The organism is Streptomyces sp. NPDC053069, assembly GCF_044546895.1.
GTDB lineage: Bacteria > Actinomycetota > Actinomycetes > Streptomycetales > Streptomycetaceae > Streptomyces.
Window position 1 is genome coordinate 686247 of record NZ_JBITZN010000001.1, and the last position, 56650, is coordinate 742896.

Here is a 56650-nt window from a genome sequence, read left to right on the forward strand (position 1 = left end):
ATCTTCCAGCAGTGGGAGTGCGGACCACTGCTGCCTCCCGGCCACGCCCAGAGCTGAATCCCCCCGCACGTGGGTGACGCGATGATCCTCCGCGTACGAGGATGGCCGCATGTCTGAGACCAAGAGCCCGCTGCCCCGTGAGGTGGCCGACGCGTACGTGGACGGCCTCATCGCCCTGGACCCGGTGACCGGTACCTACCTCGGTGTGAAGGAGAGTTCGCGTCGGCTGCCCGACTACTCGCCCGCGGGCCGGGCCGCCCTCGCGGAGCTGGCCCGGACCACCCTCGCGAAGCTGGCCGAGGCGGAGCGGCAGCCCGGTGCGGACAGTGACGTGGAGCGGCGCTGCGCGCGGCTGCTGCGGGAGCGGCTGACCGCCGAACTCGCCGTGCACGAGGCGGACGAACACCTGCGTGCGATCGGCAACATGAGCACGCCCGGCCACTCGGTGCGGGACATCTTCACCGTGACACCGCAGCAGACGGAGGAGGACTGGGCGGCGATCGCGGAGCGGCTGCGCGCGGTGCCGGCCGCACTCGCCGGCTATCGCGAGTCGCTGCAAGCGGGCCTGGACCGCAAGCTGTTCGCCGCGCCCCGGCCGACCGCGACGTACATCCAGCAGCTCACCGAGTGGACGGACACGGACGGCAACGGCCGCGGCTGGTACGAGGACTTCGCCGCCGCCGGGCCCGAGGCGCTGCGCACCGAGCTGGACACCGCGGCCCGCGCGGCGACCGGCGCCCTGGTGGAGCTGCGGGACTGGCTGCGCGACGTGTACGCGCCGGCGATCGAGGGCGCCCCGAACACGGTGGGCCGCGAGCGGTACGCGCGCTGGTCCCGCTACTTCAACGGCACCGATCTGGATCTGGACGAGGCGTACGCGTACGGCTGGTCGGAGTTCCACCGGATCCTCGGCGAGATGAAGCAGGAGGCCGAGAAGATCCTGCCCGGCGCCGAGACCCCGTGGGTGGCGCTCGCGCACCTCGACGAGCACGGCCGGCACATCGAGGGCGTGGACGAGGTCCGTGAGTGGCTGCAGGGCCTGATGGACAAGGCCATCGAGGACCTGGACGGCACCCACTTCGAACTCGCCGAGCGGGTACGGAAGGTGGAGTCGTGCATCGCCCCGCCCGGCGGCGCGGCGGCCCCCTACTACACGGCACCGACGGAGGACTTCTCCCGTCCCGGCCGCACCTGGCTGCCCACGATGGGCCAGACCCGCTTCCCGGTCTACGACCTCGTCTCGACCTGGTACCACGAGGGCGTGCCCGGCCACCACCTCCAGCTCGCGCAGTGGGCGCACGTCGCGCAGGACCTCTCCCGCTACCAGGCGACGGTGGGCATCGTCAGTGCCAACGCCGAGGGCTGGGCGCTGTACGCGGAGCGGCTGATGGACGAGCTGGGCTACCTCACGGGTCCCGAGGAGCGGCTCGGCTATCTTGACGCGCAGATGATGCGGGCGGCGCGGGTGATCGTGGACATCGGTATGCACCTGGAGCTGGAGATCCCCGCCGACTCTCCGTTCCACCCCGGGGAGCGGTGGACGCCGGAGCTGGCGCAGGAGTTCTTCGGCGCGCACAGCAGCCGGCCGGCGGACTTCGTGGAGAGCGAGCTGACCCGGTACCTGACGATTCCGGGCCAGGCGATCGGCTACAAGCTCGGCGAGCGGGCGTGGCTGCTGGGCCGGGAGAAGGCACGTCAGCGGCACGGCGACGCGTTCGACCTGAAGGCCTGGCACATGGCGGCGCTGTCGCAGGGTTCGCTGGGGCTGGACGACCTGGTGGACGAGCTGGCCCGGCTCTGACCGCGAGGGCGGCGCGGCTCTCGCGCGTGTCGTACCCGGTGCCGACCGGTGATCGGGGCGAGGGCGCCCGTCCGCAGGGCACAGGCACTCTCACCCGGCACGCCACCACGGCTTCGGGGCTGTCGGCGCCCCGGGGATGGCACCGGAACGGGACCACCCCGGGCATGGCACCGGAACGGAACGGCTCACGGCTCCGGAGCGGGCACGGGCTGCGGCGCCGGGTGCCGTGCCCGTTCGGGGGGCGCGCGCACTGCGTCCCGGACCTCGGGTCGGCCCCCTCGGCCATGAGCCTCCTGCTGCCGGGCCGCCCCGCCGGACGGCGCCCTCGGCCGTACAGCCCTCCCCGGTGGCGCAGGCGGTCGGGCGGCGGCTAGCTGGTTCCGCAGGCGATGCGGAGGAGGCGGGCCGGGATGCGGCAGCAGGGGCAGGGACGGCGAGTGCTGGAGACACCGCGGGCGGCCGGGCTGGCGGGAGTGGTGTTCGCGCTGCTGTTCGCGGCGGTGATCGTCCTGCTGCGGCTGGGCATCCCCGAAGGGGCCGGCGCGGCCACCGCCGGAGGGTTCACGGACACCGGGCGCCGTAACGCGTTGCGTGCCGCCCTCGTGCTGGTGCCGTTCGCCGGCATCTTCTTCCTGTGGTTCGTCGGCGCGGTACGGGCGTACGTCGGCGCGGCCGAGGACAAGTTCCTCAGCACCGTCTTCCTCGGCAGCGGACTGGTCTTCACCGCCACCATGTTCGATGCCGCCGCGGCCGCGCAGGCCGTCCTCGTGGTCGGACACGCCGCCGGCAGGGCGCCGGACCTGCCCGTCTGGGACTTCGGCCGTCATCTCGCGTACATCCTGATCACGGAGTACGCCACGCGGATGGCGGCCGTCTTCGTCTCCGCCATGTCGGTGATCGGCCACCGCCTGGCTGTCCTGCCCCGCTGGCTGTCGGTCGTGGGCTCCCTGACGGCCCTCACGCTGCTCTTCGTCGCATCCAACGTCCCCTGGGCGGAGCTGGCCTTCCCCGCGTGGTCACTCCTGCTCAGCGTGTATGTCCTCGTGGCGAGCGGTCGCGCCGGGACGCGTACCACCGCGACCTCGTGACGGCCGGCAGCCCGAATGGGGTTGCCCGACGGGCGGGCTCGCTGCACGCCGCTCATGCTGGCAAACGGGACATGACCGCCGTCCGGGAATGCCGCGCGACAAGGCCGGCGCCACCGGACCTGGCCACCGGAAAGGCGGAGCGTCGATGAGGCTCGTCGTCGATCTCAACAAATGCCAGGGGTACGCCCAGTGCGCGTTCCTCGCGCCCGATGTCTTCGCCATGCACGGCGACGAGTCACTCGTCTACAACCCGCACGCCCCCGAGGAGCAGCGGGAGCGGCTGGCCCGTGCCGTCGCCGCCTGCCCGGTCCAGGCGATCACGGCGGACGGTCTGGACGGTACCGGGGCCGAGCCGGGGGCCGGGGCCGCCCGGGAGGCTTCCGATGGCCGCTGACCATGTGGACTGGCTCAGGCGTGAGGGCCGTATCGTCATCGTGGGTGCCTCGCTGGCGGGGCTGCGGGCCGCCGAGACACTGCGCGCCGAAGGCTTCACCGGCGAGCTGACCCTGATCGGTGACGAGCCGTACGAGCCGTACGACCGGCCGCCGCTGTCCAAGTCCGTCCTGCTGGGCATGGCGTCCGCGCGCCACACCGAGTTGCCGCACCGCCGGGAGATCGACGCCAAGTGGCGGCTCGGTGTCCCGGCGGCCGGTCTGGACCTGACGGCCAAGCGGGTCCGGCTGGCCGACGGGGACGAGGTGGAGTACGACCGGCTGCTCATCGCGACCGGCGTCCGCGCCCGGCCCTGGCCGAAGGAGGAGGAGGCCCGGCTGGACGGCGTCTGCCTGCTGCGCACCCGGGACGACGCAGCCGATCTCTACCAGCGGCTGAAGGCGGGGCCGCGCCGGGTGTTCGTCATCGGTGCGGGCTTCGCCGGTTCGGAGGTCGCATCGGCCTGCCGGGAGATGGGCCTCCCGGTGACCGTGGCGGAGCGGGCGGGGGCGCCGCTGGTGGGCGCGCTCGGCGGGGTCGTCGGCGCGGTCGCCGCCGACCTGCAGCTGGAGAACGGCGTGGATCTGCGCACCCATGTCACGGTGACCTCGCTGGAGGGCGACGCGACGGGCAGGGTGCGGGCCGTCCACCTGTCCGACGAGAGCGTCGTCGAGGCGGACGTGGTCGTGGTCTCGCTGGGCTCGGTGCGCAACACCGACTGGCTGGCCGGGTCGGGGCTGGGCGCCGGGCCCCGGGGCATCGCCTGTGACGCGGGCTGCCGGGCCTTCGACTTCCGGGGGATCGTCACGGACGACGTCTTCGTGGCCGGTGACGTCGCGCGCTCGCCGCACGCGCTGTTCGGCTACCAGTTCCTGTCGCTGGAGCACTGGGGCAACGCCGTCGCCCAGGCGGAGACGGCCGCGCACAACATGATCTGCCACGGCGCCGACCGTCGTCCGCACCTGTGGATGCCCGCGTTCTGGTCCTCGATGTTCGGCGTGAACATCAAGTCGGTCGGCGTGCCGCCGATGGGCGAGCAGATCATGATCACTCAGGGTTCGCTCGCCGAGCGCCGGTTCGTCGGCGTGTACGGCTACGAGGGCCGCATGATCGCCGCCGTGACCTTCGACAACACCCGGTGGCTGGAGTTCTACGCGCGGCAGATCGAGCGGGGCACGCCGTTCCCGGTGGAGTTCCCGACGATGGACCGGCGTCCCGAGGGCCGGCAGCCGGTGCCGGCCGACTTCCCCGACCCGTCTCTGCCGACCCACGGTCCCACCGTGACCCTCAGTGGCTACTCACCGGCCGATCAGCAGCTGGTCTTCCACCCCGCCCGGCACTGACCGCCGCCCGGCCCCGACGCTCCAAGGACTTGTCATGACGCAGGCCTCGCTGTTCCGCCAGATCACCGACTTCGCCAACCGTGCCGACCCGTACCCGCTGTACGCGGAACTCCGCAAGACACCGGTGCTGCACGAAGAGGACGGCGGCCCCTATGTCATCAGTTCCTACTGGGACATCGAGGCGCTGCTCCACGATCCGCGGATCAGCTCCGACGCCGCCAATCTGGCCGCCGCCGGCGACGACGAACTGAGCCAGGCGGACGAGACGGGAGGGCTGCCGCCGTCGTTCATCCGGCTCGACCCGCCGGAGCACGACCGGCTCAGGCGCATCGCCAACCGGGGCTTCGGGCCGCCGCACCGGCCGCGCCGGGTGGAGAACATGCGCGGTGAGCTGGGCGCCATCGTGGACGGGCTGCTCGACGGGCTGAAGGACGAGCGGCAGATCGACCTGGTCGACGACTTCGCCTACCCCTTCCCCGTGACGGTGATCTGCCGGCTGCTGGGCGTGCCCCGGGAGGACGAGCCGCGCTTTCGTACCTGGGTGGACCCGCTGGTCGCGAGCCTGGACCCGGAGACGCGCCAGAACGCCGACGCGGAGTTCGTCAAGGCGGCGCAGGAAGCGCGGATGCAGCTCGGGATGTACCTCGCCGGACTGGTCGAGCAGCGCACCAGGGAGCCGCAGGACGATCTGCTGTCCGACCTCGTGGGCAGCAGGGGCCCGGACGGTGCCATGACGATGATGGAAGTGCTCAGCACCGCGGTGCTGCTGCTGATCGCCGGTCACGAGACGACGGTGAACCTCATCACCAACGGCATGCTCACCCTGCTGCGGCACCCGGAGGTTCTGCAGCGGCTCCGGGAGGATCCACAGCTGTCGGTGCGGATCGTGGAGGAGCTGCTGCGCTACGAGCCGCCGGTGCAGATCGTGCCGCAGCGCACCTGTATCGCCGACATCGAGCTGCGCGGGGTCGTCATCCCCAAGGGCTCCCGGATCTGGCTGATGCTGGCCGCGGGCAACCGGGACCCCGAGCGGTTCAAGGATCCCGAGCGCTTCGACCCGGACCGCGAGGACATCCAGCACCTGGGGTTCGGCAGCGGCATCCACAGCTGCTTCGGCGCTCCGCTGGCCCGGCTGGAGACCCAGATCGCCCTGTCCGAACTGGCCCGGCGGCTGGAGAATCCCCGTCTGGTCGAGGACCCGCCGCCGTACCGGCGCAACGCGGTGCTGCGCGGCCCGCGGCATCTGAACATCGCCTTCGACGGGCTGCGTTGACCGCTCGGCGGTCCGGTCAGGGGCCGAGCCGTCGGAGCTGCACCAGGCCGACCCAGGTCTCCGGTCCGGGCTGGACGTACGCGGCGCGCACCGCGTACGAGCCCGGCTCCAGCTCGATGCGCACATGCTCCTGGCTCGGCGCGGCGCCGCCCGGCCAGGCCGAGTCGAAGAGCAGCACCGGGCCGGGCACCCGCCAGCGCATCTCGTCGGCCCACACCGCCGTGTCGAGGGCAGCGGGGACGGTGGCGAGCAGTTCGGCCTCGGAGTTCGCGGCGGACCACCGTACGAAGGCGGTGTGGTCCGGCAGGTAGGAGGTGGAGGCGGGTTCGTCGCCGAACACCAGGGCCGCGCTGTCGCCGACCGGGAGCAGGCCGACGTATCCGTCGACCTCGCATGCCCGGTCGTAGTCGGTGTCGAGTTCCTCGCTGTCGGCGCCCGCCCAGAACGGCAGCACCGTCTCCGGGACGGCTATCAGCGGGCCACCGCCCGATTCCACCCACTCCAGCGCGCCTGGATCCGCGTATCGAGCCATGGGCAGAGAACCTACACGCGCGCGGGTCAGCAGCCGCACTCGCCTTCGACGGGTGCGGTCAGGGGATCGGCGGCGTGTTGTGCAGGCCCCTGCCAGGTCTCGTAGGCGAAGCCCTCCCGGGCCCAGTACTCGAAGCCGCCCAGCATCTCCTTGACCCGGTAGCCGAGTTGGGCGAGGGCGAGGGCGGCGCGGGTGGCGCCGTTGCAGCCGGGGCCCCAGCAGTACGTCACCACCGGCACGGACTTGTCGAGGAGCTGCTCGGCCTGCTCGGGGATGAGCGCGGTGGGCAGGTGGATCGCGCCGGGGATGTGACCCTGGTCCCAGGACTCGGTGGAGCGGGTGTCCACGACGGCGAAGCCGGGGTCGCCGCCGGCCGCGAGCGCGGCGGCCACGTCGGAGACGTCGGCGTGGAAGGCCAGGCTCGCCCGGAAGTAGGCGGCGGCTTCGGCGGGCGCGGCGGGGGCGACGCGCAGGACGGGGTTCTCGGAGGTCACGGCGTTCACAGCGGGCTTGGTGATCATGACGAGAAATCTACGGCCCGGACCCGGCTCCCTGAAGGAGGGATCCACGGCATCCCCCTTGTCCAAGCCGGGATTCCCCTGCTATCTCTCCGGGATGACCGTGTATTCCCCGGACGCCACCGACTGGCGCATTCTTGAGGTCCTCCAGCGGGACGGACGGGCCAGCTACGCCGAGCTGGCGCGGGCCGTCTCCATGTCGCCGAGTGCCGTCACCGAACGGGTGCGGCGGCTGGAGGAGGCGGGCGTGATCCAGGGGTACGCGGCGGTCGTCGACCCCGAGCGGCTCGGACTGCCGATCCTGGCGTTCGTCCGGCTGCGGTATCCGAACGGCAACTACAAGCCGTTCCACGACCTGGTTGCCGCGACGCCCGAGATCCTGGAGGCGCACCATGTGACGGGCGACGACTGCTTCGTCATCAAGGTCTCCGCACGGTCGATGGCACATCTGGAGGAGATCTCCGGGAAGCTCGGCGCGCTGGGCTCGGTGACCACCAGCGTCGTGTACTCCTCACCGCTGCCCCGGCGACCGCTCGGACGCTGACCGTCAGCCGACGCCCCGCTGCGGTCCGTCCCCGCACCGGACGTCCTGATGCACAGCACCGCGTGACGTGCAATTCCACCGGGATGCGCGGGCGAGCAGATGGTGAAATGCTATGGGTGAGAGGCGGATCCGCCGTGACCGGCAGGGGGTTCCTGCCCGACGCCCCCAGCGGCCGCACCTTCGCAGCTGCTCATCGAGGCCTGGCGGCCTGTGGCAGCGACGCCCTCTTTACCCTCCTCCTCGCCCTGCCATCGGTCTGTCCGGAGGCTTCGCATGCCTGGATCCCCACACCTGGACCAGATCGACCACCTCGTGGTCCTGATGCTGGAGAACCGCTCGTTCGACCACATGCTGGGATTCCTCTACACCGACGAAGGAAACCGGTCACCGTCCGGCGCCCCGTACGAGGGATTGACCGGCGGCGAGTCCAATCCCGATGGCAACGGCGCAGACGTCACCGTCTTCCGGATCGACCCGACCATTGCGGGCGCGTACTTCATGCCCGGCGCCAACCCCGGGGAGGGGTATCGGGCCACCAACCACCAGGTGTTCGGCACCGCCACACCCGCCGCCGGGCAGAAACCGACCAACAACGGCTTCGTCACCGACTTCGCCCTGACCCTCAAACGCCACGAGCAGCGGCACGATTCGGTGTATCCCGGTACAACGACCGCTGACATCATGGGCTGTTTCACCCCGCAAGGGCTGCCGGTGCTCTCCGGGCTGGCCCGCGGTTACGCGGTGTGCGACCACTGGTACAGCTCCGTGCCCACCGAGACGCTGCCCAACCGGGCGTTCGCGCTGGCCGGAACGAGTCAGGGCCACATGGACGACCACACGCACACCTTCACCACGCCGAGCATCTTCGGTGAACTCTCCCGGAACAACGTCGAGTGGACCGTGTACGGCTACCACGCCCAGCCGCTCACCCGCGGTGACTTCCCCGACATCGCCGCTGCCGCCGCGCCGCATTTCGGCCAGTTCATCGACTTCAAGCAGGCGGCCGCGCAAGGCGCCCTGCCCGCCTTCGTGTTCCTTGAGCCCGCCTGGTCGCCCACCGGCAACAGTCAGCACCCCAACTACGACGTGGCCCTCGGGGAACAGCTGATCCACGACGTGTACTACGCCCTGCGCAGCGGCCCCGACTGGGCGGGAACGCTGCTCGTCATCACCTATGACGAGCACGGCGGCTGTTACGACCACATACCGCCGCCCTCGGATGCAGAGCCGCCCGACCAGGCGGTGGGCGAGTTCGGCTTCGACTTCACACGCTTCGGTGTGCGCGTGCCCACCGTGCTGGTGTCCCCGCTGATCGAGCCCGGCACCGTCTTCCGTGTCCCCAACGGATCCACGCCGCTGGATCACACGTCGCTGCTCAAGACCGTGGAGGAACGCTGGGGGCTGGACTCGCTCACCGCACGCGACCGGAACGCCCCCGGCATCGGCGCCGTACTCACCCGCGGACAGCCGCGCGACGACGACCCCCTCGACGGCGTCATCGTCCCCACCTCCATCGGAGTCAACCCGGCCCGGAGCGAGACCTCCCACCTGGAGCAGGTGCACGCCGACCTCGTCGCACGCCGGCTCATCCCGCCGGTCTGAGCCAGGTCACCCACTCGCTTCAGCGGCTGAGGTCCCTGCTGGGAACCCCCCGCTGGAGCAGCGTGGAGCCCGCTCTGGCCTTCACCACCTCCAGCTGGGCGTGGATCCGCCGGCGCAGATCGCCGACGTGGCTGACGATGCCGACGCTGCGGTCGCGTTCGCGAAGCGAGTCGAGGACGTCCAGGACCTCGTCGAGGGTCTGGTCGTCGAGGCTGCCGAAGCCCTCGTCGATGAAGAGGGTGTCGAGTCGGACGCCGCCGGCCTCGTCGGTGACGACGTCCGCGAGGCCGAGGGCGAGGGCGAGGGAGGCGAAGAAGGTCTCGCCGCCGGACAGGGTGGCGGTGTCGCGTTCGCGTCCGGTCCAGGCGTCGACCACGTGCAGCCCGAGTCCGCTGCGGCCGCGTCCGGTGCGGCCGTCGGAGTGGACGAGGGTGTAGCGGCCCGAGGACATGCGCTGCAGCCGTGCGGTCGCGGCGGCGGCGACCTGCTCCAGGCGAGCCGCCAGCACATACGACTCCAGGCGCATCTTGCGTTCGTTGTCGGCGGCGGTGCCCGCGGTGAGGGCGGCGAGGCGGGCCACCCGGTCGTACTCCGCGCGGAGCGGGGCGAGCGCTCGTACGGCTTCGGTGGCATGCGCGGAGAGGCGGTCGAGCTCAGCGCAGCAGCGGGCCGCCGCGTCCTGCGCGGACGCCGCCTCGCGCAGCCGGTGTTCGGCCGCGGCCGCCGCGCGCTCGGCCGTGGCCGGGTCGGCGGGCGGGCGCTGCGCGGCGGCCGCGGTGTCGGCCTCTGCCAGCGCCGCGCGCACGGCGGCCTCCTCCGTCTGCCAGGCGTCCAGGCGGTGCTGCAGCTCGCGGTGGGCGGCGGGGTCCAGGAGGGCGTCGGCCGCGGCCTGCGGGGTGTCGAAACCGGCGCGGTAGGCGGCGTCCGCGAGGCGGGCGTCGGCGTCCTTCAGGCGCTGGGCGGTGTCCTCGGCGGTGCGCGCGGCGTCGGCTGCGTCGGTGAGCAGCGCCACCTGACGCTCCAGTTGTGCGGCGCGCGCGGCCACACTGCCCGAGCTGCCGCGCGCCGTCGCCAGCTCCGCCTTCAGGGCGGTCTGTTCACGCTCCAGGGTCTCGCGGCGGGTGAGCCGGGCGGCGGACCGTACGGCGGCCTGCTGGCGGTCGGCGAGGCGCTGTTCGCGCTCGTGCTCGGCGCGCCGCAGCTCTTCGTGGGCGGCGTGCAGCGCGGAGGCGTCGCGCCGGGCGCGGGCGTACTCCTGCTCCAACTCGGTGGCCAGCGCTTCGAGTTGCGCGGTGGGCTGGTCGCCTGCCTCGGCGGTGGCGGCGGCCAGGGCCTCGCGGACGACGCCGAGGCGCCGTTCGTCCTCGATGTGCCGGGCGTCGGCCTGCTGCCAGGTCTGGTGGGCCCGCTCCTCGGTCTCGCGGTCGACGTGGCCCTCGACCTTGCGGGCCGGTGCGGGGTGTTCGACGGCTCCGCAGACGGCGCAGGGCTCGCCGTCGGTGAGGTGGGCGGCCAGCTCGGCGGCGATGCCGTTCAGACGCTGTTCCTTGAGGTCGAGCCAGTGTGCGCGGGCGTCGAGGGCGCGCTGCTCGGAGGCTCGCGCGCGCTGCCGGGCCTGCTCCAGGTCCGCCGTCAGCCGGTCCCGGGTGCGGGCCGCGTCGAGGCGGCTGCGCATCGGTTCCCGCTGCACGGCGAGCTGTTCGGCGCGGGTGGCGGCCTCCTGCGCGGAGTCGACGCGGGACTGCAGCGCCGCGCGGGTGGTGTCCCACTGGGCGAGCCAGGCCTCGGCCTCGCGGAGCGCCTCCTCGTCGGCGCGCTCCTGGCGGTCGAGGCCGGACTGCTCCTCGGCCAGCTCGGTGAGCCGCCGCTCGGCGCGCCGGGCCGCGTCCAGGCCGCCCAGTTCCTCGGCGGCCCTGCGGGCGGCGGAGGCGAGTCCGGCGGCGCCCGCGTCGGCGCAGGAGTCGGGGAGCAGGCCACGCGCGCGTGCCTCGGTCCGGATCGCCCTGTGGTGCTCCTGCTCGGCGGCCTCGCGCAGCTCCAGCGCGGGTGCGACCGCCTCCGCCTTGCGGGCCCGTTCCATGCGCCGACGGTCCTCGCGGTGGGCGCCGGTCCGCTCCTGGAGCCGCTCGGCGCGCTGCCGGGCCTCGGCGAACCGGCTCTGCAGGCGGGCGAGTTCGCGTACGTCGTCCAGGGCGCGCCGGGTCTCGGCGTGGGCGGACTCGGCGGCGGCGAGCCGGCAGCGGGCGACGGTGAGGCGTTCCCGGACGGTGGCGCGGGCGACGGCGGCGGCGCCCAGCACGGCGTCGGCCAGGCCCGGATCGCCGGGGGCCAGCTCCGGCAGCTCCATGGCGTCGCCGGCTTCCTGCTGCATGCGGTGGGCAGCGGCGAGGAGTGCCGCGTCGCCCTCACGCACGCGTGCCTCGGTGGCGCGGCGTCGCTCGGCGAGGCGCTTTTCGACGTCGGCGAACCGCTGGGTGTCGAAGAGGCGGCCGAGCAGCCGGCCGCGGGCCTCGGCGTCGGCGCGCAGGAAGCGGGCGAAGTCGCCCTGGGGCAGCAGCACGACCTGGCAGAACTGCTCGCGGCTCATACCGAGCAGCTGGGTGATCTCCTCGCCGATCTCCTGGTGGGAGCGACTGCGGTCCTTCCAGGCGCCGGCCGCGGCGTCGTACTCGCGCAGCCGTGTCTGGGCCTTGTCGACGGTCGTGCCCTTGCCGCGCAGTTTGGGCCGTTCCCACGGGGGCTGCCGGGTGATCTCCAGGCGGCGGCCGGCGACGGTGAGGTCGAGGCGGACCTCGGTACGGGTGCGCGGCTCGGCGTGGTCGCTGCGCAGGTGCATGCCCTGGCCGCTCTGCCGGGCGCCGGGGACGGAGCCGTACAGGGCGTAGCAGACGGCGTCCAGGACGGTGGTCTTGCCAGCGCCGGTGGGGCCGTGGAGCAGGAACAGTCCGGCGGCGGACAGGGCGTCGAAGTCGACGCTCTGGGAGCCGCCGAAGGGCCCGAAGGCGGTGATGTCGAGCCGGTGCAGCCTCACCGGGCCACCTCCCGTACGGCAGCGTCGGCGCGCACGGCGTCGAACGCCTCGCGGAGCACGGCGGCCTCCTGCTCGTCGGGCCCGGCGCCGCGCACATGGGCCACGAAGTCCTGGGCGATCTGCTGGTCGCTGCGGCCGGCGAGACGCCGGGCGTACGACACCTGGGGATCGTCCGGGGCGCGCTCGGGGGCGAAGACCAGGCTGAGGGTGTGCGGGAAGCGTTCGGTGAGGCGGGCCATGGGGTCGGCGGGGCGGACCGCGTCGGTGAGGGTGGCCTCGACCCAGGAGTCCTCGTGGCGGGTCAGCTCCGGGTCGGCGAGCAGGTCCTCCAGGGTGCCGCGGAGGCGGGCCAGCGGGCGCGGCACCGGGCAGTCGAGGCGCTCGGCGGTGACGGAGCCGTCGGCGGCCAGGTCGACGAGCCACATGCTCTTGCGGTGGCCGGCCTCGGAGAAGGAGTAGGCGAGCGGCGAGCCGGAGTAGCGCACGCGCTCGGTGATGGTCTGGCAGCCGTGCAGATGCCCGAGGGCCACATAGTCGACGCCGTCGAAGACCCCGGCCGGTACGGCGGCGACCCCGCCGACGGTGATGTCCCGCTCGCTGTCGCTGGGCTGGCCGCCGGTGACGAAGGCGTGGGCGAGGACGACCGAGCGGGTGCCCGGCGCGCGGGTGGCGAGGTCGGCGCGGACGCGGTCCATGGCGGCGGCCAGTACGGCCTCGTGGCCGGCCTTCTCCACCCCGAACTCGTCCTTCACCAGGGCCGGTTCGAGGTACGGCAGGCCGTAGAAGGCGACGTCGCCGTGGGCGTCGGCCAGCACGACCGGGGTTCCTGCGGCGGACGGCTCGGTGCGCAGGTGGATGCCGGCGCGGTCGATGAGCCCGGCGCCGACGCCGAGCCGGCGGGCCGAGTCGTGGTTGCCGGAGATCATCACCGTGGGCACGCCGAGGTCCGCGAGGCGGTGCAGGGCGTCGTCGAACAGCTCGACCGCGGCGAGCGGGGGCACCGCGCGGTCGTACACATCGCCCGACACGACCACCGCGTCCACCTCGCGCCGGCGCACGGTGGTGACGAGGTGACCGATGAACTCGGCCTGGGCCCCGAGCATGTTCACCCGGTGGAAGGCCCGGCCGAGATGCCAGTCGGACGTGTGCAGAAGTCTCATGATCCCCGAGATTAACGGCCGGGTCTGACATCACGGGCGGTTGCTCCCGTATCAGACCGTGACACCCGGTCGGCCTTGATGAGTTATGACCGATTTGCGCCATTCATCAGGCATCTCCGTAGGCTTCTCCGCCCAGTTCGAACCCTGCCGTGCCCGCCGTCACATCCGCCAGCCATGCGCGGAAGGCGTCCACGTCGGCGTCCGGCAGGCCGATCTCGATGGTGACGGCCTCGCCGTAACGGACGTCCCGCACCTCGCGCCCGGTGGCGCGCAGATCGTTCTGCACCTTGCCCGCGCGCTGATGGTCGACGGTCACCGCGGCCAGCCGGAAGCGGCGCCGGGTCAGCGTGCCGAGCGTGTCGAGGGCCTCGCCCACGGCGCCCCCGTAGGCGCGGATGAGTCCGCCGGCACCCAGCTTGACGCCGCCGTAGTAGCGGGTGACGACCGCCACGACGTAGCGCATCTCACGGCGCAGCAGCATCTGGAGCATGGGGACGCCGGCGGTGCCGCCCGGTTCGCCGTCGTCGCTGGCCTTCTGCACGGAGGCATCGGCGCCGATGACGTACGCCCAGCAGTTGTGGGTGGCGTCGGCGTGCTCCTTGCGCACGGAGGCGATGAAGTCCTGCGCCTCCTGCTCGGTGGCGGCCGGGGCGAGGGCGCACAGGAAGCGGGAGCGGTTGATCTCGGTCTCGTGCACGCCCGCGCGGGCGACTGTGCGGTACTCGTCCTGCATCCCGTCAGCGTATGCGCTCCGCCGGGGAGGGCCGACCGGCAGGTGCCTCGCTGTGCCGTCCTTCGTCTGCCGCCTCGTTGTGGCCGGTCGTACCCGCGCTGCGGTGGCCGCATGCCTAACACGGCCCCCGCGCCCTTCGAGGGGCTAGCCCTTGCGTCCGCGTGGCACCGTGAAGGACGTCAGGAGGGCCGTTCCCGGGGCGAGGGCGGCCCAGCCGCTGCCGTGCCAGTCGAGGACGGCGATTGCGCAGGTCGGGAACTTCACACGGACCCGCTCCAGCGTGTCGCCGAGACCGTCACCGGCCAGCTCCAGCACCAGCTCCTCCAGCCCCGGGTTGTGTCCCACCACCAGGAGCGTCTCCACCTCGGGCGGCGCCTCGCGGAGCACCTCCAGCAGCTCGGGGACGCCGGCCGCGTACAACCGCCGGTCGTGGCGCACCGGTGGCGGGGTGCCCCACTCGGCGGAGGCCAGCTCCCAGGTGCGCCGGGCGCGTACGGCCGTGGAGCACAGGGCGAGGTCGGGCAGGCAGTCGGCGTCGGCGAGGGCGCGTCCGGCGGCCGGGGCGTCGCGCAGGCCGCGCGGCGCCAGCGGCCTGCGGTGGTCCTCGACGCCCTCGGGCCAGGCGGACTTGGCGTGCCGCAGTACCACCAGCCGGCGCAGCGGGCCCGCGCCCGCCCGCGCGATCACGCGAGGCTCCCGAGATCGCGGGCGAGGTCGAGGGCGAGCAGGCGGTCGGCATAGACGTACGTCTCGAACCGGGCGCCGTCGGAGATGTCCGCGCCGGTCTCCACGGACCGCAGCACCTCCAGCACCCCGGGCAGGTCGAGGTCGTCCTCCCACGCGGAGCGCAACCGCACCCGCACGTCATCGGGCACCGGTCGCGACGGCTGCCGCGCCCACCCGGCCACGGCCCGCCGCCACCGCGCCAACCGTCCGGCAGCCTCACCCAGCGCCGCGGGGTCCAGCCGGACAGTGTCACCGCGCGGGACGGAGAGCAGTGCGAGCCGCAGGGCAGCGGGATCGGCGAGCAGCACCGGGAGCGCGGGGTGTACGGCGGTCTCGGGGGTGGGGGCGGAAGGGGGTGCGGAAGCCTGCGCGGGGGTGGCTTCGCCGGTCGCGTTCCCCGTCCACTCCACCGGGGCCACCCGCATCACCGGACCCGTGTTGAGGACGTTCGCGGGGTCGGACGTCACATGGATCGCCTGAGCCGCGCCCAGCCCCGACGCCAGGTCGCGGCCGTCCTCGAAGGGGCGGATGGAGAGGGTGGTGGCGGCCGTGCGGAGTTCGGCGTGGCGGTGGGGGGCGGTGAGGATCGTCCAGACGGGGGTGCCGGACAGTTCCAGGGCGCGGACCAGGAGGTCGGCGGTGAGCAGCACCCGCAGGGCGGTCGGGTCGAGGCCGGAGGCGTAGGCCTCGATGCGGGTCAGGCCGCGGCGGGCGGGCGCGGCGGGGACGGGCTCACCGGTTCGGGCGTCGAGGATGTGCAGCACGGGGCGAGCGTAGGCGGGCGGGCGGTCGCGCGCAGGCACCTTGCGCCGATTCCGGACATGGTGGCGGCTACGGGACGGGAATCCGGACCCGCCGGGGTGCTGTTGCCCAGGCGAACAGTTATCACCGGCAACCAGGAGGCGGCCGTGTACGGCGACGAAGCCACGATCCGCAGGATTCTGACCGAGCTGGGCGACACCTGGGCGGTGGTCGGCCTGTCCACCAACCGGAGCCGGGCCGCCTACGGGGTGGCGCAGGTGCTCCAGCGGTTCGGCAAGCGGATCGTGCCGGTGCACCCCGCGGCCGAGACGGTGCACGGCGAGCAGGGCTACGCCTCCCTCGCGGACATCCCCTTCGACGTCGACGTGGTGGACGTCTTCGTCAACAGCGAGCTGGCCGGCGCGGTGGCCGACGAGGCCGTGGCGAAGGGCGCGCGGGCGGTGTGGTTCCAGCTCGGTGTCGTGGACGAGACCGCGTACCAACGGACCCGGGCGGCCGGTCTGGACATGGTCATGGACCGTTGCCCGGCGATCGAAATTCCCCTTCTGCAGTAGCGAATCTTTCCTTCTACTCACAATTCGCTGCTGAATATTGACATTCACAGTGAGCATCTGAGCTGTGACAAGGGTGTAACCGAGCGTGCGCCCAAGGCAGCTAAGATCCCAGGTCAAAATTTGGTTAACACTCTTTTGCTCAGTTGGAAAGCCTCCCTAGCCTGTGGCCTCCTTGCTCGTTAATCCCGCGTTTACGATCTGAGAGGCCACTTGACATGGCGAATGTCGACCAGGCTGCGCCGGTAGCCACAAGCGACACCGGTGGCGGTCTGCGCCGCGACGTCGGACTCATCGGTCTGATGTGGGCCTCGGTTGGCTCCATCATCGGCTCCGGTTGGCTCTTCGGTGCCGAGAAAGCAGTAGTGGCGGCCGGCCCCGCCGCGATCATCTCGTGGATGATCGGCACGGTGGCCATCGTGCTGCTCGCCCTCGTGCACGCCGAACTGGGCGGCATGTTCCCGGTGGCGGGCGGTACCGCGCGCTACCCGCACTACGCCTTCGGCGGCCTGGCCGGTATGTCCTTCGGCTGGTTCTCCTGGCTGCAGGCCGCGACGGTCGCGCCCATCGAGGTCGAGGCCATGATCGGCTATGCCAAGCACTGGCACTTCGCCGACGGGCTGCAGAACACCAACGGCACGCTCACCACCAGCGGCATCGTCGTCGCGGTGGTCCTGATGGCCGTGTTCGTCGCGGTCAACTTCCTCGGCGTCCGCGTCCTGGCCCACACCAACAGCGCCGCCACCTGGTGGAAGATCGCGGTCCCGCTCGCGGCGATCTTCGTCATCGCCATCGGCAACTTCCACCCGGGCAACTTCACCTCCGAGGGCTTCGCCCCGTTCGGCGCCAAGGGCGTCCTGACCGCGATCAGCTCCAGCGGCATCATCTTCGCGCTGCTCGGCTTCGAGCAGGCGATCCAGCTGGCCGGTGAGAGCCGCAACCCGAAGCGCGACCTGCCCCGCGCCACGCTCGGTTCGGTGGCGATCGGCGCCACGATCTACCTGCTGCTCCAGGTCGTGTTCATCGCCGCCCTGCCGCACGCCTCCTTCGCGAAGGGCTGGGCGAACCTGGACTACGTGGGCATCAGCGGCCCCTGGGCGGGTCTCGCCACGCTGTGCGGTCTGGGCTGGCTGGCCTGGGTCCTGTACGCCGACGCGATCATCTCCCCCGGCGGCACCGGCCTGATCTACACCACCGCCACCTCCCGTATCTCCTACGGCCTGGCCAAGAACGGCTACGCGCCGAAGGTGTTCGCCAAGACGGACAAGCGCGGTGTGCCGTGGTTCGGTCTCGCCATGTCGTTCGTGACCGGCGTGATCTGCTTCCTGCCGTTCCCGAGCTGGCAGACGCTGGTCAGCTTCATCACCTCGGCGAGCGTGCTGATGTACGCGGGCGCCCCGCTGGCCTACGGCGTCTTCAAGGACCGTCTGCCCAACCACGAGCGTCCGTACAAGCTGCCCGCCGGCAACATCATCTCGCCCCTGTCCTTCGTGGTCGCCAACCTGATCATCTTCTGGTCCGGCTGGGACACCCTGTGGCGTCTGGGCTGCGCGATCCTGCTCGGCTACCTGCTGCTCGGCTCCTACGCCGCCTACGCCATCCGCAAGGGCCTGCCCGACGCTCCCCGGCTGGACTTCAAGGCCGCGCAGTGGCTGCCGCCGTACCTGGCGGGCCTGGGCCTGATCTCCTACCTGAGCACCTTCGGTGGTACCGGTGACCTGCCGCTGTGGTGGGACCTGCTGGTCGTCGCCGCGTTCTCGATCGTCATCTACTACTGGGCCAAGGCGACCGCCTCCAAGGCCGAGCAGATCGAGCGCGACATCGAGGAGGTCGTCGTCACCGACGCCCCGGCCCACTGAGCCACTCCCCTACCAGGTGTCCCGTCAGCAGAGCCGTGGCTGACGGGACACCGTCATGTGCGGGGACTCCCGGTGCGCCCTTCGGCGAGGTGGTGGTCCGCCGTCTTCAGGGCCTCCTCCACCAGTCGGCGCACGTGTCCGTGCGGGAGTGAGTAGACCACCCGGCGGCCCTCCTTGCGGGTCTTCACCAGGCCGGCGAGCCGCAGCCGGGCCAGGTGCTGGCTGACGGCGGGACGGGCCGCGCCGCACGCCTCGGTGAGCGTCGTGACGTCGGCCTCGCCGGCCGTCAGGACGTGCACCAGGGTGAGGCGGGTGCGGTCGCCGAGCAGGGCCATCAGCTCGGCAGCGAGCGCGAACTGCTCCGCGCCCGGGCTGCGCGGGTGCGCATGGTGTGCAGGTGACAGGTGCATGCGTGCGCTCATACGCACATAATGGTCCGGTGGGCGCCACGCGTCCATCCCGCACGGAAGGGGACCCACGTGAACGACCGGCACCCTCATCGCCACGTGCCCGGCCACAGCCACAGCCACAGCCACAGCCACAGCCACAAGGGTCACGCCCCCGCTCGCGCTCTCCGGCACCGGCTCGCGCATCTCCTCACCCCGCACTCCCACGACACCGCCGACAAGCTGGACCCGGCCATGGAGGCCTCGGCGCGCGGGATGCGGGCGCTGTGGGTGTCGCTGGCCGTCCTTGGGGTCACCGCGCTGACGCAGGCGGCGGTGGTGGCCGTGTCCGGGTCGGTGGCGCTGCTCGGGGACAGTGTGCACAACGCCGCCGACGCCCTGACCGCCGTACCGCTCGGCATCGCCTTCGTGCTGGGGCGGCGGGCGGCGACCCGGCGGTTCACCTACGGCTACGGGCGCGCGGAGGATCTCGCGGGACTGGTGATCGTGCTGACCATCGCCGCGTCGGCGGCGTTCGCCGCGTGGGCCGCCGTGGGACGGCTGCTCGATCCGCGCCCGGTGACGCACCTGCCGGCGGTCGCGGCGGCCGCCCTGGTCGGGTTCGGGGGCAACGAGTGGGTGGCCCGGTACCGGATCCGGGTGGGCAGGGAGATCGGCTCGGCCGCGCTCGTCGCCGACGGGCTGCACGCCCGTACCGACGGGTTCACCTCGCTCGCGGTGCTGCTGGGCGCCGGAGGGTCGGCCCTCGGCCTGCACCCGGCCGACCCGGTCGTCGGGTTGGCGATCACGGCTGCGATCCTGCTGGTGCTGCGGGACGCGGCGCGGGAGGTGTTCCGGCGGATGCTGGACGCCGTCGACCCGGCGCTGGTGGACCGGGCCGAGCGGGCGGTGCGAGCGGTGCCGGGCGTGCGCGAGGTGGGCGAACTGCGGCTGCGCTGGATCGGGCACCGGCTGCGGGCCGAACTCGCGGTGGTGGTGGACGGCGAGGCGACGCTACGACAGGCGCACGCGATCGCCGTCGAGGCCGAACATGCCCTGCTGCACGCCGTACCGCGGCTGACGGCCGCCCTGATCCACGCCGACCCGGCTCCCGCTCCGGGCGAGAGGGACCCTCATCTCGTCCTGGCCCACCATCTGACACCCACCGTCTGACGGCGTCATAGGCAGATCTGTGCGCCGGCCTCAGGCGATCCCGAGCCCCTCCAGTACCACGGCGCCCGGCAGCTCCGTCAGGGCTTTGCCGGGGATCAGCAGTTTGCCCCGCCGGCGTCCGCTGCCGACGAGGACGTAGGGCAGGTCGACGACGGCCGGGTCCAGCAGGACCGGCCAGCCGGCGGGCAGGCCGACCGGGGTGATGCCGCCGTACTCCATGCCGGTCTCGCCGGTGGCCGTCTCCATCGAGGCGAACGAGGCCTTGCGCGCGCCGAGTTGACGGCGGACGACGCCGTTGACGTCGACCCGGGTGGTGGAGAGCACCACGCACGCGGCGAGGGTGGTATCACCGCCCCGCTTGCCGGCGACGACCACGCAGTTCGCCGACTGCTCCAGCAGGTCGCGGCCGTAGTGCTCGACGAACACGGCCGTGTCGGCCCAGCGCGGATCCGTGTCGACGTAGAGGATGCGGTCGGCGGGGACCGCGCCCTGCCAGCGGCGTACGGCGTCGGCGACGGGCGCGGTCAGTTCCTGAAGGCAGTCCGGGACGGGGGTGGCTGTGTCGAAGTCTCCGATGGGTGCGCGCATGGCCGCACGCTAACAGCCCACCGGCAGCCCGCTGGGGTGCGGTTCAGCGTACGGGCGGCACCGAGACGGCCATCACCATCCGCATCGGGACGTCACCCTCGTTGCCGTACGTGTGCGACGTGCTCGCCTCGAACGTGGCGCTCGCTCCGGTCGGCACGAGGTGCTTGACGCCGTCCACGGTGAGGGTCAGTTCGCCCTCGGTGACGTGGACGAGCTCCACCGTGCCCGCCGGGTGCGGCTCGGAGGGGCTCTGCTCGCCGGGCATCAGGCGCCAGTCCCACATCTCCAGGGGTCCGGGCGCCTCCGTGCCCGCGAGGAGGCGGTTGTAGCTGCCGGCGTCGGTGTGCCACAGCCGTACGGCCTGCTCGGCGGGGACGATGCGGACGGTGGGGCCCTGCTCGTAGTCGAGCAGGGTGGTGATGCTGATGCCGAGCGCGTCGCCGATCTTGACGACGGTGCCGATGCTGGGGTTCGTCCGGGCCTGCTCGATCTGGATCAGCATGCCGCGGCTGACCCCCGCGCGGGCGGCGAGCGCTTCCAGGGTGAAGCCCCGCTCGGTACGCCAGCGCTTGACGTTGCGCGCCAGGGACTGGGTCAGCAGGTCGAGGTCCGACACATCACGTTCCATCGCTCGGGGTTCAATATATGGGATGACAGAGTTCACTTGGCTGAACTACCGTGTGGTGCACCTGATCGTTCACCGAACTGTACTGCGAGGCCGGCCGTGACAGCATTCTTCGCCCTGACCACCAGCCTCCTGTGGGGGCTGGCCGATTTCGGCGGTGGACTGCTGACCCGGCGGACGCCCGCGCTGACCGTCGTGGTCGTCTCACAGGCCATCGCCGCGACGGTGCTGGGCGCGATCGTCGTGGCGACCGGTGGGTGGAGCGAGGCCGGGCCCCGTCTGTGGTTCGCCGTCGCGGCGGGACTGGTGGGACCGGTGGCGCTGCTCTCCTTCTACAAAGCGCTCGCGCTCGGCCCCATGGGGGTCGTCTCGCCGCTCGCGACGCTGAGTGTGGCCGTGCCGGTCGGCGTGGGCCTCGTGCTCGGCGAGCGGCCCGGGCTGCTCCAGGTCGCCGGCATCGCGGTCGCTGTCACCGGTGTCGTCCTCGCGGGCGGGCCGCAGCTGCGCGGCGCGCCCGTACAGCGCCGGACGATCCTGCTCACGCTGGTCGCGGCCCTGGGCTTCGGCACGGTGTTCGCGCTGATCACGGAAGCCTCGACCACCGTCACCGGGCTGTTCCTCGCCCTGTTCGTCCAGCGCCTGACCAACGTCGCGGTCGGCGGGGCCGCGCTCGCCGTCTCCGTCCGGCGGGACGGCCGGGCGGTGCCGGAGGACGGCTTCCCCTGGGCGTCGCTGCCCGCGCTGGCCTTCGTCGGGCTCGCCGATGTGGCCGCCAACGGCACCTACGCGATCGCGGCCCAGCACGGCCCGGTCACCGTGGCGGCCGTCCTTGCCTCGCTGTATCCGGTGGTGACCGCGCTGGCGGCGCGCGGTTTCCTCAGCGAGCGGCTGCGCGCGATCCAGGCAGCCGGCGCGGGGCTGGCGCTGCTCGGCACGCTGCTGCTGGCGACCGGCTGAGTCAGCCCTCGGTCTCCAGTTCCGCGAGCCGGGCCACACCGTCCTCGTCCAGTTCCGCCAGCGCGCGCAACTGCTCCGGTGTCATCCCTTCCGGGATCGGCACCGGCGCCGGGGTCCTGAGCGGCGGCTGCCAGCCCTGCTCGGGTGTCCAGCGCCGGACGACCCGGGCCGGTGCCCCGGCGACCACGGCGTGGTCGGGCACCGTGCCGCGGACCACGGCACCGGCCGCGACGACCACGTTCCGGCCGATCCGCGAGCCCGGCAGGATCACCGCACCGGTACCGATCCAGCAGCCGGGGCCGATCTCCACGGGCTCCATGCGCGGCCACTGCCTGCCGATGGGCTGCTGCGGGTCGTCGTAGGAGTGGTTGGTGGAGGTCACGTAGACGTACGGGCCGAAGTAGCAGTCGCTGCCGATGGTGACCGTCGTGTCCGCGATGACATGGCTGCCGCGGCCGAGGACCACCCCGTCGCCGATGCGCAGGATCGGGTCCGGGCCGAGATCCAGATCGGGCATCAGGCCCGCGGTCAGCGTGACCTGCTCGGCGATGATGCAATGGGAGCCGAGGTGGATCCAGGGTTCGCCGAAGACGGTGCCGAGCGGGAAGGCGAGCCGGGTGGCTTCGCCGATCGAGCCGAAACGCAGGCGGCCGGGGCGGTCGGCGGTGACGGCGCCCGTGCGCTGCGCCCAGGCCCAGGCCGCGTGCACCACGCGTTGCGCTGCGTGGCGTCGCCAGGATGAGAACGTGTTCTTGCGCTTCGGCACGGGGTCACGTTACTCACCGGTTGTCTCCGGCGAGAGGGCGGGCTGCTGTGATCTTTGCCCCATGCCGTGTCGTACCGTGCGGGGTACTTTCGCACACGAGGAGACGGTGATGACGCAGCGGGCGCTGATCGTGGGTATCGGGGGCAAGGAGCCGCAGATCGATCCGGAGGCGTTCGTGGCGCCTACGGCTTCCGTCATCGGCGATGTCACGCTGCACGCGGGGGCCAGTGTCTGGTACGGCGCGGTGGTACGCGGGGATGTCGAGAGGATCACCGTGGGGGCGCAGGCGAACGTGCAGGACAACGTCACGTTGCATGCGGACCCCGGGTTTCCCGTGCGTGTGGGCGAGCGGGTGTCCATCGGGCACAACGCGGTGGTGCACGGGGCGACGGTCGAGGACGACTGCCTCATCGGGATGGGGGCGACCGTGCTGAACGGAGCCGTGATCGGGGCGGGGTCGCTGGTCGCGGCTCAGGCTCTGGTGCCGCAGGGGATGGTGGTGCCGGCGGGGTCGCTGGTGGCTGGGGTGCCGGCGAAGGTCAGGCGGCCGTTGAGTGAGGAGGAGCGGCAGGGGGTCACCCTCAACGGCACGATGTATGCGGAGTTGGCCGGGGCGCACAAGGATGTGCATCGCTAGGCCGTCCGGCGAGGGCCGGTCGAGTGCGGCTCGTCGCGCTCCCCGCGTTCCTTGGCGGACTTCAGTCCCCGGCGTTGACGGGTTCCGCGTCCCGTTCCGCCGGCTGAGCCTTCTTCGCCTTGCGCTTGATCATCAGCACGGAGGCCAGGCCGACGAGCAGGGCCGCCACCAGGCCCAGGTAGGAGAACTTCTTCAGCCAGTCCTCGGCGACGACGCCCACGTAGTAGATGACGGCCGTGGTGCCGCCCGCCCAGCAGATGCCGCCGAGGACGTTGGCGATCAGGAACTTCCAGTACGGCATGTGGAGGACGCCCGCGAGCGGGCCCGCGAAGATGCGCAGGAGGGCGATGAAGCGGCCGAAGAAGACGGCCCACATGCCCCACTTCTCGAAGGACCGCTCGGCGGTGGCCACATGGCCCTCGCTGAAGTGCCTCGGGAACTTCCCGCCGAGCCAGGCGAGCAGCGGGCGACCGCCCTTGCGGCCGATCGCGTAGCCGATGGAGTCGCCGATCACGGCGCCGGCGGTCGCGCAGGCGCCGAGGACGACCGGGTTGATGCCGGAGTGCTGGGAGGACATGAGTGCCGCGGAGACCAGCACGATCTCGCCCGGCAGCGGGATGCCCAGGCTCTCCAGACCGATCACCAGGGCCACCACGGCATAGACGGCGGCCGCGGGCACCGTGTCGAGCCATTCCTGGACGTGCACCGCCGGTTCCTCCCCTGTCGCCGTCCTTGTCCTGCGGGGCGCCGCATGTAAAGGGCGTCCCAAGGGAAGGCTACCTGGTCGGCGGCGAACGGCGGCTTGCGCGCACTACCCGGCGGCACCCTCCCGCCCCCACTCCTTCGGTTTTCGGACATCCCGGTGTCACACGAGAGGGGAAGGCTCCCCGCGGTTTTCGCCCGGCCCGCCTCCCCCAGGTCCCCGCCGCGGGGCCCGCTGCGGAAGGACGACGTCCCCGTGTCCTCAGTGTCCGAGTCCCCCTCGCCCTCCTCTCCGGCGTGCTCCCGGGCGGCGGCGCCTGCGTCCGCCGGGTCCGGTGATCCGCCGGACACCGCTCCGCAGGCCACCGCCCGGCCCCCGTCCCTCATGGCCACCCGGCACTTCCGGCTGGCCCTGTGCGTGGCTCCCCTGCTGCTGGCCGCCGGCTGGGCCCTCGCCAACCGGCCGGTGATGCATGAGGGCGTCCGGCGGCTCCTCGGGGCCGACCCCTGGTGGCTGCTGGCCGGTGCCGGATTCACCTGCCTGAACTGCGTGGCGGCCGCATGCGTGCGGCAGGGCGCCCTGCCCGACCGGCTGCCGCCGGGTCTGCTGCTCGCGTCGCAGTTCGCCGCCGGTGCCGCCAACCATGTGCTGCCGGGCGGGCTCGGCGCCCATGCCGTCACTCTGCGCTTCCTGCGGGGCCGCGGGGTGCCGGCCGCCCGGGCCACCGCGTCGATCGGGCTGTACTCGCTGGCCAAGTCCAGTGCGAAGACGGTGGTGCTGCTGGTGTTCCTTGCGGCGTCACCGGCCTGGCGGCGCCTCGGGGAGCTGGTACCGGACGGGCGGCTGCTGGTCCCGGTCGCCGCCGTCGCGGGCGGGGCCGTCGCGGTGGCCGGGGTGCTGCTGACGGTCGTACGGCCGCTCCGGCGGCCGGTGTCGGGGCTGCTGCACTCCGCCCTGGCCGATGCGCGTGAGGTGCACACCCGGCCGTCCCGGGTGGTCGCGCTGTGGGGCGGGGCGGTCGCGATGCCGCTGGTGCAGGGGACCACCCTCGCCTGTGCCGGTGCCGCGCTCGGACTGGGGCTGTCCTGGGGGCACGTGCTGCTCGCCTACCTCGCGGCGGGCACGGCCGTCGGGGCGGTTCCGGCGCCGGGCGGGCTCGCGGTCGACGCCGCGCTGGTGTGGACGCTGATCGCCTTCGGCTCCGCACCGGCGCCGGCCACCGCGACGGTCATCGGCTACCGGGTGCTGTCCGACTGGGTGCCGCTGCTGCCGGGCACTCTGACACTGTCGGCGCTGATCCGCGCGAAGGTGCTCTGAGCGCCGGTCACTCACGGCGGGCCACCAGGCGGTAGGCGTTGGACAGGCCGAGGCGGTGGGACAGCGGTCGCAGCGCGAATCGGTCGAGGAGTGTCGCGGTGATGAGCGCGGGCACCCCCGCGAGGAGGAGGGTGGTGCGCGCGGCGCGGCGCAGGGCGCCGGGCGGCTCGGGCAGCCAGGGGGCGTCCTCGCGCGGAGCGGTGTGGTCGAGGGCCAGCCAGACGGCGGCGAGCAGGTCGACCGGGTCGTGCGCTTCGGCGTGCTGCTCGGCGACCACCGTGAAGCCCAGCTCGGTCAGCCGTCGCCGCAGGCCCGCGACGGGCATGAAGTGCAGGTGCTGCGGCTGCAGCCAGGGCAGCCACCAGCGGCCGAGCAGCCGGGCGTACCGGCTCTGCGGGTCCGGCACCTCGATGAGGAGGTGGCCGCCGGGGCGTACGGCCTGGTGGGCGGCGCGGAGTTCGCGGTCCGGATCGGTGCTGTGCTCCAGGTAGTGGAACATGCTCACCACGTCGTAGCGCGCGGCGAGTTCGGGGGCGAGGGCGGGGAAGGCGCCGCGGTAGGCGTGGTCCACGCGGCCTTCGCGGGCGGCGAGTTCGACGCCGTCGGTGAAGTCGAGCCCGTCGAAGGAGGTGCAGGGCAGGACGGTGCGGGCGGTGCCGCAGAAGTGGCCGTGTCCGGTGCCGACGTCCAGCCATGTCTTCGGGGCGGGATCGTGCGGCAGCAGCGCCTCGGCGCGGCCCCGGTACATGGCCGTACGGCCGCCGAAGGTGCCGCTCATCCGCTGTTCACCGAGGCCGTCGTAGAAGTCGCGGTAGTAGAACTCAAGGCCTGCTTCGGTCAGTGGGGGATTCTGGAAGATGTGGCCGCAGTCGGCGCAGCGGTCGAGGGTGAAACGGCCGGGCTTGTGCTGGAGCAGGTCGCTGGTGTGGAGACGGGCGGCGAGCCGGTCCGAGCCGCACCAGGGGCAGGTGTCGCGCCGGGGTGCGAAGAAACGGCCGGTTCCTGCGGCCAGGTCCCTCTGGTAGGCGGGGCGCAGGGCGGCGATTCGGGATGCCTTGCCGTCGTTGTCGCTCATCGGGCCTCCGGTGCCAGTCGTTCGAGGTGGACCGCCGCGGCCCGGGCGCCGCCCGCCGCGCGGAACGCGGTGCGGATCCGGGCGGCGGCGGCCCGGTGGGCGGGGTCGGTGAGGACGGTGTCGAGAGCGGCGCCCAGCCGGTCCGCGCGTACCCGGCCGAAGCGGAGGCGGACGCCGGCGCCCGCGTCCACGACCTGTCCGGCCACCACGGGCTGATCGTCGCGGATGGGTGCGACGAGGAGCGGGACGCCGTGCCACAGCGCCTCGCACACGGTGTTGTGCCCGGCGTGGCAGACAACGGCGTCCATCCTTGCCAGCACGGCGAGTTGCGGCACGGACGGCAGCGCCAGGACGTCCTTGTCGTCGGGCGGTACGGCGAGGGCGCCGCCCGGATCGGCGATCACCGCCTGTACGCGGTCGGCGCGTTCCCGCAGGGCGGTGAGGCACTCGGCGAGGAACCGGTCGCCCGCGTCGGCGTTCGCCGTGCCCAGGGTCACCAGGACCTTCGCCCGGCCGTGGTCCAGTCGCTCCCAGGGGAAGCCGGGGCCGGCCGGTCGGCCGGTGAGCGAGGGGCCGACGTAGTGGATGTGCGGCGCCAGTGGTGCCTGGGGTCCGATCAGTTCGGGGGTGCTGAAGATCAGCAGGAGGTGCGGCGAGGACCGTGGATCGGCGGTGCCGGACGGATCGCCGATGCGGGAGCGCAGCTCGGTGAGGCGGTGGCGCAGCCACTCGGCGACCTTCGGCAGGCCGTCGTAGGCGCCGGAGAACTCGGCCGAGGTGGTGGCCGAGGTGGCCCACGGCAGCCGCAGGCGTTCGGCCACCAGAGCGCCGGCGAAGGCCTGCTGGTCGGCCACGACCACGTCCGGGCGGAACGCCTCGGCCGCGGCGCGGACACCGGGCGCCATGGCGTCGGCGAGCGGCAGCAGGTACCCCTCCCACAGGAACTTCAGCGCCTCCGCGCCCCTGAGGTCCGCAGGTCGTACGACTCCTTCGGCGCCCGGCACCGGGCCCGCGCACCCGAACACCTCGGCGTCCGGGCCCGCGAGCCGCCGCACCAGCGCCGGGTCGGGGCACACCCAGGCCACCCGGTGCCCGCACCCGGCGAGCCGGGCGGCCACGCCGACGGCCGGGTTGACGTGCCCGGTCAGCGGCGGCACGACGAAGAGGAACGCGCTCATCGGACACCCGCCCCGGCACGGATCAGCTCCAGGATGTGTCCGCCGACGGCCGCGGGCGCCTCCACCAGCACGGAGTGCTCGTAACCGGGCAGCACGACCGCACGGTAGTCCGGCAGCAGCGCCTGCTTCAGCGGCACCAGCCCGGCGAGGTCCGACTCACCGCCGTACACGCCGAGGACCGGGCAGCGTACGGCTCTGATGGCGTCCTCGGTCAGCACGCGGCTGGCCGGGATGTCCCGGCCGAGGGTGGTCTCGCGGGCGAGCCGGGCCGCACCCTTGGCCAGCCGGGCCGTGTTGTGGCCTCGGTGCGCGGTGATCCAGGCGATCGCGTCGGGCTCGTTGTGCGCGAGTTGGGTCATGACCCGGTCGAGGATGCGGCCGAGTTTCACCGCCCACGCGGCGGTAGCGGGCTCGGACTCGATCAGCGTCAGGCTGGCCGCACGCCCGGGGTGCCGGGCGGCGAAGCCGAAGGCGATGGTGCCGCCGTAGGAGTTGCCGACGAGATGGACGGGCCCGGTGACGGCCAGCCGGTCGAGGAGAGCCTCCAGGTCGTCGATGTTGTGGTCGAGGGTGTAGCCCTGCTGCGGGCGCTCGCTGCGGCCGTGCCCGCGCAGGTCGTACATGACGACGTCGAGTCCGGCGGCGGCGAACGCGGGCGCGACGGTGAAGTAGTAGCTGGCCAGGCTGTCGGTGAGCAGGCCGTGCACCAGGACGACCGTGCCGTGCCGGGTGCTGTCGCCGGCCGGGGCCATGCGCTGGACGTGCAGCCGGATGTCGCGGGCGTCGACCATCGCCATGTCTCAGCCCGTCTGTGTGGTCTTGGGGTGCGTGGCCTTCAGGCTCCACACCACGTACTCCACGAGCCGGCCGACGGTCAGCTCGATGATCTCGTCGAACTCCATGCCGGCCAGGAACTCGGCGAGGTTGACCCGCTGTCCGTACCGCTCCTCCAGCAGGCCGGCCAGGGTGACCAGGTCGATGCTCTCCAGTTCCAGGTCGCGGTTGAAGGTGGTGGACAGGCCGATCACCACGTCGTCGTCGCCGTACTCCGCGAGCACGGTACGGAGCATGCCGGTGACGTCGGCCAGCACGGCGTCGGCGGTGGGCTGCACCGGCGCCGGCTGAGGGGGGCCTGCGGGGACCGGGTGGGTGGGGTTCATCGGGGGTGCTCCTCGGCTGCTTCGTGGGGGTGTCCGTCGTCGGCTCCGGGACCGGTCGTCCAGGCCGCCACATAGGCGCGTTCCGGCAGGGCGGGCGGATTGGCCACCGCCGCGCAGTGCACGGTGTAGACGCGTTCCAGGCGCCCGGAGACCAGCAGCCGACTGCCGTCCGGTGCGGTCTCCAGCACCGCGAAGTCCCGCGGCCGGCCGCCGAATCCGGCGCCCTCGGCCTTGGCGACCGCCTCCTTGGCTGCCCAGAACCGGGTGAACCACAGGGCCTGCGGGTCGGGGCCGTCCTCCGCTAGGGCGCGCAGGAGCCGCAGTTCTCCCGGGCCGAGCGCGGTGACGAGGGTCGCCGGATCGCGGTCGGTGACCTCTTCGATGTCGATGCCCGGACCGGGCCGCGAGGTGTGCGGACGGACGATCGCCACGCCCGCCTCGGCGCGGTGGGCGAGCGAGACGTCCAGCGGGGGCAGGGCGCGGCCGTGCACTCCGGAGACGCAGGGACGCCCCGACTCGTCGTTGTGTACCCGCAGTTCGGCCGGAAAGACAGGTCCCTCGCCCTGCTGCCAGAGCCACTGCCGTACGGCGTCCTTGACGGCGATCCGGCCGAGCAGCCACTGCCGGCGGCCGCGCGGCGGGCGTTCGGCGTACTCGGTCCGTTCGGCGCCGCCCAGCGAGTTGCGCATGATCAGCTCGCGTGAGGCGAGGTCCGGCCAGCGTTCGTGCACCAGCGCCCAGCCGCCGGGCATGGCCGCGGACAGGGTGTGGCGCTCGGGGAAGCGTTCGGCGGGGCGGGTGGTCGGGTCGTTGTCGAAGCGGCGGTCCTGCCAGCCGCCGATCACCGCCCACACCCGGCCGCCGACGGTCAGCTCCGCGTCGGCCTCCAGGACGGTGTCGGTGAGCGAGGTGATCCGCAGCACGCAGCCGACCTCGGTCCCTGGCTCCGGGTGCGGTCCGTGGAACCGCATGTGCCGCATCCGCACGGGGAAGACGACGGTCCGCTCGGTTCCGGTCGCCATGATCCAGTAGCCGAGGAGCTGCCCCACGTTGTCGAGCAGTGCACCGGGGGCGGCGGGCGCGGTGATCACTCCACGAATGTGCCGCTCGCCGATCCCGGTGAGGTCGGTCAGTCCCTGGAACCCGGGGCCGTGGAACATCCAGCGGTCGCGGTAGAGCTGGTCCGCGGTGTGCTCGGGACGGCGCTCGGGGGCGTCCGGGAGGGGGGTGGGCGGGGGCGGTGCGGGGTGCTGCGGGGCGAGTTCGACGACGGCGCGGGCGGTGGGGCCGAAGGTTACGGTGACGTGGTGGGGGTGGCTGGGTGGCGGGGTGACGGTGGTGCTGTCCGGGTGGCCGACGGCTGGGGTGGTGGTGATGCCGTTCGGGGGGCTGGAGGCCGGGGCGGTGGTGATGCCGTTCGCGGGGCTGGGGGCCGGGGTGACGGTGACCTGTATGTCGACGGCGGGGGTTGCGGTGAGCCAGCGGTCGAAACGGGCCTCGCGCACGGCGACCGCCCGCAGGCCGGGGGCCGCCGTCTCTACGGCGTCCATCATGTGCCGGACGATCGTGGTGGCGGGGACCACCGGCCAGCGGTCCTCGATGTCCGGCCAACCGGGACGTTGTGGGAAGAAGCAGTGGTCCAGGAGGTGGGGCATGGTGCGGGGGGAGACATGGACGGTGGTGGGCGTCGGGGTGGGCGGCGCGGGGAGGGGGGCGGTGGAGGGGGGCCGGGAGGAGGGCTGGGAGAGCTGGGTGAGGGAGGGTGCGGAGCCGGTGGGCGCGGTGAGGGTGGGTGCGGCGCCGGTCGGGCCGGCGGGGGCGGTGTCGGGGGCGCGGCGGCGGGCTGCGGTGATCAGCTGGGCTGCCGTGTCTGCGGTGTCCCGCAGCAGAGCGGCCAGCTCGGCGGCGGCCGGGAAGCGTGCGGCGAGTCCTTCGAGTTCGCCGAGGCCGGGTGCGCTCGGAGAGGTCGGGGGCGCGGTGGGCGTGGGGGGTGTGTCGGTCGGTCTCGGGCGGGCTGTGGGTGTGAGCCGCGCGACGGCTGGTGCCGGGCGGTCCGAGGGCGCGAGCTGCGTGCAGGACGGCCCCGGGTGGTCTGGCGGCCTGAGGCCCGCGACGGTTGGTCCCGGACGGTCCGGAGGCGCCGGGTGCGCCGGGTGCGCTGCAAGCGGCCCCTGGTGGTGCGGGGGCGCGGGATGCGCAGGACCTGGTTCCGGGCGGTCCGGAGATGCCGGGTGGGCGATGACGGGTGCCGCGCCTAGTTCCGCGCGGAGTGCGTCGAGTACCGGCCCGTCCAGCGAGACCAGAGCGGCACCAAGAGCGAGCCGGACGGGCGGGCGTCGGTGTGCCGGAGCAGGTGCCCCGGCGCGGGGCGGTACGGCCGGCGTGACGGACGGCTCCGCAGGACGCGGTGGCACCGTCGGTGAGACGGGCGCCGTCGCCGAACGCCGTGGCACCGTCGGTGAAACGGGCGCCCCGGCCACCCACAATGCCGTTGCCAGACGGCGGAGTTGGGGCATGCCGCTGCGTTCGGGCACGTTGGCCGCGATGGTCAGGTGGTCGCGGTCGCCGAGTGTGTCGTCGATCAGGGAGGTGAGCCGGCCGGGGCCTGCCTGGACGAAGACGTGGTGCCCGGCGGCGTAGAGGGCCTCGGTCAGCTCGCGGAAGCGGACGGGTTCCAGCAGGTGCCGTACGAACAACTCGCGTACCGCCGGCTCCGCGGGCGGGAAGGGTGCGGCGGTCGTCCCGGACCACACCGGCACGGTCGGCGGGTGCAGCCGGAAACGGTCGGCGGCCTCCTTGATGGGGCCGAGGTACGGCTCCAGCATCGGCGTGTGGAAGCCGGAACGGAAGGGCAGCACCTGACAGATCACCCCCTGCCCGCGCAGGGTCCGCACGAACTCCTCGACCGCCGTGCCGGGTCCGCAGACCATGGACTGCCGTGGCGCGTTGTCATGGGAGAGCACGATCCCGGAGTCCGCCCGGAACTCGGCGAGCGCGGCACGGACATGAGCGGCCGGTGTGCCGAGGGCGGCGAAGGCGAGGCCGGGGACGGTGACCGCATCGGGGTCGAACCCGGCCATGAAGGCGTCCACTTGGGACGGATCGTACAGTCCGGCCGCCACCATGGCCGTCCACTCGCCGACGCTGTGCCCGGCGACCGCGTCCGGTACGACACCCATGCGGCGCAGCGCCTGGTCGAGCAGGCGCCCCACACCGACGACCCCGAAGCCATGCCGTCCTACGTCACCGACCCTGACGTCCGTGCCGGGCGGCGAGGCGAGGCCGAAGTGGGCGGCGATGTCGTCGATGCGGGGCGCGAAGTCGCCCTCCAGGCCGGGGAAGACGAACGCGGTCCGGCCGCCGGCCCGCCCGAGCAGCGGGACCGGCCGGAACCACACATCGCTGCGGCCCTGCCAGGCGCGGCCCTTGGCGACCGCACGGCGGGCCAGGGCGAGCCGCTTGGCGGTCGGGTCCACGATCCCCAGCCGGACCGGGCCGGCGCCGGTGCGCGGCCGGGCAGGATCGAGACCGGCGCCGAGGACGGCCGAGTCGTCGGCGCCGAGGGCGACGGTGAGGTCCGCCACGCTGCCGGCGGCGAGCAGCAGGATCCGCTCGGGCTCGGTGACGCGGGCGGGAGCGGACACGGAGGGCAGCTCGGGCGACGCCGCCTCCCCGCGCCCCGGACGAGCAGACGTGCCCCCCTCCGGAACGGAACGCGCAGGCACGGCTCCAGCCGGCTCAGAACCAGCACCCACCACCCCCGTCACCCCCTCCACCCTCTCCACCCCAGCAGCCGCACCCCACACCTCCCCCGGCGCACAGCGGCCCCCCGGGGCCTCCTCCAGCACCACGTGGGCGTTGATCCCGCCGAAGCCGAAGGCGTTCACGGCGGCTCGGCGGACGGGTTGCCGTGGGGCGGTGTCCCAGCGGCGGGCCCGGTCCAGGGTGCGGAAGCGGGTGGCGGCGAGCGCGGGGTGGGGGATGTCGCAGTGCAGGGTGGGCAGGAGGGTGCCGTGGTGGAGGGCGAGGGCGGCCTTGACCAGGCCGGCGACCCCGGCGGCCGGCATGGTGTGGCCGATCATCGACTTCACGGAGCCGAGGACCGGGCGCGCGGCGTCGTCGTCGCCGTATCCCGCTCCCGGACCGAACACGTCGGCAAGGGTGGCGAGTTCGGCCGAGTCTCCGGCGGGGGTCGCGGTGCCGTGTGCCTCCAGGAGGCCGACGGAGCCCGGTGCGGCGGGGTCGAGTCCGGCGGCCCGCCAGGCCTGCCGCACCGCTCTGGCCTGCCCGCCCGGGTCGGGTGCGACGAGTCCCGCGGTACGGCCGTCGCCGGCCACGCCCGTGCCGCGGATCACGGCGTACACCCGGTCGCCGTCGCGTTCGGCGTCCGCGAGCCGCTTGAGTACGACGACGCCCGTGCCCTCGCCGATGAGGATGCCGTCGGCGTCACGGTGGAAGGGGCGGATGCGCTGGGTCGGGGACAGGGCGCGCAACTGGGCGAAGACGCTCCAGAGGGTGATGTCGTGGCAGTGGTGCACTCCCCCGGCCAGCATCAGGTCGCAGCGGCCGGTGGTGAGTTCGGTGACCGCCTGGTCGACCGCTACCAGGGAGGAGGCGCAGGCCGCGTCCACCGTGTAGGCGGGGCCGCGCAGGTCGAGCCGGTTGGCGATGCGCGAGGCGGCGAGATTCGGGACCAGTCCGATCGCGGACTCGGGGCTGTCGGGGCCGAGCCGTTCGGTGAACGCCGTGTGGACGCGGTCGAGTTGCTCGGCGGACAGGTGCGGTAACAGCTCTCCCAGGGTGCGCGTCAGTTGTGCGGCGGTGCGGACGCGCTGGTCGAGGCGGGCCAGGCCCGGGGTGAGGTAGCCGCCGCGGCCCAGGGCCACACCGATCCGGTCGCGGTCCGGGAGCCGGTGCTCGCCGCCCGCGTCGGCGAGCGCGGCGGCGGCCACGTCGAGGGCGATCAGCTGGTCGGGCTCGGTGCCGGGCACCGAGGCGGGCATGATGCCGTACCGGGTGACGTCCACCTGGGCCAGGCCGTCCACGAAGCCGCCGCGACGGCAGTACACCTGGCCGGCGACGGCGGGCCCGGCGGCCGACCCGGGCCGGTAGTGGGCGGCGTCCCAGCGGTCCGCGGGGACGTCACGGATCGCGTCGACGCCGTCGCGCAGGTTGCGCCAGTAGGCGTCGAGGTCGCGGGCGCCGGGCAGCAGCACCGCCATCCCCACGACGGCGACGGGCACCGCTGTTTGACGTTCCGTCATGTTCACCGGTCCGAGGCGGTGTGGACGACGGCACGGGCCGACGGTTCGCCCCAGGCGAGTTCCCGCAGCAGGGCCGTGGTGCCCTCGTCCGGGTCGATCAGCTGGATGCCGCGCCGGGCGTACGCGCGGCCGAGTTCCGCGCCGACCATGCCGCCGTGCGTGGCGGACGGTGCCCAGGGCCCCCAGTGGACGGTCAGCGTGCGGGCGCCCGTCCGGGCGGCCCGGTCGGCGCCGAGCGCTTCGAGGGCGTCGTTGGCGGCGGCGTAGTCGGCCTGGCCGCGGTTGCCGAGGACGGCAGCGATGCTGCCGAACAGCACGGTGAACGCGGGAGCGCCGGGCAGGTCGTCCAGGGCCGCGAACAGCGCGGCGGCACCGGCGGTCTTCGTGCCGTACACCCGCTGGAAGGACTCGGGGGTCTTCTCGGCGATCAGCCGGTCCTCGATCACCCCGGCGGCGAAGACGACTCCGTCGAGCCGGCCGTGTTCGGCGTGGGTCTCCTTGACCGCCTGCAGGACGGCGTCCCGGTTCCGGAAGTCCACCGAGCGGTAGCGGGCCTCACTGCCGAGCGCGCGCAGTCCCTCCAGGGTCGAGGTGATCTCCCGCTGGGCGAGGACCAGTTCGGCGGCCCGGTTGATCCCGGCGGGTCCGGGCGCGCCGGGCTCGGCGGCGAGTGCGGCCCGCAACGCGACGGGGGTGCGCGCGGCGGCCGTGCGCGGGTCCTCGGCCGCGGTGGGTGCCGGCGTGCGGCCGAGCAGCTCCAGACGGCACCGGCAGGCGCCGGCCAGGGTGGCGGCGAACCTCGCGGTGATGCCCCGGGCGCCGCCGACGAGCAGCACGACCGAGTCCCGGTCGAGGCCGAGCGCGGCGGCTTCGGCGGCGCCGTCCCCGGCTGGTCCGGCCCCCGTGGCGGCGAGCGGGCCGAGCGGTGCGGGCAGCAGTGCGAACCCTTGCCGGGCCCCGGCCGCCGTGCGCAGGACGACGGGGGCCGGTTCGGGTGCGAGCAGTTCGGCGAGCACGGCGTCGGCGACGGCCGCCGGGGCGGTGTCCGCGACGGCGACGACCCGTGCGAGCAGGTCCGGGTACTCCCGCGCGACGCTGCGGAACAGCCCGTCCAGGCCGGCCGCCCGCAGCGCCCCGGTGCGGTCGGCGGCCCGTACGGCGAGCAGCCGGCGCGGGCCGCAGCCGAGCGCCGCCCGGAGCACCGGGAACGCGTCCGGCAGCACGGGGAGGTCCGGGCCGGGCAGCGCGCCGAGGTACACGATTCCGTCGACCGGGCCGTCCGCGGCGGTGAGGAGGTGACCCGCGTCGAGGATCACGGCATCGGCACGGTGCGCCACGAGTCGCTCCGCGACCTCGGCCGCCGCGCCCTCACCGTCCCCGAGCAGGACGACACGCCGGCCGGCCAGGTCGGAGGCTTGGCCGGCCGGGCCGGGCTCCGGAAGAGGCACGGGGCGCAGCTCGTACCGCCGGGGCGCCACACCGAGGACAGGGGCGGACGACGACCCGGCGTGTCCCTCGGCCCGCCCGCCCCCGACACCCGAATACGGCGCCCCGGCCCGCCCCTCGTACACCCCGCTCCCGGCATCCGGGTACGACGACCGGACCCGCCCCACCGACCACCCGCTCCCGACGCCCGGAGACGACCCCTCGACCTGCCCGTCGGGCAGCCCGTCGGCAGTGCCCGAGTACGAACGCCCCACCTGCCCCCCGGCTTCCCTGCTCCCGTCGGCGATGTACGGCGGTGCCTCGCCCTGCCCGCTCCGGTCCTGACCGCTCCCGTCACCGCTGTGCGCGGCGGCCCGCGCCGTCAGCCAGTCCGTCACGGCCGCCGCCGTGCGCGCCTTGGCCAGCTCCTCCAGTTCGGCGTCGGCCAGGACGGCGGGGCCGCCGGCGATGCCCAGCCGTCTGGCGAGTTCGCCGGCGATCTCGGCCCGCTTGATGGAGTCGATACTGAGGTCCGCCTCCAGGTCGAGGTCGGGTTCGATCATGTCGACGGGGTAGCCGGTGCGTTCGCTGATGATCTCCAGGACGACCCGCTGCACATCGTCCACCGGCTCCACGGCCACCGGCTCTTCGACGCCTGGCTCGTCGGGCAACCGCGCTTCCACCGAGGAAGGTTCGTGTGCCGCCGTCTGCGGTGGCGGCACGGGGGCGACGGGTGCCGCCGGTGTGACGCCGGGGGCGGCGCCGAAGTAGGTGAGCAGGACATCGCGCTGGGCGGCGATCATCTCCCGGCTGGTGCGCAGGAATTCGGAGATGAGCGCGTCCCGGTCGGCCGGGGCGCCGTACGGCTGGTCGGTGGTCACGGTCGCCTCCACGACTCGTCGGGCCGGTGCGAGGGCACCGGGCAGGAGTGCTCCGTCGGCGGTACGGAGGAGGTGCCCGTCGACCGTCCAGCCGGGCCGCCGCGGCACCGGGGTGCGCAGCGCGTCGACGGCGTCGCGGCCCCGCAGGAGCCAGGCGGTACGCACCGGCTGTCCGGCGACGGCGAGTCGGGCGAGGGCGTCGAGCCAGCCGCGCAGGCCGCTGTCGGCGGTCGGTTCGCAGGCGACCGTGCGGTGCGGGCGGTCGCCGAGGATCCGTCCGACCAGCCGGGTGAGGACCGTGCCGGGGCCCGCCTCGACGAAGACGCGCGCGCCGGCCTCGTACATCGCCTCGATCTGGGCGGCGAAGGCGACCGGGGCGCCGATCTGGGCGGCGAGTTCGGCGCGCACCTCCGCGGGGCTCTGCGGGTAGGGCGTGGCGGTGCGGTTGGCCCAGACGGGGAACTCGGGCGCCCGTACCGTCTTGTCCGCGAGCACCTTGGCGAACCGTTTCCCCGCGGCGGCCACGAGCGGGCTGTGGAAGGCACAGGCCACCGGGATGCGCCGCGCGCCGAGCCCGGCGTCGCGCAGCAGTCGTACGGCCGTTTCGACATCCGCCGTCGGTCCGGAAATCACCGTCTGGTCGGGTGAGTTGAGGTTGGCGACGACGACGGAGGCAGGCGCGCCGGTCGTGCGCAGGGTGCGTACGACGGTGTCGGCGGATGCGCCGACGGCGGCCATGGTGCCCGGGTCGTCGCCCGCCGCCGCCACGATCGCGCCGGCCCGCTCGGCGCTCAGCTCCAGCAGGGTTTCGGGGTCGAGGGCGCCGGCCGCGGCGAGGGCGACCAGCTCGCCGTAGCTGTGCCCGGCGGCCTGGTCGGGGTGGATCCCGGCCGAGGTGAGGAAGGCGTGGGCGGCCAGGCCCGCGATGCCGAGGGCGGGCTGCGCGGCCCGGGTGTCCGTGAGGGCCGCCCGGTGCCGTTCGAGGGCGGTGTCGTCGAAGGCGGCCGGCGGGTGGACGGTGTCGGCGTACGCGCGGCCGAGGTCCAGGTAGTGGCGCAGCTCGGGGAGGTGCACGAGGAGGTCGGCAAGCATGCCGGGGCGCTGGCTGCCCTGCCCGGGAAAGAGAAAGGCAACCTTGCCGCACGCCGCACCCGCGCCCTGGCCGTCCCCCGCCCCAGCACCCTCCCCCCACACCGCCCCCGCAGCCCGGCCACGCCCCGGCCCGGCTTCCCCTCCACGGGCCGACCCCACGACGCCCTCCCCCTCGGCCAGGCCCGCACTCACGCCACGCGCCTCCCCCGCAACCTCACCGACCACCGGCCCAGCGCCCTTGCCACCCACAACCCCGACGAACCCGCCGCCCGCCGGCCCCGCGACATGGATGCCGGCGGCCGGATCGTGGTCGCCGGCGAGGAGGCGGTGCAGGTGGCTGATCAGTTGCTCGGCGTCACGGGCGACGATCGCGGCCCGTACCGGGTCGTGCGAGGTGTCGGCGCGGCGGGCCGCGGCGAGGGCGAGGTCGCGCAGGCGCCAGGGGCGGCCGGCGGTCTCGGCGGCGCGCAGGAGGTCCTCGGCGTGGCGGTGGGCCGCCGCCGTGTCCCTGCCCCGGAACAGGAACAGCTCGGCCGGCCAGGCGTCCAGGGACTGCCGGGGCGGTACGGCCACGGCGTGGCCGGCGAGGACCGCATGGAAGTTGGTGCCGCCGAAGCCGAACGCGCTGACCCCGGCGAGGCGTTCGGCGGGCGGTGCCGTCCAGGGCCGGGCGCGGGTGTGGAAGACGAACGGGCTGTCGTCCTCCGTCCAGGCCGGGTTGGGCCGCTCCAGGTGCAGGGTGGGCGGGGTGATCCCGGTGTGGAGGGCGAGGGCGGTCTTGATCAGGCCGGCGAGCCCGGCGGCGCACTTGGCGTGCCCTATCTGGGACTTGACGGAGCCGAGCGCACAGCTGCCGGTCTCGGCTCCCGCCGCTGCGAACACCTCGGTGAGTACGGCGAGTTCGGTGCGGTCGCCGACGACCGTTCCGGTGCCGTGCGCCTCGACGAGGCCGACGTGGGCGGGCGAGACACCGGCGTTGCGGTAGGCGCGTTCCAGCGCCGCCCGCTGGCCCTCGGGGCGGGGTGCGGTCAGGCCGAGGGAGCGGCCGTCGCTGGCCGAGCCGAGGCCCTTGACCACGCCGTAGATCCGGTCGCCGTCCCGTTCGGCGTCCGCGAGCCGTTTGAGGACCACGCAGGCCACACCCTCGCCGAGGGCGATGCCGTCGGCCGAGGCGTCGAAGGCGCGGGAGCGCCCGGTCGGCGAGAGCGCGTGGACGGAGGAGAACAGGACGAAGTCGTTGATGCCGTTGTGCAGGTCGGCACCGCCGCACAGCACGAGGTCGCTGGTCCCGGAGACGAGTTCCTTGCAGGCCACGTCGAGGGCGGCGAGGGAGGACGCGCAGGCGGCGTCGACGGTGAAGTTCGCGCCGCCCAGGTCCAGCCGGTTGGCGATCCGGCCGGAGATGACGTTGGAGAGCATGCCGGGGAAGGAGTCCTCGGTCAGGCGGGGCAGCTGCGCCTCGATGCCGTCGGGGACCTTGCCGTAGTAGGAGGGGAGGACGGCGCGCAGGGTGACGGCGTTGGACAGGTCGCTGCCCGCCTCGGCGCCGAAGACCACGGAGGTCCGTGAGCGGTCGAACTCCCGCCCCTGTTCGCCGTATCCGGCGTCCTCCAGTGCCCGGCGGGCGGATTCCAGCGACAGCAGCTGGACGGGTTCGATGCTGCCGAGGGACGCGGGCGGGATGCCGTAGCGCAGCGGGTCGAAGGGGATGCGGGGCAGGAAGCCGCCCCACTTCGACGCCGTGCTGCCGGCGGTGTGGTGCACGGCCGGGTCCCAGCGCTCGGGTGGTACCTCCGTGACGGCGTCGCGTCCGGTGACGATGTTGGCCCAGAAGGCGGCGAGGTCGGGGGCCTCGGGGAACATGCAGGCCATGCCGACGATCGCGATGTCCAGCGGTGCGGGCGGGGCGAGCGGCACCGGTTCGGCCGGGGTGAGCGGGCTCGGGTGCGCGGCCCGCCGTGTCAGGAAGTCGGCGGCGCCGTCGGTCACCGAGCGGTGCAGGTCCGCCAGGGTGGTGGTCGCCGAACGCAGGACGGCGACCTCGCCGGCCATGAACATCCCGTCCGCGAGCTGCCGTTCCTCGCCGACGGCCGTCAACGCGCCGTCCGTGCCGCGCTCGACGCCCTTGCTGGCGATGCGCAGCCGGCCGACGTTGAGCCGTTCCAGGCTCTCCCAGATCTCGCGGTCGGGCAGGCCCCGCGCCCGCAGGGCGGCCTCCCGGGTGCGGTAGTCGCCGGTGAAGGGGCTCGGGACGCAGCGGGTGGCGTGGCCGGGTGCGGTCTCCAGCAGGGCGGTCGTGGTGGCGGTGAGGACCTGCCGCTGGAACAGGGGCCGGATGGCGCCGTGCGCGACGGCCTCCTCGGTGAACAGGTAGGCGGTGCCCATGAGCACGCCGACGGCGGCGCCCCGGGCGGTGAGCGGTCCGGCCAGGGCGGCGACCATCGCCGCCGACCGCTCGTCATGGACACCGCCGGCGAAGAACACCTCCAGCCGCCGGGCGGTTCCCTCGTCGGCGTCCGCCAAGAAGTCCTGCAGGACGCCGAGTTGGGCTTCCCACAGCGGGAAGGAGGCCCGTGGGCCCACATGCCCGCCGCACTCGGAGCCCTCGAACACGAACCGTCGCACACCTGCGTCCAGGAACTGCCGCAGCAGTCCCGGTGACGGCACGTGCAGAAAGGTGCGGATCCCGGCCCGCTCCAGCGTCTCGGCCTGGGCGGGCCGTCCACCCGCGATGACCGCGTGCGTGGGCCCCAGCTCCCGTACGGCGTCGAGCTGGGCGTTCCTGATGTCCTCGGGTGCGAAGCCGAGCACGCCCACGCCCCAGGGCCGCCCGTCCAGCACGGCCCGGGCCTCGGTGAGCATCGACCGGGTGCGCGCGCCGTCGGCGAGGGCCAGCGCCAGGAACGGCAGCGCCCCGTCCTCGGCGACGGCGGCGGCGAAACCGGCCTGGTCGCTGACCCGGGTCATCGGCCCCTGTGCGACGGGGAGCCGGGTGCCGAGCGCCCTGCTCATGGCCGACCCGGGACGCAGGGCGAGAGCCGGATCGCCGTCCGCCGTGCCGTGCAGCGCCGCCGACACCTCCCGCACCGTCCGCCGTATGTCCCCGTACCGTTCGGCGAAGCGGGCCGCGAGGAAGCCGTCCTGGCCCACGGGCAGCAGCCGGCCGCGCAGATCGTCGGCGCCCAGCAGGGACGCGACCGCCTCCGGATCGTCGTCCGGCGGGCACGGGGCGTCCGGTCCCCGGCGCCGCAGGACCCGGTGGCCGCCCAGCAGCACCGTCTCCGAACCGTCCAGGGAACGCAGCACGGAGCGGACCGTCTCGGGGAGGCCTGATTCGGCGAGCAGGGCCAGCTGGCTGTCGAGGACGACGCCGGCGGCACCTCCGGCCAAGGCGGCGGCGGCCGTCCGCGGCCCGATGCCGCCGCAGGCCCAGACCGGGACACCATTCAACTCCTGGTCGTGGAGCAGCCGTTGCAGCAGCACGAAGGTGCTCAGCTCGCCGACCCGCCCACCGCTCTCGCTGCCCCGGGCGATCAGTCCCCGGGCACCGGCGCGTACGGCGGCCCGCGCCTGGCCGAGGTCCGTCGCCTCCGCCAACACCCGGCAGCTCGCGGGGAGTTCGGTCGCCCTCCAGGTGGCGTCCGGGGTGAGCACCACGGTGTCGGGGGCGTCGCCGGCCTCGGCCGGGGTCAGGGCGCAGCGGCCGGTCACCCGTACGCCGAAGGGTCCCGGAGCGGCTCGTCTCAGCCGCGCCAGCTCCTCCCGGGATCTTCGGTCGCCGGTGCCGAGGTCGAGGACGCCGAGCGCGCCGGCGGCGCAGGCCGCTGCGGTGAGACCGGCATCGGGGGCTGAGAAGGGGGTGAGGCACAGGATGAGGTCATGGGCGCGCACAGGCGAGGTCATGATGCTCCGGCACGATCGGCGAGACAGCACGGTGGGGGGTGTGTGCGGCGGAACGCTCTGGTGCGAGGGCACCGGAACCTAGCCTCGGCCTACTCACGGGTCAATAACATCGCGCCCTTTTCGCGCGCGGTGACATCGATTCGGCCAGTGGGACGAATTCCCCGCACAACCGGAAAACGCAGCTATTCCCCTCACGGGTGCGGGCGCGGGACCCACCGGGACCACGCGCCACACCCCCATAAACACCGGCAAAGTGCCTGCCGGTGTCACCGCGCACTCACCCGTCCGTCATGCGCCGGGACATTCGCTGGACGACTGTAAATTCCGCATGCCGTCGGCGCCGTGGCTCGAACACGGTCCCGCGTCGGGTGTCGGCCCGCGGCGCGTCGGCGGAGCGGCGCCCCCACGACCGGGGGGACGGCAGCGACCGGGCCGGCGACCGGCGGCACAGCCTGCCGGACCGCCACCAACGGCAAAGCCACGCGGACCACGGCCTACGGCAGAGCCCGGCGCACCGCAACCGACGGCGCAGCCTTCCGGACCGTCACCGGTGGAAGGACGTCGTGAACCGTGCGTATCGCCTTGCCGGGCGCCGCCGCCTCGTGCTGCCGTCGGCCGTGATCGGCGCGGACCGGCGCGATCCGGGGCTCGTTCACCTCCCCGGGCTTCCCCGGCCCTGTCTCTGCCGAAAGGCCGAGCCCTCGGCCGTCGTCCTTCGGCTCGCCCCGCGAGGTGTCCGCATACGGTGCCCCGCCGGCATCCCCGTTCGCGTGTCCCCGGTCCCGGTCACCGGGCGCGCCCGCACCGTCCGTTCCCGCAGCCCCGTCCGGAGCACCGGGACCGTCCGGACCGCCGGCCGCACCCGGCGCGGCGTCGGGCCGCCGTAGCCCGCCCGCACCCGGCTCCACCTCCCAGCGTTGTTCCGGCGAACCGTCGCGCGGGGCCAGTCCGACACGGGCGGCGGGGTCGCCGGAGCGAGCAACGAGCGCGAGGCCCCCGGGCCTGCGGAGCAGGATCTCGCCCCGCACGGTGAGGTCGTACGCCACCTCTCCGGCGTGCACGACGCATCCGGCCAGCACCATGCTCTTCGTGCCGGGATCGGCGACCAGGCACAGCGCCGGGTCGACGGCGCTGCGCAGCAACCCGTCGTCCTGGTACGACCACTGCTGCGAGGCGGCGGACGAGCACGGCGCGAGCGCGACACCGGCACCCGCCTCCACGGCGTCCCCGCGCACGTCGAGGCAGCGGCCGGAGGCGAGGCCGCGCAGGCTGCCGTGGGCGATCTCGACGGTTTCGCCGACCGAGGCGGGCGAGGGCGAGGTGCCGGTGCGGGCGCCGGTGCCGCCCGGGCGCGTGGTGCGGCCGGCCGGGGCACCCCAGGTGGCACCGGGCGCCGGGACACCGTTGTCATCGGACCAGCTTCTGACCACGAGGACGGTGGCGAGCAGCGCGAGCGAGGCCAGCCCGACGCCGACGGCCAGGGCGGTGCGGCGCCGCCCGCCGGTGCCGGTGCGGTGCCTGCCTCCGGTCCCCGTCTCCCCCTGGCCGGGCGTCGGTGCGGGCGGCGTCTCCTCGGTGGCGTGGTACCCCGGGCGGGAGTCGAGATAGCGGCGGGCTCCCCAGCCGAGGACGGTCTCGGCCAGCAGCAGCCCGAGACCGTCGTCAATCAGCCCGAAGGTTTCGGCGGCGTGCCGGCAGTACGCACAGACCGTCAGATGCTGTCGTACGTCCGGCAGCAGGGCGCCGCCACGGCGCATCGGGACGTCGAGGAGCCGGTTGTAGAAGCGGCATTCGCGGGAGGGCGCGAGTTCCCGGTGGGCGCGGACGCAACCGGCGCGGAATTGCTCGCGGGCCTGCTCCAGGGCGGCTGTCGCGGTGGCGTGGTCGATCCCCAGCAGACCGGCGGGGATGTTTATCGGTTCGGCTTCGACCTCGGTGTGCCACAGAAGGCATTGTGAGGCGCCGGGAAGGACCTGGAATGCACGTTCGGCGAGGTGCCGCCTTTCCGGCGTTCCGGGCTTTGTCGCGCGCAGTCCGCGACCGCCGGCGGGTTTGCGCAATTCCGGCAGAGTCGCACAGGCCGCGTCGTCGTCCGCCCAGGCGCGGACGATGTCGCGGACGGCGACCAGGAGTTGCGGGCGCAGGGCGCCGCCGACCGCTCCGCCCGCCATACGGCCGAGGACCTCGTGGAAGGCGGCGGTCGCCACGAGGTTGGCCGTGGGACACGCAGAGGTCAGACAGACGACGGCGTAGTCGCGGGCGGCCCGCCAGTGGCGGGCCAGCAGCAGGGCGACGGCGTGATGGCGGGCGGGGTGCGGGCCGCCGAGCAGGGCGGCGAGATTGCGGTCGGACTCCCCGGTCGAACCGGGCAGCGGCGGGTACGGCGGGCGTGGGGGGTGAGGGGACTGCACGGAACCATGTCCTTTCCAGCCGCAGGACGACACCCGAAATGCCGTCCTGTCGGAAAGCAGTGCCGATTGGTGCATACCTAAAGGGCCGGCCTGGACGTTCGACGCCTGCCTTTGCCCTCCCGCGGGGAGGCTCACTTTCGCACACGCGGCTCACGGTAAACAAGAAGTTCGATTGACTCGGCATCAGAGTCGGGGAAATCCCCTGAAGTTACCGGCGGTATCACTTCCACGGCCGGTTCCGATGTTTCTCCGGGCGTGCTCTCATCCGCGTCCGCCGGCATGGCACCCCGCCGGGCCGCGGCGGCGAGATCCAGCCGACCGACGCCCTCCAGGACCTCGCGGCGGGCGGCACCGCGCACGGGGTCGTCTTCGACGGCCTGCGCTACGACACCGGCGACAAGGCCGGCCATCTGCGCACGGTGGTCCGGCCGGTCTGCGCCCGTCCGGACCTCGGCCCCGCATTCACCGGCCGGCTCAAGGAGTTCGTCGCGGGACGGGAGGACGCCGGAAGCGACTCCCGGAAGGACCGCCGGGCCGCCTGGGACGACGGGGCGAGGGGGCCCCGCGTGCGGGCCCCCTCGCCAAGTTCCGCGTCAGTCCTGCTGATTGGGGCGCAGCGTCCACAGGACGGTCATCTCGCCCGTCACGGCGCCGTCCGCGCGCCGGATCTCGATCGCCACCGGGAACTCGGGCCGCTGCCCGGCGTCCAGTTCGGCGACGACGTCGGCGGCCGGGCGGCCCAGTGTCGCGGTCGCGGTGACGGCGCCCATCGCCAGTTTCTTGTAGGCGATGTCGGCCCGCACGGCGAGCGGCACCGCACGGGAGAGCTGGTCCCCGAAGGCGGCCAGCACGATGGCCCCGCTGGCCGACTCCCCGAGCGTGAACATCGCACCGGCGTGCGGGCCGCCCACGTGGTTGTGGTACGCGCCCTGGTCCGGCAGGGACACCACGGCCTTGTCCGCGGTGGTCTCCAGGAACTCCAGGTTCAGGGTCCGGGCCATGGGTACGGTGGCGGCGAGCATCTCGCCGATCGACATCTGGTCTGCGCTCATGCCGTTATGTTACTCACGAGTAGGGCTTCGCTACGACCCTGGCGAGGGCCAGTGACCGAATCGTGTCCGGAGCGGCACTAGGGTTACTGGCCATGTGGCCAGATCAGCAGCCGCCAGGGGGCGCGCCGAACCCGCAGCACAATCCGCAGCCGAACCCGTACCAGCAGCCGGGGTACCAGCAGCCGAACCCGTACCAGCAGCCCGGGTACCAGCAGTATCCGCAGGCCGGGCAGTACGGTCAGCAGCCGCAGTGGGGGCAGCAGCAGCCGCCCACCACACCTCTCCCGCAGACCCCTCAGGGCGGCGGCCGTACGAAACTGATCGCGATCCTCGCGGCCACGGCGGTCGTGGTCGCCGCCGGGGTGACCGGCTATCTGGTCCTCGGCTCGAACGGCGGCAAGGACGACGAGGCCGGCGGCAAGGGCGGTCAGCACACGAGCAAGCCGGCCACGCAGCCCTCGGCCACCGCGTCCGCGACCGACGACCCGCGCGGCACCGAGACCGAGAAGCCCACCATCGCCGGGTGGCGGGTCGTGGTGAACTCCAAGTGGGGCGTCGCCTACGACGTTCCGGCGGACTGGCAGGTCGACAAACCGGGCGCCGCGATCATTTTCGACTTCCCGAAGGGCGAGGCCAACACGGGCATCACCATGTCGGGCCTCGCCGAGTACAAGCCCACCTGGTGCACGTCCGACGACGACAAGGACGGCCGCACCGAGGACACCCAGCTGGCGGCCGTGGGCGCCAAGGGGGCCAGCGGCGCCAAGAACACGGACGAGATCGCGATCAACACCCCGGCCTGGTGGGTCTACGGCGCCTACACGATGCCGGACAAGAAGAGCCTCTCGTGGGACAAGAAGGCCACCCCCTTCAAGACCGCTTCGGGCATCGAGGGCAGTTACGCGTGGGCCCAGTCGCACCACACCCCGCGCAAGGGCAAGTGCGTGACCGACGGCCAGGCACTCACGTTCGGCTTCAAGAACGCGGCCAGCGACTATGTGTCGTTCGACTTCTTCGGGGCCACGGGCGTGAAGGGCGAGATCTCCAGGGCGACCGTCCTGAAGATCCTCAGCACGGTCCGGCTGCACGGAACTCCGACGCACGAGTAGCCGCGGGTACGGCCGCGCCGGCAAGCGCGGCCGTACGGGCCGTCAGCGCGGTCACCCGTGTCACTTGGCGGCGGAGTTGACGGTGAGGACCGCGGCTTTGCTGGGCACACCGTGTGCGTCGAGCGCGAAGAGCATGTACGTGCCGGGGAGTGCCACACCGGAGTCGGCCGGGACGGTCAGTTCGTAGGTGCTGTTTCTGGCCTTACGGGGGGTCAGCGGTATACGGCGCTGGTCGTTGTCGACGGAGTGCGTCGAGGCCCCGGCCCGGATCAGGACGAACTTGTCGACGGGCACGTCGGTCGTCACCTTCAGCTTCTGCCCGTAGGCGACCTTGGCGGGCATGTCACCGACGAAGCGGGGCCGGGGCTTCTCGCTGCCGTCGGAGTTGAGGAGGGAGGGCGGGGTGAAGATCGCCCCGTCGGCGTGGTTGGTCTGGCAGTCGCCGCACAGGCCACCGCCTCCGGTGAACACGCGCCCGTCGGGCAGCAGGTTGGCGACGCTGTGGTAGTTGCGCGGGACGGCCATGGACGCCAGGGGTGTGAAGCGGCCGGTCGCGGGATCCCAGATCTCGGGGGTCAGAGCGGAGTGGCCGTCGCTGAAGGGCTTGGCGTAGGACTGCCCGCCGAAGACCGCGACCTTGCCGTCGGGCAGGACGACGCTGTTGCCGAAGGAGCGGGCGTAGGACATGTCGCCGGTACGGGCGCTGACGGGCTTGCCGTTGCTGCCGTTCGCGTCGACGGTATAGGCGCGGTTGGTGGCTGTCGCGTTCTCGTACGCCGTGGCGCCGCCCAGGGTCAGCAGCTTGCCCACGTCGTAGGCGACGGCGTCGCCGTTCATCGCGTCGACGCTGTCGGCCCGGGTGCCGGCCGGGGTGATGCTGCCGTCACCGTCGGTGGATATCCAGTTGAGCTGCTTGCTGGGGCCGAGCTGCAGGACGCGGCCCTTTGCCATGGCATACAGCCATGCGTGGTTGTCCGCCCGGTAGGGGCCCGCCGGGTCGGCGGTCAGGATGGGGGTGACCGGTACGCCGGGCAGCTTGCGCCAGGTGCCGGTGGCGGCCGACCAGACCTCACCGCCCTTGTCCGGGGCGTTGTCCTGCTGCCAGGAGCCGCCGATGACGAACGCGTCACCGTTGGGGAGCGTGGTCATGCCCTGGTAGCCGCGCGCGATGTTCATGTCGCCGGTGGAGGTCCACTTGTCGGTGGCGGAGTCGTAGATGCTGGCACGCTCCGCGTTGCTGCCGCCGGTCACCAGGACGCGGCCGTCGCCGAGGAGCGCCACGCCCGGACAGAACATGTCGTGCTTGGTGTTGTCCACGCGGCGCTGAGTGATCTTGCCGGTGGCCAGGTCCATGATGGCGGTCTGGGTGTAGCCGTTGCTTCCGCCGAAGCGGTCGGGGGCGTAGGCGGACCAGGCCAGGAGTTTGTTGTTGGGCAGTACCGCGGTGGCCACCGGCACCAGCGGGAAGCCGATGACGGAGCTCCACCGGCCGTGTACGGCGGGGTCGGCCGGGCCGCTCAGGCGCAGTTCGGCCGCCGAGGTCCACGGTCCGCGCCCACCGGCCTCGGTGATGGCGGTCAGCCGGACATAGCGGGCACTGACGGGTTCGCTGAACGTGGCGCCCTTGACGGTGTCGTCGTCCTGCCAGGTCCCGGTCGCCACCGGCTGCCCGAAAGCGGTGCCGTTCAGGCTGGTGGCGATCGAGTACTGGCCTATCCGGCCGTTGGGGCTGTCGTCCGCGCGCGGTTCGTAGCTGAGACCTGAGACGACCGCGGTGCGGTGCATGTCGATGGTGATGCTCTGCGGCAGCGGTGGGACGGTACCGGTCCACTGGGTGTGCCACAGCGTGCCGGAGTCGCCGTCCAGCACGTTGCCGGCACCGTCGTCGGCGTCCTGGGTCTCCTCACTGCCGGCGGTGGCGGTCCACCCGTCGCGCGGCAGATCGGCACCGGGTGCGGGGCCGCCGGGGTCCCCGAGCAGGTTGATCTCCGCCGCCGAGGCCCACGGTCCGCGTCCGCCGGCCTCGGAGGTGGCGGTCAGCCGCACATAGCGGGCGCCGGCGGGGGCGAAACGCAGCGTCTTGGTGGTCGCGTCGTCGGCCAGCGTTCCCGTGGCCACGGGCCCTTCCCAGGTGCTGCCGTCGCCGCTCAGGGAGAGGGCGTACTCGCCGATCCGGCCGTTGGGACTGCCGTCCTGACGGGGCTGATAGACCATGCCGGAAACGACCGCGGTGCGGTGCATGTCGATGGTGATGCTGTGCGGCCCCGCGGGCCCGTCATCGGACCACTTGGTGTGCCAGAGGGTGCCGGGGTCGCCGTCGAGTGCCATCTGGGCACGCTCGTCACTCGCCTGCGTCTCCTCACTGTCGGCGGTGGCGGTCCAGCCCTCTCGCGGCAGGGTGGGAGCGGGTGGCCGCATGGCCTCCTCGGGAACGACCTCGCCATGGACCTCCGGGGGCATCGGCATGACCCCGTCGGAGTGCGGATCCGTGTCACGTACGACTGCCGCGCGATGCGCGAGGGCGGATTCCGGTTGTATCAGCCCGGGGGCCGCTGCCGCACAGACCAGGAGAACGAGGCCGGTGGCCCGTGACATGCCCCTTCGCAGCCTGTCTGGCGCACCTGTCATGACGCCTCTCCGAACGGTGGGAAACGGGTCGCAAGACGCCGGCCTGCGGAGGAAGCAGCGTGTCCCGCCCCGTCGGTGTCCTCGGCGGGGCGGGACGCGGTCGAACTGCCGCGGGGGCCCCGTCAGATGCAGAGGAGGATGATGAGACCGTCGCACTCGTCGTCGCCGTAGTCGCCGCCACGAGGGGCTGCGGGGGCGTGGTGGGCGTGAGCCGGGACCGCCGTCGTGGCTGTGGCCTGCACGGCGGCGTGCGGGGTGGGGGGTGAGACCGCTGCGGCGTTCGCCGTGCCTGCCAGACAGGCGACGCCCAGGAGGGCGCTCACGGCACTCACCGCGCATATTCGCGGCATGCGGGAGAGGAGTCGGGGGTGCTTGGCGGGGTTCAGGTGTGCAGTGTTCATGGACTCACCATGCATGCCCTCAAGGCCGAACTCCCGCCGAGCGCAGCCGACCGGGGGAGCACCGTTTCGGTGACCGCGTCAGCCGATGTGGAACGCCCCGTCGGGCGGCTCGGGTGACGGCACGGCGTCGGCGTCCTCGACCGGCCGCGCAGAACCGGTGAACTCCCGTACGGCGGCGCCGTGTTCGACCCGGGCCGGGAAGACGTCCGCCGCGGTACGACGGGCCAGGGTGGCGGTGTCGAGGGGCCGGTGTGCGGCCACGAGCACCGCGTTCCCGAACCGCCGGCCGCGCAGCACGGCGGGCTCGGCGATCAAGGCCAGCTCCTCGAAGACGGCCGCGAAGGTGGCCAGTTGGGAGCGCAGGAACCCGAACGGCGCCGCGTCGGCGAGATTGGCCAGATAGACCCCGCCGGGCCGCAGCACCCGATCCGCCTCACGGGCGTAGGCGAGCGTGGTGAGGTGCGCCGGTACCCGGGACCCGCCGAACACGTCGGCGATCAGCACATCGGCATGATCGTTGGGGGTCGTCTCCAGCCAGGCCCGGGCATCGGCCGCGTGCAGCGCGATGCCCGAGCCCTCCGGCAGCGGCAGGTGCTCGGCGACCAGCTCCAGCAGCCCCCGGTCGGCCTCGACGACATCCTGCCGCGAGCCCGGCCGGGTGGCCGCCACATAGCGGGGCAGCGTGAGCGCGCCCCCGCCGAGATGCACCACGTCCAGCGCCCGCCCCGCCTCGGCCACGGTGTCCAGCACATGCCCGAGCCGCCGCGCGTACTCGAACTCCAGATACGCCGGCTCGTCGAGATCGACGTACGACTGCGGCGCCCCGTCCACGGTCAGCAACCAGGCCCGCGCGCGGTCGATGTCGGGCATCAGCTTGGCGGTGCCGTGATCGGTGGTCCGGGTGACGGGTATGGGTTCGCTCACGAACCCATTGTCACCGCTGCGAGAGGGCGCCGGGCGCTCCTACGGACCGACGGAGTCGACCGTGCCCGCACCCACCGTCCGGCCGCCCTCACGGATGGCGAACCCGAGTCCCGGCTCCAGCGGCACCTCCCGCCCCAGCTCGACGGTCATGGTCACCGTCTCCCCGGGCCGGGCGACCCCCGCCTCTCCGAGGTCGACGTCCCCGACCACATCCGCCGTACGGATGTAGAACTGCGGCCGGTACCCGCTCGCGACCGGCGTCGTACGGCCCCCCTCGCGCCCCGACAGCAGATACACCCGTGCGGAGAACCGCCGGGCCGGCACCACACTCCCCGGTGCCGCCACGACCTGCCCGCGTCGCACGGCGTCCCTGGGCACCCCTCGCAGCAACACCGCGACGTTGTCCCCGGCCTGCGCCTCCTGCATCGGCTTGCCGAAGGTCTCGATGCCGGTGACCACGGTCTCCAGCTCGGCGCCCAGCACGGACACCCGGTCCCCCAGGCGGAGCGTCCCCCGCTCCACCGCGCCCGTGACGACGGTGCCCCGTCCGGTGATGGTGAGCACGTTCTCCACCGGCAGCAGGAACGGCGCGTCCAGGTACCGCTCCGGCATCGGCACGTACGTGTCCACCGCGTCGAGCAGCGCCTCGACGGACGCCGTCCAGCGCGGGTCGCCCTCCAGCGCCCTGAGGCCCGAGACCCGTACGACGGGCAGGGAGTCACCGGGGTAGCCGTGGGCCGTGAGCAGGTCGCGGACCTCCAGTTCGACCAGGTCGATGAGTTCCTCGTCGTCCGTGCCGTCGGCCTTGTTGAGCGCGACGACGACGTGGTCGACGCCCACCTGCCGGGCGAGCAGCACGTGCTCTGCGGTCTGCGGCATGATCCCGTCGAGCGCGGAGACGACGAGGATCGCTCCGTCGAGCTGCGCGGCTCCGGTGACCATGTTCTTGACGTAGTCGGCGTGGCCGGGCATGTCGACGTGGGCGTAGTGCCGGGTGTCGGTCTCGTACTCGACGTGCGCGATGTTGATGGTGATGCCGCGGGCGGCCTCCTCCGGGGCCCGGTCGATGCGGTCGAACGAAACGTACTGGGTGCTGCTGTCGGGGCCGCGCTCGGCGAGGACCTTGGTGATGGCGGCGGTCAGGGTGGTCTTGCCGTGGTCGACGTGCCCCATGGTGCCGATGTTCAGGTGCGGCTTGGTGCGCACGTAGGCCGTTTTGGACATGGCTGTACCTCGAAGCCTCTGCTGGTCGTGAGGGAATGCGGGACCCCGGGGGACGGGCCGACCCTCCCCCTGCGGGGTCCGCCGGACGTTCCGGGGAGGGTCAGCTTCGGGCGCCGTCGACAGCGGCCGCGAGGATCGGGACGGCAGCCTTCGGCGCATCCGCGACGGCGGATGCTGCGAGGAGGAAGGCGTACCGGAACATGCCGTCGATCATCGTCGACGGCATGTCCGGCGTCGAATGGTTTTTGCCCCGCGGGACCGCGCACCGCGGCGCGGCGCCCCTCCCGGCGCGGGTTGCACCCCGTGCCGCGCGGGCGTTCCCTGGAAGTACCGGCGGTGAAGCGGGCACATGGGGTCACGGCACAGTCCGAGGGCCCGCGCCCCCGGGTGCTCCCCGCGCGTGCGTCCCCTCGGCCACGGCCCCTCCTCTCCGCCGTCGTCCAGCGCTCGACGCGGAGGTGACAGAGGTGAAAGCGGTCGTCTACGAAGAGCCCTTCAGTGTGGCGGTGAAGGACGTCCAGGACCCTCAGATCCAGCATCCCAACGATGTGCTCGTACGGGTCACCTCGACCGCCATATGCGGCTCGGACCTGCACATGTACGAGGGCCGCACGGCGGCCGAGTCGGGCATCGTCTTCGGACACGAGAACCTCGGCATCATCGAGGAGGTCGGCAGCGGCGTGACCTCCCTGTCCGAGGGTGATCGCGTCGTGATGCCCTTCAACGTCGCCTGCGGATTCTGCAAGAACTGTCTCGCCGGAAGGACCGGCTTCTGCCTGACGGTCAACCCGGGATTCGCCGGCGGGGCCTACGGCTATGTGGCGATGGGCCCGTTCATCGGCGGCCAGGCCGAGCTGCTGCGGGTGCCGTACGCAGACTTCAACTGCCTGAAGCTGCCGCCGGGCGAGGAGTTCGAGACGGATTTCGTACTGCTCGCCGACATCTTCCCGACCGGCTACCACGGTTGCGAGCTCGCCCAGGTCTCCCCCGGTGAGAGCGTGGCCGTCTACGGCGCCGGACCGGTGGGCCTGATGGCCGCCTACTCGGCGCTGCTGCGCGGTGCGGCGAAGGTCTTCTCGGTCGACCGGGTGCCCGAGCGGCTCGCCAAGGCGGAGGAGATCGGGGCCATCCCCATCGACTTCACCAAGGGCGACCCGGCGGAACAGATCAAGGAACAGACCGGAGGTGAGGGAACCGACAAGGGCGTCGACGCGGTCGGCTACCAGGCCCAGGCACACGACGCCAGCCACGAGGAACCCGCCATCGTCCTCAACGAGCTGGTGCAGACGGTACGGCCGACGGGCATGCTCGGCGTACCGGGTCTGTACGTGCCCTCGGACCCCGGCGGCCCCGACGAGCACGCCAAGCACGGCCAGCTGCTGGTCTCCATCGGCAAGATGTTCGAGAAGGGCCAGCAGATGGGCACCGGTCAGTGCAACGTCAAGCGGTACAACCGCCAGCTGCGCGACCTGATCATCGCCGGGCGCGCCAAGCCCAGTTTCGTGGTCTCCCACGAGCTGCCGCTGGACCAGGCGCCCCAGGCGTACGAGAAGTTCGACAAGCGGATCGAGGGCTACACCAAGGTGGTACTCCACCCGGGCCACGCGCTCGCCGCGTGAGGCATGAGCGGCGGGTCCGGGTGCCCGAGGCGCCCGGACCCGCTTCGCTGCGACGACTTCACGCCGATCACACACGCTCTTCGGTTAATGTCACCGGATGCTCGATGCCAACCGCTCTGGCACCGCCACGGCCTCTCCCCGGGTCGGCCCCACGGAGCTCGCCGTTCCCCTGCCGCCCCCGCTCCGCATCGGGTTCGCCGGGCGTTGCGCGCGGGCGCTGGGGCATCCGCATGCCCGGCTGTCGCTGCTGATCGCCCTGCTCGCCGGTGCCGCCGGGTGCGTGCTGGCCTTCGAGCCGCAGCGGCTGCTGACACACGGCTGGCCACCGCAGCTCGGCGGGGCAGCGGCGGCCGTGGTGTTCGCCGGGGCGTACGGGCTGTGCACCGTGGCGTTCGTACCGCGGCCCTTGCTCAACCTCGCGGCGGGCGCGCTGTTCGGCTCACAGCTGGGGACGTCCACGGCACTGGCGGGCACGGTGCTCGGGGCGGGTGCGGCGTTCGGGCTGGGCCGGGTGCTCGGGCAGGACGCGCTGCGCCCGCTGTTGCGGGGCCGCTGGCTGAAGGCGGCCGACGGACAGCTGAGCCGGCACGGGTTCCGGTCCATGCTGGTGGCCCGGCTGTTCCCGGGCGTGCCGTTCTGGGCGGCGAACTACTGCGCCGCCGTCTCCAGGATGCGCTGGTGGCCGTTTCTGCTGGCCACGGCCGTCGGTTCGGTCCCGAACACCGCCGCCTACGCGGTGGCCGGCGCCCGTGCCTCGGCACCGACGTCTCCCGCTTTCCTGATCGCGATGGCCTGTATCGCCGCACCGGCGCTGGCCGGCTCGGTGGTCGCCTGGCGCAAGCGGCATCATCTGCGCTCACGGTAGGCGCCCGAAGGGACGCCGGGCTGAGTGTGATATGCGGCTACCGCCGCGCGGGAGCGCCCAGCCACGACGCCGCGGTCGACCGCCGGCACAAAGCGGCACTACCCGCGAACGGCTTCCAGCACCATCGCGTTGGCCAGTCCGCCCGCCTCGCACATGGTCTGCAGGCCGAAGCGGGCGCCGCGCTCCCGCATCGCGTGGACCAGGGTGGTGGTCAGCCGGGTGCCGCTGGCGCCGAGCGGGTGGCCGAGGGCGATGGCACCGCCGTGCACATTGACCTTGGCCAGGTCGGCGCCGGTCTCCTGCTGCCAGGCCAGGACCACGCTGGAGAACGCCTCGTTCACCTCGAAGAGGTCGATGTCGTCCAGCCGCAGTCCGGCCCGGTGCAGCACCTTCTCGGTGGCGGGGATGACCCCGGTGAGCATCAGCAGCGGGTCGGAGCCGGTGACGGCGAAGCTGTGCAGGCGGGCGAGCGGGCGCAGGCCCAGGCGGGCGGCGGTGTCGCTGGAGGTGATCAGCACGGCGGAGGCACCGTCGTTGACGGGGCTGGCGTTGCCCGCGGTGACGTTCCACTCGATCTGCGGGAAGCGCTCGGCGAAGCCGGGGTCGTAGTAGGCGGGCCTGAGGCCGGCGAGGATCTCCGGGGTGCTGTCGGGCCGTACGCATTCGTCGCGGGCGACGCCGTCCAGCGGCGCCACCTCGGCGTCGAAGAGACCGGCCTGCCACGCGGCGGCGGCCTTGCGGTGCGAGGAGACCGCGAACTCGTCCATGCTCGCGCGTGTGAGGGACCACTTGGCGGCGATCAGCTCGGCGCTGATGCCCTGCGGGACCAGGCCCTCCGGGTAGCGCTCGGCGACGCCCGGGCCGAAGGGGTCCTTGTCGGCGGGCACGTTGGACCACATCGGCACCCGGCTCATCGACTCCGCACCACAGGCGATGACGAGGTCGTACGCGCCGGAGATCACGCCCTGCGCGGCGAAGTGCACGGCCTGCTGGGAGGAGCCGCACTGGCGATCCACCGTGGTCGCCGGGACCGTCTCGGGGAAGCCGGCGGCGAGGACGGCGTACCGGGTGGTGTTCATCGCCTGCTCGCCGACCTGGTCGACGGTGCCGCCGATGACGTCGTCGATCAGTGCCGGGTCGACACCGGAGCGCTCGACCAGGGTGCGCAGGGTGTGGGCGAGCAGCTGGACGGGGTGGACGTGGGCGAGGGAGCCGTTCGGCTTGCCCTTGCCGATGGGGGTGCGTACGGCTTCGACGATCACTGCGTCGCGCATGGCGGGGGGCCTCCTTGGCCGCCTGGCTGTCCGTGGCGAGCCGGTCGGCGGGCCACGGCAGCTACCAGTGAGTAGGAAATCCAAACTCACCATAGCTCGATGAGTTGGAAAATCAAACCCTCATCTAGACTGGCCCCCATGGCCGCCACGAAAGACCCGCGCCCCTGCTCCATCGCCGACGCCCTCGCGCTGGTCGGCGAGAAGTACTCCCTGCTCGTCCTGCGCGAGGTGTGCCTGGGCAACGGCCGCTTCGACCAGCTCGTGCGCAACATCGGCGCCCCCCGCGACATCCTGGCCGCCCGGCTGCGCCGGCTCGTGGACGCCGGGATCCTCACCAAACGCGTCTACAGCGAGCGCCCGCAGCGCTTCGAGTACCGGGCCACACCGGCGGGGCTGGAGCTGGAGCCGGTCCTGATGACGCTCAAGGAGTGGGGCGACCGCCATCTCCGCAAAGGCACCGACCTGCCCATGGCCGTCGAGCACATCTGCGGCAACGAACTGGTCCCGGTCGTCACCTGCCGCGCCTGCGGCGACGAGGTACGCCATGAGGACCTCACGGCCCACCCGCAGGCACCGGGGTGGACGCTCACCGGTCCCACGGCGGCGTAACGCTCCGCCGGGTGGAGCCGCTGCAGGCCGTCGATCGTCTGCAGCGCCGTTGCGGCCGGCCGTACTTGACCAGCCGATGGACCGTGCCCGGTGTGAACCAGGCGACCGTGCCGGGCGTGAGCGGGGTGACCTCTGGGCGTCAAGGACGGCCTGGTCTACGGCCTGTGCCAGGCTTGCGCGCTCATCCCCGGCGTCTCCCGCTCCGGCGCGACCATCAGCGGCGGCCTGTTCATGGGCTACAAGCGGGAGGCCGCGGCACGCTACTCCTTCCTGCTCGCCATCCCGGCCGTACTCGCCTCGGGCGCCTTCGAGGTGAAGGACTCGGTGAGCGAGGGTCAGGTGGGCTGGGCCCGACCCTGTTCGCGACGGTCGTCGCGTTCGCCTCGGGATACGCGGTGATCGCATGGTTCATGAAGTGGATCTCCCACAAGAGCTTCATGCCGTTCGTCTGGTACCGCGTGGCCCTCGGGATCGTCATCATCGCCCTGGTCTCGGCGGGCGTGCTGAGCCCGCACGCGGCGGAGTCGGCGGGCTGAGCGGCAGGTGCCGCTGTTTCGGACATCTCCCGGCCCCGGGACGAACTCGACCCGTCCGCCCGCCTGGCCGGGCACTTCACCGCCACTGCGCCTTCTTCCATGCGGCACCCCGGCGAGGCATATGCCCGGTGGTCTGGAGCGACTCGTCGCGCGGCACCGGGCGGCGGTGACCAACCCCATACCTTCCCCGTAGCCGGGCGGTAGCGCAGTGTCAGTGCTTGCCCCTAGGCTGTCCGCATGTCCCCCGATTCCCTGCCCTCTGGTTCCGTGCGCCCTGCCGCCGAGGTGAACGAGCAGATCCGGGCGCTGTGGCTGCGTGCGGGCGGCACCCTGTCGGCCCAGGAACGCGCGGAGTACGAGCTGTTGGTGGTCGAGTGGGCCGAGGCGATCCGCGGCGAGATCATCGAGGCGGCCTGACGCGCGCCGCGCGCCGGTCCCCCGGGGCCTACGCCCGCAGATGGGCGAGCGCCTCGTCCGTGATCGGATACGGCCGCTCCAGGGGCAACGGCCCGCTCGCCCGGCCCGGTTCACCGGCCCGCACCAGTCCGTGGACCTCGGCGGCCAGCGGGGTCACGTCCTGCTGCCCACGATCCACTCGTCGGCGTACCGTGCCGCCGCCTCCCTCGCGAGGGCGAGCTGCAACGGCCGGCGGGGCAACGGATGGTGCTGCAGATCGCGCTCGTAGGTCCCCCTGCACGCGGGCCGGCGACTGCCGCAACTGCCGCTTCCAGGGCGCCTGGCCCTCGCCCCAGCCGCAGCGGTCACAGCCGATAGCCTTCCCACGTGCATTCGTATGAGGAACTCAGTGCGGCAGAGCGCGAGTTGTGGGACGCCTACCCCACTGGTCGTCCGGTGGACCTCCGCACGGGTGAACCGGAGGACGACCCGGAAGGCGGGAACGGCTGGGGTCCCG

Annotated in this window: 47 protein-coding genes and 3 pseudogenes (2 of these 50 only partly in view); 22 read left to right on the top strand and 28 right to left on the bottom strand. The window is 73.0% G+C overall.

What is annotated here, in order from left to right; translation table 11 throughout:
- The 6 genes from ACIGXP_RS03080 to ACIGXP_RS03105 all read left to right on the top strand — a co-directional run.
- Positions 1 to 57, top strand: the end of a protein-coding gene (locus ACIGXP_RS03080; protein ID WP_360085500.1) for an Lrp/AsnC family transcriptional regulator. It extends 429 nt beyond the left edge of the window; 57 of the gene's 486 nt are visible here — the last part of the coding sequence; its start codon lies beyond the left edge, outside the window; its stop codon occupies positions 55 to 57.
- Between the two features lie 52 nt (positions 58 to 109).
- Positions 110 to 1801, top strand: coding sequence for a DUF885 domain-containing protein (locus ACIGXP_RS03085; protein ID WP_399763276.1), 1692 nt, complete (start codon positions 110 to 112; stop codon positions 1799 to 1801).
- A gap of 410 nt (positions 1802 to 2211) precedes the next feature.
- Positions 2212 to 2889 (top strand): hypothetical protein, encoded by a 678-nt coding sequence (locus ACIGXP_RS03090; RefSeq protein ID WP_399763279.1) that lies wholly within the window; start codon positions 2212 to 2214, stop codon positions 2887 to 2889.
- A gap of 145 nt (positions 2890 to 3034) precedes the next feature.
- Positions 3035 to 3283: a ferredoxin gene (locus ACIGXP_RS03095; protein ID WP_363217758.1), complete on the top strand. Its 249-nt coding sequence runs from the start codon at positions 3035 to 3037 to the stop codon at positions 3281 to 3283.
- Positions 3273 to 4664 (top strand): NAD(P)/FAD-dependent oxidoreductase, encoded by a 1392-nt coding sequence (locus tag ACIGXP_RS03100; protein WP_399763284.1) that lies wholly within the window; start codon positions 3273 to 3275, stop codon positions 4662 to 4664. Before ACIGXP_RS03095 ends, ACIGXP_RS03100 begins: the two co-directional genes overlap by 11 nt.
- A 34-nt stretch (positions 4665 to 4698) precedes the next feature.
- Positions 4699 to 5937 carry a cytochrome P450 gene (locus tag ACIGXP_RS03105; RefSeq protein ID WP_399763287.1) on the top strand — a complete coding sequence of 413 codons (1239 nt, stop codon included), beginning with the start codon at positions 4699 to 4701 and terminating at the stop codon, positions 5935 to 5937.
- Between the two features lie 16 nt (positions 5938 to 5953).
- On the opposite strand, the gene ACIGXP_RS03110 is transcribed toward ACIGXP_RS03105, so the two are convergent.
- Together ACIGXP_RS03110 and ACIGXP_RS03115 are read right to left on the bottom strand one after the other, a co-directional pair.
- Entirely contained in the window at positions 5954 to 6469 is a 516-nt protein-coding gene (locus ACIGXP_RS03110) for an immunity 21 family protein (RefSeq protein ID WP_363217755.1), read from the bottom strand.
- Between the two features lie 26 nt (positions 6470 to 6495).
- Positions 6496 to 6990, bottom strand: coding sequence for a rhodanese-like domain-containing protein (locus ACIGXP_RS03115; protein ID WP_399763290.1), 495 nt, complete (start codon positions 6988 to 6990; stop codon positions 6496 to 6498).
- Between the two features lie 94 nt (positions 6991 to 7084).
- Here ACIGXP_RS03115 and ACIGXP_RS03120 point away from each other — a divergent pair, with 94 nt between their 5' ends.
- Both ACIGXP_RS03120 and ACIGXP_RS03125 read left to right on the top strand, forming a co-directional pair.
- A complete protein-coding gene (locus ACIGXP_RS03120) occupies positions 7085 to 7531 on the top strand; it encodes an Lrp/AsnC family transcriptional regulator (protein ID WP_363217753.1) in 447 nt (148 codons plus the stop codon).
- Positions 7532 to 7804: 273 nt separating this feature from the next.
- Positions 7805 to 9133, top strand: a complete 1329-nt coding sequence (locus ACIGXP_RS03125) for an alkaline phosphatase family protein (RefSeq protein ID WP_399763295.1) — start codon at positions 7805 to 7807, stop codon at positions 9131 to 9133.
- A 19-nt stretch (positions 9134 to 9152) separates the two neighbouring features.
- Here ACIGXP_RS03125 and ACIGXP_RS03130 read toward each other — a convergent pair whose 3' ends face one another.
- The 5 genes from ACIGXP_RS03130 to ACIGXP_RS03150 form a co-directional block, all read right to left on the bottom strand.
- On the bottom strand, positions 9153 to 12164 hold the full coding sequence (locus ACIGXP_RS03130; protein WP_399763298.1) for an AAA family ATPase: 3012 nt from the start codon (positions 12162 to 12164) through the stop codon (positions 9153 to 9155).
- Positions 12161 to 13324 (bottom strand): exonuclease SbcCD subunit D, encoded by a 1164-nt coding sequence (locus ACIGXP_RS03135; RefSeq protein WP_399763301.1) that lies wholly within the window; start codon positions 13322 to 13324, stop codon positions 12161 to 12163. The genes ACIGXP_RS03130 and ACIGXP_RS03135 overlap by 4 nt, the downstream gene beginning before the upstream one ends.
- A gap of 106 nt (positions 13325 to 13430) precedes the next feature.
- On the bottom strand, positions 13431 to 14057 hold the full coding sequence (locus ACIGXP_RS03140; protein WP_399763304.1) for a YigZ family protein: 627 nt from the start codon (positions 14055 to 14057) through the stop codon (positions 13431 to 13433).
- Positions 14058 to 14201: 144 nt separating this feature from the next.
- Positions 14202 to 14744, bottom strand: coding sequence for a histidine phosphatase family protein (locus ACIGXP_RS03145; RefSeq protein ID WP_363218727.1), 543 nt, complete (start codon positions 14742 to 14744; stop codon positions 14202 to 14204).
- The gene (locus ACIGXP_RS03150; protein WP_399763308.1) at positions 14741 to 15547 is read right to left on the bottom strand and encodes a hypothetical protein; all 807 of its coding nucleotides are present in this window, start codon (positions 15545 to 15547) and stop codon (positions 14741 to 14743) included. Before ACIGXP_RS03150 ends, ACIGXP_RS03145 begins: the two co-directional genes overlap by 4 nt.
- 144 nt (positions 15548 to 15691) lie before the next feature.
- Between ACIGXP_RS03150 and ACIGXP_RS03155 the strand changes: the two genes are divergently transcribed.
- Together ACIGXP_RS03155 and ACIGXP_RS03160 are read left to right on the top strand one after the other, a co-directional pair.
- Positions 15692 to 16099, top strand: a complete 408-nt coding sequence (locus ACIGXP_RS03155; protein ID WP_363218729.1) for a CoA-binding protein — start codon at positions 15692 to 15694, stop codon at positions 16097 to 16099.
- Between the two features lie 215 nt (positions 16100 to 16314).
- The gene (locus tag ACIGXP_RS03160; protein ID WP_363218730.1) at positions 16315 to 17955 is read left to right on the top strand and encodes an APC family permease; all 1641 of its coding nucleotides are present in this window, start codon (positions 16315 to 16317) and stop codon (positions 17953 to 17955) included.
- Between the two features lie 53 nt (positions 17956 to 18008).
- Here ACIGXP_RS03160 and ACIGXP_RS03165 read toward each other — a convergent pair whose 3' ends face one another.
- Positions 18009 to 18377 (bottom strand): metalloregulator ArsR/SmtB family transcription factor, encoded by a 369-nt coding sequence (locus ACIGXP_RS03165; protein ID WP_363218731.1) that lies wholly within the window; start codon positions 18375 to 18377, stop codon positions 18009 to 18011.
- Positions 18378 to 18434: 57 nt separating this feature from the next.
- On the opposite strand from ACIGXP_RS03165, the gene ACIGXP_RS03170 reads away from it, so the two are divergent.
- Complete coding sequence (locus ACIGXP_RS03170; RefSeq protein WP_399763313.1) at positions 18435 to 19514, top strand: cation diffusion facilitator family transporter; 1080 nt, start codon at positions 18435 to 18437, stop codon at positions 19512 to 19514.
- Between the two features lie 30 nt (positions 19515 to 19544).
- Here ACIGXP_RS03170 and ACIGXP_RS03175 read toward each other — a convergent pair whose 3' ends face one another.
- Both ACIGXP_RS03175 and ACIGXP_RS03180 read right to left on the bottom strand, forming a co-directional pair.
- Complete coding sequence (locus tag ACIGXP_RS03175) at positions 19545 to 20102, bottom strand: YbaK/EbsC family protein (protein ID WP_363218733.1); 558 nt, start codon at positions 20100 to 20102, stop codon at positions 19545 to 19547.
- 43 nt (positions 20103 to 20145) lie between these two features.
- Positions 20146 to 20718, bottom strand: a complete 573-nt coding sequence (locus tag ACIGXP_RS03180; protein ID WP_363218745.1) for an XRE family transcriptional regulator — start codon at positions 20716 to 20718, stop codon at positions 20146 to 20148.
- A 108-nt stretch (positions 20719 to 20826) separates the two neighbouring features.
- On the opposite strand from ACIGXP_RS03180, the gene ACIGXP_RS03185 reads away from it, so the two are divergent.
- Complete coding sequence (locus ACIGXP_RS03185) at positions 20827 to 21684, top strand: EamA family transporter (RefSeq protein ID WP_399763316.1); 858 nt, start codon at positions 20827 to 20829, stop codon at positions 21682 to 21684.
- A 1-nt stretch (position 21685) separates the two neighbouring features.
- Here ACIGXP_RS03185 and ACIGXP_RS03190 read toward each other — a convergent pair whose 3' ends face one another.
- Positions 21686 to 22450, bottom strand: a complete 765-nt coding sequence (locus ACIGXP_RS03190; protein ID WP_399763319.1) for an acyltransferase — start codon at positions 22448 to 22450, stop codon at positions 21686 to 21688.
- A 109-nt stretch (positions 22451 to 22559) separates the two neighbouring features.
- Between ACIGXP_RS03190 and ACIGXP_RS03195 the strand changes: the two genes are divergently transcribed.
- Complete coding sequence (locus tag ACIGXP_RS03195; RefSeq protein ID WP_399763322.1) at positions 22560 to 23087, top strand: gamma carbonic anhydrase family protein; 528 nt, start codon at positions 22560 to 22562, stop codon at positions 23085 to 23087.
- Positions 23088 to 23148: 61 nt separating this feature from the next.
- On the opposite strand, the gene ACIGXP_RS03200 is transcribed toward ACIGXP_RS03195, so the two are convergent.
- Positions 23149 to 23793 carry a DedA family protein gene (locus ACIGXP_RS03200; protein ID WP_399763325.1) on the bottom strand — a complete coding sequence of 215 codons (645 nt, stop codon included), beginning with the start codon at positions 23791 to 23793 and terminating at the stop codon, positions 23149 to 23151.
- 252 nt (positions 23794 to 24045) lie between these two features.
- Here ACIGXP_RS03200 and ACIGXP_RS03205 point away from each other — a divergent pair, with 252 nt between their 5' ends.
- Positions 24046 to 25107, top strand: a complete 1062-nt coding sequence (locus ACIGXP_RS03205; protein ID WP_399763327.1) for a YbhN family protein — start codon at positions 24046 to 24048, stop codon at positions 25105 to 25107.
- Between the two features lie 7 nt (positions 25108 to 25114).
- On the opposite strand, the gene ACIGXP_RS03210 is transcribed toward ACIGXP_RS03205, so the two are convergent.
- The 7 genes from ACIGXP_RS03210 to ACIGXP_RS03240 all read right to left on the bottom strand — a co-directional run bounded on the left by ACIGXP_RS03210 (position 25115) and on the right by ACIGXP_RS03240 (position 43496).
- Positions 25115 to 26182 (bottom strand): class I SAM-dependent methyltransferase, encoded by a 1068-nt coding sequence (locus tag ACIGXP_RS03210; protein WP_399763330.1) that lies wholly within the window; start codon positions 26180 to 26182, stop codon positions 25115 to 25117.
- Positions 26179 to 27360, bottom strand: a complete 1182-nt coding sequence (locus tag ACIGXP_RS03215; protein WP_399763332.1) for a glycosyltransferase — start codon at positions 27358 to 27360, stop codon at positions 26179 to 26181. The genes ACIGXP_RS03210 and ACIGXP_RS03215 overlap by 4 nt, the downstream gene beginning before the upstream one ends.
- The gene (locus ACIGXP_RS03220) at positions 27357 to 28157 is read right to left on the bottom strand and encodes an alpha/beta fold hydrolase (RefSeq protein WP_399763335.1); all 801 of its coding nucleotides are present in this window, start codon (positions 28155 to 28157) and stop codon (positions 27357 to 27359) included. Before ACIGXP_RS03220 ends, ACIGXP_RS03215 begins: the two co-directional genes overlap by 4 nt.
- A gap of 3 nt (positions 28158 to 28160) precedes the next feature.
- Positions 28161 to 28520, bottom strand: a complete 360-nt coding sequence (locus ACIGXP_RS03225; protein WP_399763338.1) for an acyl carrier protein — start codon at positions 28518 to 28520, stop codon at positions 28161 to 28163.
- A complete protein-coding gene (locus tag ACIGXP_RS03230; protein WP_399763341.1) occupies positions 28517 to 33784 on the bottom strand; it encodes a beta-ketoacyl synthase N-terminal-like domain-containing protein in 5268 nt (1755 codons plus the stop codon). Before ACIGXP_RS03230 ends, ACIGXP_RS03225 begins: the two co-directional genes overlap by 4 nt.
- Before the next feature lie 2 nt (positions 33785 to 33786).
- A complete protein-coding gene (locus ACIGXP_RS03235; RefSeq protein ID WP_399763343.1) occupies positions 33787 to 41085 on the bottom strand; it encodes an SDR family oxidoreductase in 7299 nt (2432 codons plus the stop codon).
- 494 nt (positions 41086 to 41579) lie between these two features.
- Positions 41580 to 43496, bottom strand: a complete 1917-nt coding sequence (locus ACIGXP_RS03240; RefSeq protein WP_399763346.1) for an RICIN domain-containing protein — start codon at positions 43494 to 43496, stop codon at positions 41580 to 41582.
- A gap of 284 nt (positions 43497 to 43780) precedes the next feature.
- On the opposite strand from ACIGXP_RS03240, the pseudogene ACIGXP_RS03245 reads away from it, so the two are divergent.
- A pseudogene (locus tag ACIGXP_RS03245) lies at positions 43781 to 44035 on the top strand (UTP--glucose-1-phosphate uridylyltransferase); the annotation flags it as partial.
- A gap of 54 nt (positions 44036 to 44089) precedes the next feature.
- Here ACIGXP_RS03245 and ACIGXP_RS03250 read toward each other — a convergent pair.
- Positions 44090 to 44548 (bottom strand): DUF4442 domain-containing protein, encoded by a 459-nt coding sequence (locus tag ACIGXP_RS03250; RefSeq protein ID WP_363217244.1) that lies wholly within the window; start codon positions 44546 to 44548, stop codon positions 44090 to 44092.
- 92 nt (positions 44549 to 44640) lie between these two features.
- Here ACIGXP_RS03250 and ACIGXP_RS03255 point away from each other — a divergent pair, with 92 nt between their 5' ends.
- The gene (locus tag ACIGXP_RS03255) at positions 44641 to 45657 is read left to right on the top strand and encodes a hypothetical protein (protein WP_399763350.1); all 1017 of its coding nucleotides are present in this window, start codon (positions 44641 to 44643) and stop codon (positions 45655 to 45657) included.
- 60 nt (positions 45658 to 45717) lie between these two features.
- Here the strand turns inward: ACIGXP_RS03255 and ACIGXP_RS03260 are convergent, their stop codons facing one another.
- From ACIGXP_RS03260 to ACIGXP_RS03280, 5 genes are all read right to left on the bottom strand, one after another.
- Entirely contained in the window at positions 45718 to 48123 is a 2406-nt protein-coding gene (locus ACIGXP_RS03260) for a discoidin domain-containing protein (protein WP_399763353.1), read from the bottom strand.
- A 284-nt stretch (positions 48124 to 48407) separates the two neighbouring features.
- Positions 48408 to 48608, bottom strand: a complete 201-nt coding sequence (locus tag ACIGXP_RS03265) for a hypothetical protein (protein WP_399763355.1) — start codon at positions 48606 to 48608, stop codon at positions 48408 to 48410.
- 156 nt (positions 48609 to 48764) lie between these two features.
- Positions 48765 to 49610 (bottom strand): spermidine synthase, encoded by an 846-nt coding sequence (locus ACIGXP_RS03270; RefSeq protein ID WP_399763358.1) that lies wholly within the window; start codon positions 49608 to 49610, stop codon positions 48765 to 48767.
- Between the two features lie 39 nt (positions 49611 to 49649).
- Positions 49650 to 50834: an elongation factor Tu gene (gene tuf / locus ACIGXP_RS03275; protein ID WP_363217239.1), complete on the bottom strand. Its 1185-nt coding sequence runs from the start codon at positions 50832 to 50834 to the stop codon at positions 49650 to 49652.
- Between the two features lie 100 nt (positions 50835 to 50934).
- Positions 50935 to 51060 (bottom strand): hypothetical protein, encoded by a 126-nt coding sequence (locus ACIGXP_RS03280; protein ID WP_363217252.1) that lies wholly within the window; start codon positions 51058 to 51060, stop codon positions 50935 to 50937.
- 241 nt (positions 51061 to 51301) lie between these two features.
- Here ACIGXP_RS03280 and ACIGXP_RS03285 point away from each other — a divergent pair, with 241 nt between their 5' ends.
- Both ACIGXP_RS03285 and ACIGXP_RS03290 read left to right on the top strand, forming a co-directional pair.
- The gene (locus tag ACIGXP_RS03285; protein ID WP_363217237.1) at positions 51302 to 52453 is read left to right on the top strand and encodes a glutathione-independent formaldehyde dehydrogenase; all 1152 of its coding nucleotides are present in this window, start codon (positions 51302 to 51304) and stop codon (positions 52451 to 52453) included.
- A 97-nt stretch (positions 52454 to 52550) separates the two neighbouring features.
- Entirely contained in the window at positions 52551 to 53318 is a 768-nt protein-coding gene (locus ACIGXP_RS03290) for a TVP38/TMEM64 family protein (protein WP_399763362.1), read from the top strand.
- A 98-nt stretch (positions 53319 to 53416) separates the two neighbouring features.
- Here ACIGXP_RS03290 and ACIGXP_RS03295 read toward each other — a convergent pair whose 3' ends face one another.
- Positions 53417 to 54592, bottom strand: coding sequence for a thiolase family protein (locus ACIGXP_RS03295; protein WP_399763365.1), 1176 nt, complete (start codon positions 54590 to 54592; stop codon positions 53417 to 53419).
- Positions 54593 to 54730: 138 nt separating this feature from the next.
- Between ACIGXP_RS03295 and ACIGXP_RS03300 the strand changes: the two genes are divergently transcribed.
- On the top strand, positions 54731 to 55201 hold the full coding sequence (locus ACIGXP_RS03300; protein WP_363217234.1) for a helix-turn-helix domain-containing protein: 471 nt from the start codon (positions 54731 to 54733) through the stop codon (positions 55199 to 55201).
- A gap of 67 nt (positions 55202 to 55268) precedes the next feature.
- Here ACIGXP_RS03300 and ACIGXP_RS03305 read toward each other — a convergent pair.
- Positions 55269 to 55334 (bottom strand): annotated as a pseudogene (locus tag ACIGXP_RS03305) (cupin); the annotation flags it as partial.
- Here ACIGXP_RS03305 and ACIGXP_RS03310 point away from each other — a divergent pair.
- Both ACIGXP_RS03310 and ACIGXP_RS03315 read left to right on the top strand, forming a co-directional pair.
- Positions 55334 to 55737 (top strand): annotated as a pseudogene (locus tag ACIGXP_RS03310) (undecaprenyl-diphosphate phosphatase); the annotation flags it as partial. The pseudogenes ACIGXP_RS03305 and ACIGXP_RS03310 sit on opposite strands and share 1 nt — an antisense overlap.
- Before the next feature lie 237 nt (positions 55738 to 55974).
- Positions 55975 to 56154: a hypothetical protein gene (locus tag ACIGXP_RS03315; protein ID WP_363217233.1), complete on the top strand. Its 180-nt coding sequence runs from the start codon at positions 55975 to 55977 to the stop codon at positions 56152 to 56154.
- Positions 56155 to 56182: 28 nt separating this feature from the next.
- Here the strand turns inward: ACIGXP_RS03315 and ACIGXP_RS03320 are convergent, their stop codons facing one another.
- Positions 56183 to 56332, bottom strand: coding sequence for a hypothetical protein (locus tag ACIGXP_RS03320; RefSeq protein ID WP_399763369.1), 150 nt, complete (start codon positions 56330 to 56332; stop codon positions 56183 to 56185).
- Between the two features lie 188 nt (positions 56333 to 56520).
- Here ACIGXP_RS03320 and ACIGXP_RS03325 point away from each other — a divergent pair, with 188 nt between their 5' ends.
- Positions 56521 to 56650: the beginning of an oxidoreductase gene (locus tag ACIGXP_RS03325; protein WP_399763372.1), read on the top strand. The gene runs 1346 nt beyond the window's last position; 130 of the gene's 1476 nt are visible here — the first part of the coding sequence; the start codon lies at positions 56521 to 56523; the stop codon falls past the right edge of the window.

What these genes read in the sequence shown, in the direction of transcription:
- ACIGXP_RS03085 (WP_399763276.1), top strand. Translation starts at nt 110, where the DNA reads ATGTCTGAGACCAAGAGCCCGCTGCCCCGTGAGGTGGCCGACGCGTAC.
- ACIGXP_RS03090 (WP_399763279.1), top strand. Translation starts at nt 2,212, where the DNA reads ATGCGGCAGCAGGGGCAGGGACGGCGAGTGCTGGAGACACCGCGGGCG.
- ACIGXP_RS03095 (WP_363217758.1), top strand. Translation starts at nt 3,035, where the DNA reads ATGAGGCTCGTCGTCGATCTCAACAAATGCCAGGGGTACGCCCAGTGC.
- ACIGXP_RS03100 (WP_399763284.1), top strand. Translation starts at nt 3,273, where the DNA reads ATGGCCGCTGACCATGTGGACTGGCTCAGGCGTGAGGGCCGTATCGTC.
- ACIGXP_RS03105 (WP_399763287.1), top strand. Translation starts at nt 4,699, where the DNA reads ATGACGCAGGCCTCGCTGTTCCGCCAGATCACCGACTTCGCCAACCGT.
- ACIGXP_RS03110 (WP_363217755.1), bottom strand. Translation starts at nt 6,469, where the DNA reads ATGGCTCGATACGCGGATCCAGGCGCGCTGGAGTGGGTGGAATCGGGC.
- ACIGXP_RS03115 (WP_399763290.1), bottom strand. Translation starts at nt 6,990, where the DNA reads ATGATCACCAAGCCCGCTGTGAACGCCGTGACCTCCGAGAACCCCGTC.
- ACIGXP_RS03120 (WP_363217753.1), top strand. Translation starts at nt 7,085, where the DNA reads ATGACCGTGTATTCCCCGGACGCCACCGACTGGCGCATTCTTGAGGTC.
- ACIGXP_RS03125 (WP_399763295.1), top strand. Translation starts at nt 7,805, where the DNA reads ATGCCTGGATCCCCACACCTGGACCAGATCGACCACCTCGTGGTCCTG.
- ACIGXP_RS03135 (WP_399763301.1), bottom strand. Translation starts at nt 13,324, where the DNA reads ATGAGACTTCTGCACACGTCCGACTGGCATCTCGGCCGGGCCTTCCAC.
- ACIGXP_RS03140 (WP_399763304.1), bottom strand. Translation starts at nt 14,057, where the DNA reads ATGCAGGACGAGTACCGCACAGTCGCCCGCGCGGGCGTGCACGAGACC.
- ACIGXP_RS03160 (WP_363218730.1), top strand. Translation starts at nt 16,315, where the DNA reads ATGGCGAATGTCGACCAGGCTGCGCCGGTAGCCACAAGCGACACCGGT.
- ACIGXP_RS03165 (WP_363218731.1), bottom strand. Translation starts at nt 18,377, where the DNA reads ATGAGCGCACGCATGCACCTGTCACCTGCACACCATGCGCACCCGCGC.
- ACIGXP_RS03175 (WP_363218733.1), bottom strand. Translation starts at nt 20,102, where the DNA reads ATGCGCGCACCCATCGGAGACTTCGACACAGCCACCCCCGTCCCGGAC.
- ACIGXP_RS03195 (WP_399763322.1), top strand. Translation starts at nt 22,560, where the DNA reads ATGACGCAGCGGGCGCTGATCGTGGGTATCGGGGGCAAGGAGCCGCAG.
- ACIGXP_RS03210 (WP_399763330.1), bottom strand. Translation starts at nt 26,182, where the DNA reads ATGAGCGACAACGACGGCAAGGCATCCCGAATCGCCGCCCTGCGCCCC.
- ACIGXP_RS03215 (WP_399763332.1), bottom strand. Translation starts at nt 27,360, where the DNA reads ATGAGCGCGTTCCTCTTCGTCGTGCCGCCGCTGACCGGGCACGTCAAC.
- ACIGXP_RS03220 (WP_399763335.1), bottom strand. Translation starts at nt 28,157, where the DNA reads ATGGCGATGGTCGACGCCCGCGACATCCGGCTGCACGTCCAGCGCATG.
- ACIGXP_RS03225 (WP_399763338.1), bottom strand. Translation starts at nt 28,520, where the DNA reads ATGAACCCCACCCACCCGGTCCCCGCAGGCCCCCCTCAGCCGGCGCCG.
- ACIGXP_RS03230 (WP_399763341.1), bottom strand. Translation starts at nt 33,784, where the DNA reads ATGACGGAACGTCAAACAGCGGTGCCCGTCGCCGTCGTGGGGATGGCG.
- ACIGXP_RS03235 (WP_399763343.1), bottom strand. Translation starts at nt 41,085, where the DNA reads ATGACCTCGCCTGTGCGCGCCCATGACCTCATCCTGTGCCTCACCCCC.
- ACIGXP_RS03250 (WP_363217244.1), bottom strand. Translation starts at nt 44,548, where the DNA reads ATGAGCGCAGACCAGATGTCGATCGGCGAGATGCTCGCCGCCACCGTA.
- ACIGXP_RS03255 (WP_399763350.1), top strand. Translation starts at nt 44,641, where the DNA reads ATGTGGCCAGATCAGCAGCCGCCAGGGGGCGCGCCGAACCCGCAGCAC.
- ACIGXP_RS03260 (WP_399763353.1), bottom strand. Translation starts at nt 48,123, where the DNA reads ATGCCGATGCCCCCGGAGGTCCATGGCGAGGTCGTTCCCGAGGAGGCC.
- tuf (WP_363217239.1), bottom strand. Translation starts at nt 50,834, where the DNA reads ATGTCCAAAACGGCCTACGTGCGCACCAAGCCGCACCTGAACATCGGC.
- ACIGXP_RS03280 (WP_363217252.1), bottom strand. Translation starts at nt 51,060, where the DNA reads ATGCCGTCGACGATGATCGACGGCATGTTCCGGTACGCCTTCCTCCTC.
- ACIGXP_RS03290 (WP_399763362.1), top strand. Translation starts at nt 52,551, where the DNA reads ATGCTCGATGCCAACCGCTCTGGCACCGCCACGGCCTCTCCCCGGGTC.
- ACIGXP_RS03295 (WP_399763365.1), bottom strand. Translation starts at nt 54,592, where the DNA reads ATGCGCGACGCAGTGATCGTCGAAGCCGTACGCACCCCCATCGGCAAG.
- ACIGXP_RS03300 (WP_363217234.1), top strand. Translation starts at nt 54,731, where the DNA reads ATGGCCGCCACGAAAGACCCGCGCCCCTGCTCCATCGCCGACGCCCTC.
- ACIGXP_RS03315 (WP_363217233.1), top strand. Translation starts at nt 55,975, where the DNA reads ATGTCCCCCGATTCCCTGCCCTCTGGTTCCGTGCGCCCTGCCGCCGAG.